The sequence below is a fragment of the Mesorhizobium sp. CNPSo 4671 genome (assembly GCF_057784245.1).
Map to the genome: position 1 here is coordinate 854,689 of NZ_JBWLUW010000001.1, position 57,446 is coordinate 912,134.

Sequence of the window (57,446 nt, forward strand, 5' to 3'; positions counted from 1 at the left end):
CATTCACATGCCCGGCATGAGCGGGCTTGATCTTGCCAGGCTGCTTACGGGGCGCCCGCGCGGTGTGCCTGTTGTTATGGTCACCGCGCGTTCGAACCCAGGCATCGATGATCAGGCAGCAGCAATCGGCGTAATCTGTCTGCTTCGAAAGCCATTTAAAACCGAGGCGTTGATCGACTGTGTTGAAAAAGCTGTCAAAATCTGAGGAGTCATGATCGGCCGCCAAACTCGCGAAATATTAGCCCGATCGCATACAGATTGGGTTGTCAATCATCGATCCCTCGCGCATTCTCGATAAGTCGACTATTGTCCATCTGATGCGGACCCTGACTCCAATGACAGAAAGCGGGGAACCGGTGTCTGCGCTGGCCTCGCGCGCCGAGCCCGAGGTCCTAGCGAATGTTCCCCCAACTCACGTCCAGCGCCGCACGGCGCGCGCCTTCCTGCTGGCCCTTCTTTTGATTCTTCTCGGCACTTGGCCGTTTGCGGCCATCAAGCTGCCGGAAATCAACGCGTTTGTACCGACTCTCGCCGCCGCCCTGTTTGTCAGCGACTGCGTAACTGCCGCTCTTCTGTTTGCTCAGTTCTCCATCTTACGTAATTGGGCACTCCTGGCGATTGCGAGTGGCTACCTGTTCAACGCCCTAGTCGTGGTTGCACACGCGCTGACGTTTCCGGGAGCGTTCACGCCGACCGGCGTCCTGGGCTCGGGATTGCAATCCGCCGTCTGGCTCTACTGGTCTTGGCATTCAGGGCTGCCCCTCGCCATCATCTGCTATGCGCTGCTCAAAGACACGGATCGCATGATAGACGCTCGCTTCACCGGACATGCCATCAGCCTGAGCGTCGCGGGCGTTCTTGCCCTCGTCCTTGGATTGTTCTGGTTGGTTACGCAGCATGAAGATCTGCTGCCTATAACCTTTGTAGACGTGCATCCTCTCAGTCTATTTCGTCGCGAAATCGGTGGGGTGGGGGTCCTGGCGCTGGGCGGCATTGCTCTTTGGTTGCTGTGGCGGCGCCAGCATTCCCTGCTCGACCAATGGCTGGTTGTCGCTTTGTGCGCGCTCTTGCTTGAAGTGGCCCTGGCCTCTGTCTTAAGTGCCGGCCGCTACAATCTTGCGTGGTATGCCGGCCGTTTCTATCAGCTCGTGACTGCCACTGTTGTGATGGTGGTATTGCTTGCAGAGATGACACGGCTATATGCGGGCCTTGCTCGTTCGAACGCGATGCTGCACCAAGAGCGCAAGAGGCTGCAGCGCGCTATTGATGCGCAGCGCCGCGAGCGCGATGCCCGACTGATAACCGGCGATGCTGTTGCCGCCACCATTGCACACGAGGTCAAGCAGCCCCTTGCTGCTATGATAACGAGATCCGAAACCGGCTTACGCTGGCTCGATCGAGCGGTTCCCGAATTAGACAAGGCGAGAACGGAGTTCATGAAGATCGCCACTGATGGGCATCGCGCGGCTGCGGTTATCGAGAGCATTCGCGCGAATTTCCGGAAGGATGAACGCGTCAGAACTTCGTTCGACGTCGACAACCTCATTGAAGAAGTGATCGCCTTGCTCAAGGACGAGCTGAAAAGTCACCGGATATTGGTCAAGGTTGAACGAATCGCGCGGCCGCTGCGGGTGACGGGAGATCGAATTCAGGTGCAGCAGGTGCTTCTCAATCTGGTCACGAATGCGATTGAGGCCATGATTACCGTGGATGGTCCACGGGACCTCGCCGTCAGTTCCAGTCTTCGCGACGATGGCGGTGTCATGATTTCGGTAGCTGACACAGGCACTGGTATCGACGCGCAGGACCTGCAGAGAGTGTTCGATCCGCTCTTCACCACCAAATCTCGAGGGATGGGAATGGGCCTTGCGATCTGCCGTTCGATCATCCAAGCGCACGACGGCATGCTCTGGGTATTGCCCAACGCACCGCGGGGCTCAATATTTCAGTTCGTTTTAGCATCATCTGCCGGCACGGAGTGAGGCCGTGAGGGTCGAGACCACGCGCCACTTGATGATCACTCTGGAGTCGTCGCGCATTGGACTGCATAGGACTCGGAACCAACAGTACTCTCCGTCTAAGCGCCCAGCTTTTAGGTGATTTTTGCGCCACCACAATGCGACTGTCGCATTGCCTCTCTCGCCGCCAATACAAAAGTATCGCCGACACCATCGGGCAATAGATTTGTCATCGCTGACAGTCGATCTCTGTGCGGCAGCCGAACAGGTTGGATAGACCAGGGGAGGACGTCATGTCAGCAAGATCACTTTCGCCCGCAGCACGAACTACTTGCCGCGACGGCTGCCGCCGGGGTCATCGGCTTGCTTCCCGCGACCCACCGGGCATGGGCCCGAGATGATTCAATCCGCCCATTCTCAGTCCACATACCACAGGAGGAGATCACCAACCTTCGCCGGCGGATCGCCGCGACCTGGTGGCCGAACCAAGAGACGATTGATGACCGGTCGCGGGGCGTACATCGCAAGATTGCAGCGGATCGTCCGCTACTGGGGAACCGAGTACGACTGGCGCAAGGACGAAGCTAAGCTGAACGATCTCCCGCATCATTGCCAAGATCGACGGGCTCGGCATTCACTTTGTCCACGTCCGTTCGAAGCATCCCAATGCCCTACCGCTAATCATGACGCATGGTTGGCCGGCCTTCGTTTTCGGCAGCTCAAGACGATCGGCCCGCTCACGGATCCAACGGCGCTCGGCGGAAGCCCCCAGGATGGTTTCGAACTGGTTCTGCCCTCGATGCTTTAGGAGGTTCGACTGTGAGTCCGTCGTGGCCTGCATCCGTCCAGAAACAGTCGGGCGCAATAGCGCGCGCGTTTCGCGATCTCGGAGCGGCTCGGCGGCGTGCGCTGGCCGAACATAAGGGCGCGCTGCGGTTCCATGATCATCATGCCCCTGAGCATGCCGACCGCCACCGACGGCTCATCGATCTCGATCCTGCCGCGGTCGCACTGCCGCTTCACCCAGCGCTCCATCGTCTGGGTGGTGCGGCGGATCGCGAGCTCGAAGAAGGCAGAAGCGATCTCCGGAAAGCGTTCGCACTCGGCATAGACCAGGCGAAGCGTTGCGGGCGTCTCCTCATCGAGGGTCAAGGTGCCATAGGAAATGAGAATGTGTTCGAGCGCCTCCTCAATGGGCAACGCGTCGAGATGCTCTTCGTCAATCTCGAGAAAGAAACGCGAGATCCGATTCGAGATAACGCTTTGAAACAACTCGGCCTTGGTAGGGATCAAACGGTACATGGTCTTCGTGGAGACGCCAGCGCGGTGCGCGACGTGACCCATGCTGGCCCCTGCATAGCCACTGGCGTGAAACTCGTCACGTGCGGCCGCGATGATGAGCTGCCGCGTCTCCTCGTCCGGGCGAACCTGCGGCCGTCCGCGCGGCCGCTTTGCGACTTTAGTATTATGGACCATGATCGTTTTCCAAAACCTCTTGACTTTCGTTTCGGCCTGCTTATTTTTAGGAAACTATCAGTTTTCCTAAATAAGGGCAAGCCAGTGACCCGGCGCCCCAGGGACGGAGGAAAGGAACCTATCATGAGCGAGCACCAGACAGTCTTCACCGCGGAGAAGGCAATTCCCACCGCCGAGGCGGCACCCGGCATAGAGCTGCCGCGAGAGCTTCTCGTCCCTGTTCCGCAGGTCCCGACGGTGGTCGCTGGCGTGTCCAGCACGTCGCGCAAGCGCTGGCTGCGGAAGCTGCTGCTAGCCGGCGCGGCCGTGGCCGTCCTCGCGGGCGCCGCCGATTTCGGCTGGCAGTATTGGACCGTCGGCCGCTTCGAGGTCTCGACCGACGACGCCTATGTCAAGGCCGACAACACGACGATCGCGCCGCGAATTTCCGGCTACATCGCAGGAGTGCTTGTGGATGACAACCAGCCCGTGACCGCGGGGCAGGTCCTCGCACGCATTGACGATCGCGACTTCAAGGTGAATCTCGACCAGGCTCGGGCCGAGGTCGAATCGGCCAAGGCCAACATCGCTAACAAGCAGGCGGCGATCGTCGCCCAGCAGTCCGCGATCGAGGCGGCGCAGGCCACGGTCGCGCTCGACAAGGCCAACGCGATCTTTGCCGAGCAGGATGACCAGCGCTATGCCGAACTGGCGAAGAAGGGCTACGGCAGCGTCCAGAACGCCCAGGAGGCGGCCTCGAAGATCGCCGCGGCGCGGGCGGCTGTGACGCGCGATACCGCCGTGGCCGGCACCACAGCCAAGCAGCTCGATGTGATCAAGGCCGAGCTTGCGCAGGCGCAGGCGGCGATGAGCCGCGCCCAGGCAGCCGAGGACCAGGCCGAGCTGAACCTCTCTTACACCGCTCTCGTCTCGCCGGTCGACGGCGTGATAGGCAACCGCACCTTGCGGGTCGGCCAATATGTCCAGACGGGTTCGCAGCTGATGTCGGTGGTGCCAAACCAGGCCGCCTATATCATCGCCAACTACAAGGAGACCCAGCTCGCCAACGTGCAGCGTGGGCAGTCGGTCGATATCGAGGTGGACACGTTCCCAGGACAGGTCCTCAAGGGCCATGTCGACAGCCTCTCGCCGGCTAGCGGCCAGGAATTCGCGCTGCTGCCGCCCGACAACGCGACCGGCAATTTCACCAAGGTGGTGCAGCGCATCCCGGTGAAGATCGTGCTAGACCAGGCAAGCCCGCTTTCCGTCGCGCTGCGCCCCGGTATGTCGGTCTACCCGACGATCGACACCAAGGCTGCGGCGACCCAGGTCGCCTCGGCATCGCAACGCATCAACTGACGGCGATCGGACGCCCGTTTTCGCCAGCCAGACATGGCAGGAGAGTGCGATGGCCACCATGACGCAAAACGTCCAGCTCGGTTCTCCCGGTCCCGCCACACTCGCAGCACCTCCGCCCGAGAGGGCGAGCACGATGGAGTGGATCGCCGTCCTTGCCGCGATGATCGGCGCATTTATGGCCATCCTGAACATCCAGATCACCAACGCCTCGCTGCTCGACATCGAAGGCGGCATCGGCACCGGCGTCGACAACGGCGCCTGGATCTCGACCTCCTATCTCATCGGCGAGATCGTGGTGATCCCGCTCACCGACTATCTGAGCCGCGTCTTCTCGTTCCGCCGCTACATGCTGGCGAACGCCGTGCTGTTCCCGCTCTTGTCGGCTGCCTGCGCCTTCTCCCACGACCTCGGTTCGATGATCGCCCTGCGCGGCCTGCAAGGCTTCGCCGGCGGCGTCCTCATCCCGATGGCCTTCACCATGGTGCTTACCAAGCTGCCCAAGGCGCAGCAGCCGCTTGGGCTGGCGCTGTTCGCGCTCTCCGTCACCTTCGCGCCGGCGATCGGCCCGACCATCGGCGGCTACCTGACCGAGAATTACGGTTGGCAGTCCATCTTCTTCGTCAACACGCCGCCCAGCATCGTGATGATCGTTGCCCTGTTCTTCACGCTGGAGAAGAAGCCGATGCAGCTGTCGCTGCTCAAGGAGGGCGACTGGGCGGGCATCGCTACCATGGCGATCGGGCTTGCGGCGCTGCAGACGGTGCTCGAGGAAGGCAACAAGGAGGACTGGTTCCAGTCGCCGTTCATCGTCAAGCTCGCGCTGACGGCGGCCGTGTTCCTCACCGTCTTCGTGGCTATCGAGCTCACCGTGGCCAAGCCCCTGGTCCAGCTTCGTCTTCTCAAGCGGCGCAATTTCGGCATCGGCATCGTCGTCAACGTGCTGGTCGGCGTCGCGCTGTTCGGCACCGTCTACATCCTGCCGCAGTATCTAGGCCAGGTGCAGCGCTACAATGCCGAGCAAATCGGGCTTGTGCTGGCCTGGACCGGCCTGCCGCAGTTGCTCATCATTCCACTCGTCCCACTGCTGATAAAGCGCTTTGACGTGCGGTATGTCGGGTTTGTCGGCATCAGCATTTTCGCTGCAAGCTGTTTCATGGACATCACTCTGTCGCTGGACAGCGCCGGCGACCAGTTCTTCCTGCCCAACCTTGTGCGCGCCATAGGCCAGGCCCTGGTGCTGACCCCGATTACCGTGATCACCACGGCGGGGATCGCACCGAGCGAGGCGGGCGCCGCGTCGGGCCTGTCGAACATGCTGCGCAATCTCGGCGGCGCGGTCGGCACGGCGATGCTTGCGACGGTGCTGACCAAGCGCGAGCAGTTCCATTCGAACATCATCGGCCAGTCCGTCACCTTCGCACGCGAGGAAGCGCGCGACAGAATCGCCCAGCTGACGCAGTACTTCATGGCGCACGGGGTTGCCGATCCGGCTGTCGCGCAGCACAAGGCGATCGCTGCGATCGGCGCCACGGTTCACCGCCAGGCTCTCATCCTGGGGTTCAGTGACACGTTCGCGGTGATCGGTGTCGTACTTTCGCTCGCCGCGGTTGCGTTGCTCTTCGCCCGCAAGATCCAGGTCGGCGGCGGTGCCGGCGGTGGGGGCCATTAGCGACCCGAGCCGCTCGCCGGCAGACCTATCCAAAGGTATTGGCGATACCAACGTGCAATGGATTTGACCTGCCTGAAAGTCGATCTCTGTGCTGGAACCGAGCAGAGTCGAGGGCTCAGGGGAGGACTTCATGTCAGCCATTTCGCCAACCCCAAACCGGCGAGAACTGCTTGCGGCCGCCGCTGTAGCGGGCGCCTTCGGCCTGCTTCCGGGAACGCTCCGTGCTGCTGCCGATGCCGACGCGATCCGCCCGTTCACCGTCAACATCCCGCAAGCCGAGATTGACGAGCTTCGCCGGCGAATCGCGGCGACGCGCTGGTCCGACCGGGAGACAGTTAACGACCAGTCGCAAGGCATACGGCTCGAGAAGCTTAGGCCGCTCGTCGAATATTGGGGCAGCGGTTACGACTGGCGAAAGGCAGAAGCGAAGCTGAATTCCCTACCGCAGTTCATGAGCACGGTCGACGGCCTCGACATCCACTTTATTCACGTTCGTTCGAAGCACCCGAACGCCATGCCGCTGATTATGACGCATGGCTGGCCGGGATCGGTGTTCGAGTTGCTCAAGACGGTCGGCCCGCTCAGTGATCCGACGGCCCACGGCGGAGCCGCCGAGGATGCGTTCGACCTCGTGCTGCCTTCGATGCTGGGCTTCGGCTTCTCGGGTAAACCGACCGAGACCGGATGGGGCCCAGACCGCATCGCGCGGGCCTGGGCAGAGCTGATGAAGCGCCTCCGCTACAACAGCTATGTCGCGCAGGGCGGCGACTGGGGGTCGCCCGTCTCCAGCGCCATGGCGCGCCAGGCGCCGACCGGCTTGCTCGGCATCCACATCAATCTGCCTGCGGTCGTGCCGCCCGAGATCGCCGCGGTGCTCGCCGCGGGCGGGCCGGTGCCAGCCGGCCTGACTGACAAGGAGCGCACAGCGTTCGATGCGCTGAGCGCCGCCGCAAGGATGGGCAACAGGTCCTATGCCGTGATGATGGGCAATCGGCCGCAGACAATCGGTTATTCGATAACGGATTCACCGGCCGGCCTCGCAGCTTGGATGCTCGGCCATCCCGGCTTCTCGCACTGGACCTACGACAACAGCGATCCCGAAAAATCGCCCGGCGAGGTACTGGACGACATCACGCTCTATTGGCTGACCAACACCGCGACCAGCTCCGCGCGCATCTATTGGGAGTATGGCGGCGGACGCAGCCCAGCTTTCTCGGCCCCCGAGATGACCGCTAGCATCGCATTGCCAGTGGCGATCACAGTCTTTCCCGGCGAGAGCTACCAAACGCCGGAAACGTGGGCCCGGCGGGCGTACCGCAAGCTGACCTACTTCCACGAGGTAGACAAGGGCGGCCATTTCGCCGCGTGGGAGGAACCCGAGCTCTTCTCGGCCGAACTCCGGGCGGCGTTCAGGCCGCTCCGCCAGTCGATCTGAGACCAACGGCGGTGCAGCCGATCCCTCCAGGGCGTCGGCCGATCCATCGCGCAGCATGAAACTCGTACCCAAACTGAGGAGATTGAAATGAGCAGTACTACTCTGGTGCGCAACGAATCCGTGACCGAAACCCAAACGGCGCGAGGGGTCGACATGAAGCTCGAGGTCGTCGTCCTCCCCGTTTCTGACGTCGGCCGCGCCAAGCGCTTCTATCAGGATTTGGGTTGGAGGCTCGACGCCGACTTCCTCAGAAGCGACGGGTCCCGGGCCGTTCAGCTCACGCCTACGGGCTCGCCGGCCTCGATACACCTGGGCGACAAGCCGGTGTTCTTTCTCGTCGTCTCCGATATCGAGGCTGCACGCGCCGAGCTCGCCGAGCGCGGCGTCGATATCAGTGAAGTTTTCCACCGCGGCAAGGAAGGCCCTGTCAACGGCCGGGACCCGGAGTGGCGCAGTTACGGCTCGCTGGCCTCGTTTAGCGATCCGGACGGAAACAGCTGGCTGCTGCAGGAGGTTACCACGCGATTACCCGGGCGTGTGGACACGGACCTCACGACATTCACTTCGTCGACCGAACTGGCGGCCGCACTCCGACGCGCGTCGGCCGCGCACGGCGAGCATGAGGCGCGGACGGGCGGCCAGCGTGATGAGAACTGGCCGGATTGGTACGCCGCCTACGTTGTGGCGGAGCACGCCGGCAAGCCGCTGCCGCGGTGAGCGGCGGCCGCACATGATCATCGGCGGAATGAGACGGGGTGGGGCATAACTGCCCGCCCCACCGTCGCAATTGTAGGTGCGCTCCACCCGGCTGATGGATCGCGAGGCGCAATACGATCTATCTGGAGTGTCGGCTCGCCGCTCCCAACACCCGATCGGCACGTCGCAAAGCTATCACGAGCAGGCTAGTTCACGTTGTGCTATCAACATCTGGCACATCAGAATAACCGACCGCCTGCGCGCGTCTGCATTTGTGCTCATCCTCGAGCCCAGCCCGCGTCCCAGGCGGACACAATAGTCCATCACGCCTTGGCGCTAGTCTCTGCCCTTGGTCCGATTGCTTACTGCCCCGGCCAATCCGAAAGTATTGCCGATACCATCGTGCAATAGATTTGAGCACCCTGATAGTCGATCTGTGTCGCACCCGAACAGATCGGGCAGACACAGGAGGATGTTATGTCGACATTACCGATCTCGCCCACGCGGCGCGAACTTCTTGCCACCGCAGCTGCGGTCGGGGCTGTCAGCCTGCTTCCCGACACGTTGAACGCGGCAGCAGGCGGCGACTCGATCCGCCCCTTCACATTCAACGCCTCGGACGAAGAGTTGGCCGAGCTTCGCCGGCGCATCGCGGCCACCCGCTGGCCCGACCGCGAAACGGTCGCGGATGGTTCGCAGGGCGTGCAACTCGCGACGATCCAGAAACTCGCGCGCTACTGGGAAACCGACTACGACTGGCGCAAGGTCGAGACGCGGCTCAACGCCTTGCCGCAGTTCATCACCGAGATCGACGGGCTCGACATTCATTTCATCCACGTTCGTTCGAAACATGAGAATGCTCTGCCGCTGATCGTCACGCACGGGTGGCCCGGCTCGATCATCGAGCAGTTGAAGATCGTCGATCCGCTGACCAATCCCACAGCGCATGGAGCGAGCGCGTCGGACGCTTTCCATCTGGTGGTTCCGTCGCTGCCGGGTTTCGGGTTTTCAGGCAAGCCAACCACAACCGGCTGGGACCCCGCCCGCATGGCACGTGCCTGGGGCGTGCTGATGAAGCGCCTCGGATACACGCGGTTTGTGGCGCAAGGCGGCGATTGGGGTGCGATGGTCTCGGATGTGATGGGTACGCAGGCGCCTCCGGAATTGCTCGGCATTCACCTCAACTGGGTTTTCGCGGTTCCACCAGACATCGATAAGGCGATCCAGACCGGCAGCCCGCTGCCCTCCGATCTCTCAGCCGACGAACGACGGGCGTGCGAGCAGCTGGCTTTCTTCTACAAGACAGGTGTGGGCTACGCCGTCGAGATGGCAAACCGCCCACAGACGCTGTACGGACTCGGGGATTCACCGATCGGCCTGGCGGCCTTCATGCTCGACCACGACCCGCGCAGTTATGAGCTCATCGCACGCACCTTTGACGGACGACCCAGTGGCCTTACGCGAGACGATGTCCTCGACAACATCACGCTCTACTGGTTGACGAATACGGCGACGTCGTCGGCGCGTATCTATTGGGAAAATAAGTTCGCCTTTTTCGCCCCGAAAGGGGTCGCCATACCCGTCGCCGTGAGCGCCTTTCCTGACGAGGTCTGTACAATGCCGCGGAGTTGGGCGGCGCGGGCGTATCCCAAGCTCATCTATTACAACAAGCTCGATAAAGGCGGACACTTCGCCTCCTGGGAACAGCCAGAGGTCTTCTGCAGTGAGCTTCGGGCAGCCTTCAGAACCCTCCGTGGATCCATCTGAAAAACGTCGGCGCGCGCACTTGCGCGCCGACCACCATACGCCGGCTCGGTTGTCGTCCAGAAGATATAATCGATGCGCGCTTTGAAGCGTCGAAGACGAACAAGGTCCGCAGGTTCAAGGAGTTTGTTGACGGGGCCGCCAGTTGGAGCCCGCGTGGAGCGCATCATCGCCCGCGTCGAGGTCGGCGCCAAGGTGCTGACAACCGCTTCATCTTCACCGATCTTGCAGGCGGGAAAATCGTTGTTGAGCGAACACTTGGCCGGCGCCCCCTTGGAAATCGCCGAATGATGAGGCGGCCAAGGGCTTATTGGAATCATAGGCCTGTCGGACTCAAGGGTTCGAGCTGCTCAGTACTTCAGTGTGCTTTGCTGCTTCGACGACGCGAGGTCGTGAGGTCGGGAGTTTTCATCGATTCTCTCGAATAATGCCAAAGTATTGGCGCCACCTTCGTGCAATATATTTTCCTTCGCGCTCGATCATATATTCACGTTGTATCTCATTGAGTAGACATGCTAAGCGCTGGAGATCGCATCATGAAATTCTGGACCCTCACTATACAGTTCGCTTCGATGTTGCGCGAATTCGTCATGCCTCGCTACCGACCCGAACTCCACTATATGCGCGGCCCGGGACCAGCCTACGCGCACCGCGCGACCGTGGTCGAGGCGAGACGCGTATTGCCGAGATTGCGCGGCGAGTGTGGTTGACGAGGGAGGTAGCCATGGCCTTCGCCATCAAAGTCAACGGCGAGTCGCACACGGTTGATGTCGACGGTGATAGCCCGCTTCTTTGGGTGCTGCGTGATGTGCTTGGCATGACCGGCACCAAGTTTGGGTGCGGCATGGCTCTCTGCGGCGCTTGCACGGTGCATCTCGACGGTGAACCCGTCCGCTCCTGCATCACCACCGTGGACAGCATCGGTGAATCGGAAGTCACGACGATCGAGGCGATCGGCGCGACCGCAGCGGGCGCGAAGGTACAGCAAGCCTGGCTGGATCATGAGGTGCCCCAGTGCGGGTACTGCCAGTCGGGCCAGATCATGTCTGCTGCGGCGCTGCTCGCAAGCAACCCGCATCCGACAGACTCCGACATAAACGACGCGATGTCGGGCAACATCTGCCGCTGCGGGACCTACGTGCGCATACGGGAGGCGATCAAGCAGGCGGCTGCGAGCTCAACAGGGAGGCGCTCATGATCACGCACCAGAGCAGATTCCGAGCCACCGATCGTGGGGGGCAGCCCGAGGCAAACGGTCTTTCGCGCCGCAACTTCCTGCAGGCAGCAGCCGCCACGGGCGGAGGCTTCTTGCTCGGTCTCACCCTGTCGCCGCCATCGGTTGGAGCTGTCGCAGCCGGCAGCGACGCATTCACGCCCAACGCCTTCATCCGGATCGAGCGGAATGGAGAGGTCGTGCTGATCATGCCCTATGTCGAGATGGGGCAGGGTACCTACACGTCCATTCCGATGCTGATCGCCGAAGAGCTGGAGGTGGACCTGAAGCAGGTTCGGCTGGAACATGCCCCTCCCGACGAGAAGCACTACGCCAATCCCCTGCTGGGCGTCCAGGCAACGGGCAATTCCAACGCGATCCGCGGGGCATGGGAGCCGTTGCGCCGGGCCGGCGCGACCGCGCGGACCATGCTCGTTTCGGCTGCCGCCATCCGCTGGAACGTCGATCCGGGGGGCTGCAATGCTGAACGCGGCGAAGTGATTCACGCGGCGACCGGGCGACGCCTCGCCTATGGCGAGCTTGCCGCCGACGCCGCACGCATGCCGGTACCCGAAAATGTGGTGCTCAAGCAACCGCGAGATTTCAAGCTCATTGGCACATCGGCCAGGCGCCTCGACTTGGCCGGAAAGGTGAACGGGACCGCGATCTACGGGATCGACGCGCGTCCGCCGGGCGTGAGGATCGCGACGCTGGCGCAGTCACCTGTGTTCGGCGGTCGGGTGAAGCATGTCGACGACACGGCAGCGTTGGCCGTCAAAGGCGTCAGCCAGGTCGTGCGGATCGACGACGCCGTCGCAGTGGTAGCGGACCATATGGGCGCCGCGAAAAAAGGGCTCGCGGCTCTGGTCATCGAATGGGATGACGGGCCGAACGCCACGCTATCCACCGAGGCGATCGCCACCGAACTCGAGCAGACGACGCTCAAACCGGGAGCCGTTGCACAAAGCATCGGCGATGTCGGCCCCGCCTTGTCGGGCGCGGAAACCAGGGTCGAGGCGGCCTATCTGGTGCCGTTCCTCGCCCATGCGACCATGGAGCCGATGAACTGTACCGTCCATGTCCGCAAGGACGGCTGCGAAATCTGGGTGGGCAACCAGGCCATCGCGCGGGCTCAGGCATTCGCCGCGAAAGCCGCGAGTCTGTCTCCCGACCAGGTCGTCGTGCACAATCATCTGATCGGCGGCGGGTTCGGGCGCAGGCTCGAGGCCGACGGGGTCGTTCGCGCCGTCGAGATCGCCAAGCACGTCGACGGTCCGGTCAAGGTCGTGTGGACGCGCGAGGAAGACATCCAGCACGACCTGTACAGGCCTATGTTCCACGACAGGCTCTCCGCCGGCCTCGACGCCAAGGGCATGCCGATCGCCTGGAACAATCGCTTTGCCGGATCATCGATCATCGCGAGATACCTGCCGCAATACTTCAAGGACGGGCTCGACCCTGACACCACCGAGGGCGCGATCAATCTCGTCTACGACTTGCCCAACCTGCATGTCGAATACGTGCGGATGGAGCCGCCGGGCATTCCGACCGCGTTCTGGCGCAGTGTCGGGCCGTCGCACAATGTCTTCGTCACCGAGAGCTTCATGGATGAGCTTGCCGCCGCGGCGAAGCAGGACCCGGTAGCGTACCGGCTGGCGCTGCTTGGCAAGACACCGCGTGCCAGGGCCGTACTGGAACTGGCCGCCGGGAAGGCCGGCTGGGGAGAGAAACTGCCGCCACGGGTCGGCCGCGGCGTCTCGATCCAGAACGCCTTCGGCAGCTATCTGGCTGAGGTCGCCGAGGTCGAAGTGTCCCGGGACGGTCAGGTTCGCGTCAGACGCGTCGTATGCGCGGTCGATTGCGGGACGGTCATCAATCCCAATACCGTGGAGGCGCAGATCCAGAGCGCCGTGATGTTCGGCATCACCGCCGCGTTTCATGGCGAGATCACCCTCAAGGACGGCCGTGTCGAGCAGACCAATTTCGACACGTACCAGGTGCTCCGCATCGACGAAGCTCCCTCAGTCGAGGTCCACATTGTCGCGAGCGCCGAGGCGCCCGGCGGGATGGGAGAAGCCGGAACCTCGGCAATCGTACCCGCCCTGGCCAATGCGATCTTCGCTGCCACGGGCAAGCGCCTGCGCAAGATGCCGATCGATAGCGGTGTGCTCAAACAGCCCGCTTGACTCGTGAACCAGCGAGTTGCCGACATGCGAGCCGAAATCGTTCTTGGATCAATCTTCCCGACTATGAGCTCTCCGACCACACCGCCAAGCGGCGAAAGCTCTCCGAGGCAAGCCGCCCGTACGCTCAAGGGACGGTGTAGTGCAAGGGGGATCCGATTCACCCGTGTGCACTGCGTGTAGTCTGCGCGCGCGGAGCATGCGTCAGCCGCCTGCTGAGTCTGTGTTCTTCTCATTGTTGTCACATCTTGAGCCACACTGCCCCGACTGGCGCCACGTACTACATCGACGGCAGCCAGCAACTCGTCTCGTGATGAACGCATGAAGCCGACCTGTGGACGAATAAATTTACAGCAAGACGAGCAATACCATAGCATAATTGATTCAATTGAGTTCGCCTGCTGTAATTCGCTAGCTTTATCATGTGTTGCCACTCTAAAGACACTCAATCCCAAGGAGATCAACATGAGCAGTACTCATGGGCGCAGCGAAACTGCAATCGAGACCCCGAAGGCGCGGACGCTCGACATGAAGTTCGAGATCGTGGTCATCCCTGTTTCGGACGTTGATCGCGCCAAGAGCTTTTACGGCGGCTTGGGGTGGAGGCTCGACGCCGACTTCGCTGCCGGTGACGACTGGCGCGTGATCCAGTTCACGCCGCCTGGCTCCGGCTGCTCGGTCATTTTCGGCAAGAACGTCACCGCGGCAGCACCCGGCTCCGCTCAGGGACAGTACCTGATCGTCTCTAACATAGAGGCCGCCCGCAACGAGCTGCTTGGTCGCGACGTCAACATCAGCGAGGTTTTTCACGACGCGGGCGGCGTGTACACGGGCACAGACGAGCCCTACCTGTTTGGGCGAGCCCGGATCAGCGGCCCGGATCCTGAGCACCGGAGCTACCGCTCGTACGCCTCGTTCAGTGATCCGGACGGCAACGGCTGGCTGCTCCAGGAAGTCACCGCGCGATTGCCCGGGCGTGTGGACACGGACCTCACGACATTCACCTCGTCGACCGAGCTGGCGGCCGCACTCCGACGCGCGTCGGCCGCGCACGGCGAGCACGAGGCGCGGACGGGCGGCCAGCGTGATGAGAACTGGCCGGACTGGTACGCCGCGTACGTGGTGGCGGAGCACGCCGGCAAGGAGCTGCCTTTATGAGCAGTGGCTACGACGTCATCATCATCGGCGGCGGCTCGCCGGGCGAGCACTGCGCCGGTGCGCTTGCAGAAGGCGGGCTACGCGTCGCGCTCGTCGAGGCCGAGCTGGCCGGCGGCGAATGCTCCTACTGGGCCTGCATCCCGTCCAAGACACTGCTGCGCCCGGGGGAGGCCGTGCGCGGCGCGAACGACGCGGCGGCGGCAGCGCTGGTCGACGTTGAGGCGGCCCTTGCCTGGCGCGACTACATGGTTTCGAACTACTCCGACGCCGGCCAGGAGCGTTGGCTCTCCAGTCATGGCATCGACCTGCTTCGCGGTCGCGGCCGGCTGGCCGGGACGGGCGTGGTCGACGTCGACGGCGTCCGCTACACGGCCGGACACGTGGTCGTCGCTACAGGTTCTGAGCCAATCATCCCGCCCGTGCCCGGCCTGCGCAACCTCAAGGGCATCTGGACGAACCGTGATGTAACCGGCATGAAGGCCGTCCCCCGCCGGCTGCTCGTGCTGGGAGGTGGGCCGGTCGGCGTAGAAATGGCGCAGGCCGTTCGTCGCCTTGGCGGCGAGGTGGTTGTCGTCGAGGGCAATTCGCACATACTACCTCGCGAGCCCAGGCCCCTAGGGGAGGCACTCGCCGAGGCTTTGCGCCGGGACGGAGTCGAGATCGCCCTCGGCGTGCATGCGACCGCCGCGCGGCGCGAGGGCCAGCACTACTTCTTAGAACTCGACGACGGCCGGAAGCTGAGCGGCGACCGGCTGCTCATCGCCACCGGCCGGCGTCCGCGCGTCGATAGGCTCGGCCTGGAGACCATCGGCATCGAACCCAACGGCCGCGGGATCCCAGTCGATGCGCGCCTGCGCGCGGGTGAGCGCCTGTGGGCGATAGGCGATGTTAACGGCATCTGGCAACTGACCCACGTTGGGAAGTATCAGGGCCGGGTTGTCGCGGCGAACATTCTCGGCGAGCCGCGCGAGGCCAACTACGAAGCCGTACCTCGGGTGGTCTTTACGGATCCGCAGGCGGCCTCGGTCGGCGCGTCTGAGGCCACCTTTAGCGCGACCGTACCCGTATCAGAGGTGGCGAAGACCGCCACCTATACGCGAGCGTACCAGGAGTCGAATGGATTTCTAACGCTGCTCAGCGACGGCGAGCGGCTAACCGGCGCCTATGCGCTCGGCCCAGAGGCCGGCGAGTGGCTGCAGCAGGCTACTCTCGCAATCCGCGCCCGCGTCCCGCTCGAAGTGCTGCGCGATACCATCCAGCCGTTCCCCACGTTCTCCGAAATATATCTCGCCGCGTTGAAAGCCCTCCATGATCAGATCATGACAGCGCTTCAGAAGTCGGGCGGCGGCACTGGCCAGATAGTTCGCCTTAGCCATGACCGACCTTAGCGTCAGGGCGCTCACCCTGCCCACCTCTGCAGTGGCTCCGGCGTTTGTCGCCCGCGGCGGCGGTACGATAATCAATATCTCCTCGGCCGTCGGCATAGGTCCGGAAATCCTGAACCGAGTCTATGGCGGGCCGAAAGCATTCGTGCTGGCATTCCGCCTGTCGCTTCACAAGGAGCTTGCTGAAAGAAGGTGCGAATCCAGGCGGTCTTGCCCGGCGCGACCGCGACGTTTCTGGGACGCTGCGGGCGATGCGGTAGAGAAGCTGCCCAGCGCGATGGTCATGCGGGCGGACGACCTGGTCGACTTCGATCACGGCGACCTCGTCACCATTCCCTTCACTTCGGACGCTACCGATTGGGACGCCTACGGGCGGCGCGGCAGAAGCTTATCCCGAACATGTCGTTCAGCGTTTTCGTCTACGCGCTACTGCGTCGCCGCCGCGGCGCAGATCGGGAGCGGGCGCGTCGACCCGCTGGTCTCGTCCACGGAAACTGTGAACGCAACTGTAAGGTAAATGATATGACGATGAAATCAGCACATGGGGGCTCGATCCTCGTGACCGGAGCGGCCGGCGACATCGGAGCTATCGGCCGCCACCTCACCTCAATGCTGCTCGTCAAGGGGTATAAGGTGCGAGCCTTGGTGCGGCGGGAGGATGAACGCGCTGAGGGCTTGCGCCAGCTCGGGGCCGAGGTTGTGCAGGGCGATCTGACCGATCTTGTCTCGGTGCACCGTGCGGTCGAAGGTTGCGCGCGCATCTATTTCGGAATGTCGGTCTCGGCGGCTTATCTCGAAGCCACGGTCAACGTCGCCGCGGTGGCGCGTCATCACAGCGTCCGGGCCTTCGTGAACATGTCGCAGATGACGGTGACGCAGATGAACATCACCGAGACCACTGACAGCCCGCAGCACAAGCTGCACTGGCTTGCGGAACAGGTGTTGGCGTGGTCGGGGCTGCCGGTCGTCACGGTCCGGCCGACGGTCTTCCTCGAAAGCTTCTTCCTGCGTCTCGCCGCCGCTGGTGTCCGGGGCAACGATGAACTGACGCTGCCCCTGGGTAACAGCAAGACCTCGCCTATCTCGGCTGTTGATGTGGCACGCGCGATTTGCGTGATCCTCGACGACCCCGCCTCTCACATTGGCCACGTTTACAATCTCACCGGATTCGAATCCGCCAATCTGGACCATTATGCGCGGGTCTTCTCCGAGGTTTTGGGCCGAACGATCCGTTATCGCGACGTGCCGCTCTCCGTATGGACGGATGCGCTTCGCGGGTTTGGAGTGCCGACGCACCTCCTGAACCACCTCGCAGTGATGGCCGAACTTCACGTGCAGGGGCGCTATGACCGCATGACGGATGACCTGGTCAAACTCACCGGCAAAACGCCGACAAGCATGTACGACTTCGTGAAACTGCACGCCGCCGAATTCACGCGGGGTGAAGCCGCTGCGGCTTGACGTACTGGCCGCCGTCTGCCGCCAGGGTGCACAATCAACCCGATAACAAGGGCTTACCCAAAATCGTTCGGCTCGCTCAAACAGGTCAACGCCGGATCGCTGAACGTCGGTATGCCGATTTGGGGCCGGCCGACGGCGCGCCTGTCGTCCTCTGCTCCACGGCTGGCCGTACGACATCCACACCTTATGTCGACGTCGCGCCTCTTCTGGCAGCCAGAGGATACCGGATTATCGTGCCCTACCTGCGCGGCTAGGGCAGGACACGCTTCCTGTCGGACGAGACGATGCGCAACAGCCAGCAGCCGGCGTTCGCCGCAGACACAGTCGCCCTGATGATGCGCTGGGCATCGAAAGAGCTATTGTCGCCGGCTGCGACTGGGACGCCCGCACGGCAAATATTGTCGCCGCTCGCGGAGGGCATTTTCCGTTCGATCGTCACCGAGAACCGGCAATGGAAGACGGCATCACCGGTAGCCATAGGTCGATCGCAGTGCCGTGGTATGGCGTACTTGTGACCGACAGCCCACCGCCTTGACTTTCCATCAGTTGGCTCACCATCGCCAGGCCGAGGCCTGTTCCGTTAGTTTTCGTCGAAAAGTAGGGCACCCCCGCACTTCGCAGCGTCGCCAGGTTCATGCCGATACCGGTATCGGCAACCGACAGGCGGATCATCGGTTCGCGCGTCGCGGTACGGCTTCCGGGCTCTCGATCGATGGCGGCGGCAACGACGACCTCCCCACGGTCCGGCATCGCATCGCGGGCATTGAGCACCAGATTGAGCAACGCCCGCTCCATTAGCTGCCGGTCGATGAAGGCCGGTGGAAGATCGTCGGCAACATCGAACCGAATGATGATACCCGAAGGCAACACGCTTCCCAGGACCGGCTCCAGGGACTCCAGAAGCTGGCTGATATCCACTGCCGCAGGCTGGAGTTTCCGGGCGTGCGCAAAATCGAGCAGCTGTCGTGCCAGTGTTTTGGCGCGGAACGCGCAGAATATCGCTCCGTCGATGCGTCTGAGTTGCCTGGGCGAGCCGGCCTTCTGACGTTGCAGTTCCTCCATGATCGTGACGATCGGGGTGAGGAGATTGTTGAAATCGTGGACGATCGAGGCGAGCAGTATTCGCGGATCAGTGCCTTCCACCGCCGCAGTATCCTCGTCGCTGCGATACCAGGATGTCCGAGTCCGTTGTTCGATCATGTCCTCTCTCCATCGGAGGTAACCGGAAAAATTTTCTTCGGGAAGTCTCGATAGACTGACCGGCGAAGGCGAAGCCACCGGCCGGCGATGTAGCGGAGTGTCATGACGCGATTTCCTGTCCACTTCGCACATCTGCTTACTCGGATGAGATGCACAGAATCGGTCACGCGAGCAGGCAAATCTATTGGACGATGGTATCCTTAATACTTTGGCATCGGTTTACGCGGCGAGAACCTGCCGCATGAGAGGTGTCGCCGAATAAGCGGGAAAACCACTGGCGTACCAGCTGTTTGGAATAAACTCTCGCAATTGCGATCCCTCTGCTTGTCACGCCTGAGGGCTCAATAGCTTGCACGATTGGAAGGATTGTTTCAGCAAATCGCCGTGCATCGCGGGTGTATGCCGCTGCCGCCAAAGACCGAACTTCAATGGTGCATTGCCCACCACAAAGGCACGACACCGCAGCGATTCTGCTCCCCTCGACAATCTCGAAACGGTGTCGAAATGCAGGCACGATAGCCTAATTCGAAGTCGCGATCTTAGAGGTAGAAGGCAACACGGCTCGGGGCGAACCCTTGCTAGAATCAGGATCCACGCGGCGGTACAAATAGGCAGATGGTGTGCCCGTCATTCGCCCCGGCCACCGAAGACCAATGAAACACGCGATCGGGACTGTTCTTGATGCGGCTGTCTGTGTAGGTAATCACTTCCCCCGTACCCTTGATAACGTGGCCTTCGGGCCGCTCTCCGATGGCATTGTATGCGACTTCACGGCAATCGTAGCCGGAGCAACAGGAGAAGGGATAAGACCACCGCCGCGGCAGCGCAGCGGTTGGCAACGCGTCATGCGCCCTCGCATGCGATGCTATTAGGAGCACCCATGCGCCGACCAGAAAAGCGGCGACCAGGGCCAGGAGCGTTATGCCTGCGAAGCCGTCGCTGGGTGCGGGCTTGCTACCGTCGTCAACGACGCATCTGACATGACAGCGGCACAGCGGGTAGAGTCTGCAATGGTGCTTCGGTGCTTCGGTCTCAAATGGGACTCCTGTACTCGGCTTAGCTCGCTTTCGCAGATCGGCACAGGCCGACTGCGCGCTGCGGCACCCGGCGAAGAGATGAACAGTGTCGTTCGCAAGTGTGGGTGTCCTACGCGATGGCAGGGATCGAATGACCGAACGCTACTGGCGCGTGTTCCCAACTCCGATGCAGCCGCCTTTTGATAGGCGGAAATTTGGCCCAGCTGCGGGAGGCGGAAGCGTTGCGTCGTCATCGACGTTCGCCGCGCATCTCGGCAATAAGCGTCTCGCCTCGACCATGACCGCGCGGCGCGCGTAGGCTGGTCTGGGGCCGCGCATGTAGTGGAGCTCGGGTCGGTAGCGAGGTGCGACGAATTCGCGAAAGGCTGATGCGAACTGCGTGATAAGAGACCAGAGTCTCATAGCGCGATTTCCTGTCCGCACTTGGGCTTAATCGGATGCGACACACAGATTCGATCAAGTGTGAAGGCAAATCTATTGGACGATGGTGTCGTCAATACTTTGGACAGTCTGCGCGACGAGCCGCATGAGATCCCCTGGCCCCACGACCTAGCGAGGCCGAACACGCGGGAAAACCACTGGCGTACCAGCTGTCGGAATCAACTTTCGGCGGCTTCGATGAGAGCTTCGGCAAAACCCTGCGGAGTTTCATCCGGAATGTTAGCTCGAGAATCTTCTGGCATAGGAGCTGGCGGTGCGGTCCACCCACCTTTGGGTGATGCTCGGCACGGTAATGACCGGACCTTCAGCAAGCCGCTTTTCGAGTCTATCGAAATTCGTCGAGGGCCGCTTCCGGCGGCCAGAAGCGGCCCATCGTGTAATTTTGCGCCCTTTGCCAATGCCCGATGCCGTTTAGAACAGCCGAGCGATAAGCTCTCTTGCCGGGCCCTGCCACAGGTCGCCCTGACCAGCCCCCGACCAAAGCGACAGGAAGTCTGCAGAACCCTTCTCTGCCGATGCCCTTCTCATGTCGCGGGTAAACTTGTTCTGCGCCGGGAATGGAAGAATGACGCTCGCTCGCGTTTCCATCTCATTCATAAAACGGTTCTCGATACCCCTAGCTAGGCGACCCGAGAATACGCGCGTCGTTTTCGTCTTTCTGCCCGCGGCATCCGCGAGTCTCTCCCTGTAGGGAGCTGACGTACCTGCCTCCTCGCAGACCAGGAATGCGGTGCCCATTTGAACTGCCTGAGCTCCGGTCCGCAGTGCGTGGTGGACGTCGCTTGATGTCATGATGCCGCCCGCCGCGATCAGCGGTACGCGAAGCTTCGCCGTTGACGCTTTCAGTAGATCGAAGGCACCGATTTCTTCATCCTCTCCATCAGCGTCAAAAATACCGCGATGACCACCGGCCTCTATGCCTTGCAAAACGACGGCGTCGACATTGCTGTCTTCAAGTGCGACTGCCTCCTCGGGCGTCGTCGCGGTTCCGATCAATATGATCCTCTCCTTTCTGGCGGCCCTCATATATTGCGGCGGCAGAAGGCCGAAGACGAAGCTAAAGGCCGCCGGCCTGATCCGAAGGACGGCTTCGAACTGGGCATCGAAATCCTCTTCGTAAGGCACTGTGAACTGCGGCGTGGGCAAGCCGAGTTCCGTCCGATACAGCGCGGTCTGCGTGATAGCTTGTTCGATCTGCCAGGCCGTGATCTTAGGGGTTGGGTGCGGAACAAACAGGTTGATGGCAAACGGCCGGTCTGTTAGCTGACGAACCTTCTCGGCGGTTTCCTCGATCGCTGCTGGGTTTGAATAGGCGGCCCCCACGGAGCCCAAGGCACCGGCAGCTGAGGTTTCCGCCACCAGCGCTACAGAGGACGGACCGCCGGCCATCGGGGCAACGATCAAAGGGTGTTTCAGGTCGAGTTTCCGTGAGAGCTCGCTTTCAACATTCCGTTTCATGGGTTCTTTCTGCCGCCGGTGATCACTCGGTGAGAGTATCTGCTATCGGCGATACTCTACCGCTGGTACTCATTCTCGGGGAGCGTGGACCACCATTTTGGAATAGCGATCTTATCGAGCGGCGCGTTGATGATCTCTCTAACGCAGGAATAGACGCGCATGCTGACATGACATCCTCCTCTGTCTGCCCGATCTGTTCAGATGCGGAGACCAAGATCGCTTATCGGCGGACGCAAATCTATCGGACGATGGCTGGGTTTCCGCCTAGCGGCCGCGGCGATTGCCACCGTGTCGGTGCCTCCTGCCCGACCTTTCAGTTCCTCCAGCGCCGTACCGGATTTACGACGTATTCGGACCTCCAACCCTGAAGGTGCGCCACTTTAGGTGCGAAAGTCCATGATGCTTTGGTGTCGGTCTGTAGGTGGAGTTGGCAACAGGGCGCCACACGCCCGCAATAGGCCCATGCACGTCGCTTGGCATGCGATTAGTGCGCAGTTGAACTGACAGGCCTATAGTCCGATTTACTCCCGCGCATTCCACAAGCGCACCGTACCTGGATGATCTCGTCAGGCCCTTTGTCGCACCGACCAATGCCAAAGTGCGACGATACCATCGTGCAATAGATTCGTGTCCGTCTTCGGCTGGATAACAATCTTCCGGGAGAAACTCAGGCCAACATAACTCATCTAGAGACCATCACTGCGGTCGCAGACAGGGCGATAGCATAACCCAGGAGAAGGACTTCACCATGAATATCAAAGCTATTTGTCTCGGTGCAGCGTTTGCTCTTTCCGCCTTCGGTGGCGTGGCGTTTGCCGGCGCACTCGATGTTGTCGACAACATTCGGCCGTTCTACACTGATGCCAGTATGAAAACGCTCAAGCCGATGCCTGAGTTCAAGGCAACGTTCATGGCGATGCCGCAGAACAGTCGGAAGATGATGATGAAGGAGTGCAACGACGCGGCGCAGAGCAAGCCTTATGCCGAGTTCTGTGCCCACGTGAACGCCCTAGCGGGAATGAAATAGCTGGTTCAACAAGCCAGTCCAGCCACGTGAACGATGGCGGGCCAAGTGCTCGCCATCGAAGCCGAACGGCTTCGACCGGGCTGCAGGCGGCTGAGGCGGTGGCGCTGTGCAGCCGGTGCAAACTTTCTGGGCCGCGTAGGAGAGCGCCGGAGCCTCGCGCCTATCTAAAGCCCCCTCGTCCGCGAGTCGCATGCCCCCGCCAATGGAGCATGTCATTGCCTGTCTATTCCGTTCTTTCGCAGACGGCGGAAAGCTTGTTTCCGTCCGGATCGCGGACGTAGCATGCATAGAAATTTGCGTGGTGGGGCCGCAGTCCCGGCTTGCCGTCGTCGGTGCCACCTGAGGCTAGTGCCGCAGCATAGAAGGCATCGACGGAAGCGCGGCTCGGCGCATCGAGTGCCACCATGGAGCCGTTGCCTACAGTGGCGGCCTTCTTGTTGAACGGGGTCGTAACCCATAGGCGGCTGCGGCTGTCGCCCTCTGCCGCATAGCCTAGCTCGACCTCGTCGGCCCGATGGCAGGTATAGCTGAGGGCGCCGAGCGCTGCGTCATAAAAGACACGAGCGCGATCAAGGTCATTGGTACCAAGCGTGATGTAGAGAAGCATGTGCGGCAAACCGGAATTTTGCGAGCCATCGGAAACGCGTCTGATACTGTTCCGAATTCCACTCGGCGATCAAGGCTCATCCCCCTCCCTTCCATGTTTCTCCCCTGGAAGCATCTGGCCAGCACATTAAGACTGAAGTGAGTCAGAACCGTTCTGGGTAGGCCCTGGCAGGTGTAAAATCTGCAAACCCGGCCGCACGGGCTAGGTAATCTGAATGTGCTTTTATAACGGGAGAACACCAGGTGCAGTGTCGCTCCTCGGTACTTCGTCCGCCCCGGGCGCGAATGCGGGCGCCGCTGGACCTTGTCATCGAAAGATTGGGAACTAGCCCGGACCTCGAGCGACTTCTCACAACGTCTAGAGTGGGCTTCAGGTCGCTGAGAACAGACATGAGCGACCGACCCAGGGCGATCTAGAGGACATCGCGTGGAAACTCTGGTAAACACGCCAAGCGGAAAACTTAATATAAGCAGGTGATTAGCGAGGCACCAAAGCCTCCGATGGTCTCCGGATTGGACCAGCCGGCGCTTCAAAGATGTCATAAAGCGTGGCCCGTTCCGTGTGCGTTCGGCCTTATCGTTGCTGAGCTTACTCTCAACGCGATGCCCTTTTGATGTCATGGACGATGCCCCCCGGTATCGGTATCGTAAGCCGAGGGCTGGCTGCCTGCGGCAGCGCTCCCTTACTGAACAGAAGGAGACAGATCATGTCGGGCGATCAAACGTCACCGGCCGCCTCGCCACGGATGATGCAGGCCATCCAGGCCGTGGCGTTTGGAGGTATCGAACAGTTGCAGCTGTTGTCGATACCTGTCCCCACGCCGCGCAAGGGAGAAGTTCTCGTAAGAGTTGGCGCTGCGGGGGTGGGGGCCTGGGATGCGCTCGCGCGCGAGGGAAAGATCGGGCTCGCACTACCTTTGCCGGTGACACTAGGCGCCGATCTGTCCGGCGTTGTCGTCGAGGTCGGCGACGGTGTCGAAGATTTGACGACCGGCGATGCGATTTTGGGAGTTACGAACGATCACTTCGTCGGAGCATATGCGGAGTTTGCGGTGGCGGATGCCTCTCGAGTGACGCCCAAACCGGCAGGACTTGGCTTCGTCGAAGCCGGCGGGATCCCGGTCGTTGCCGTGACGGCCCGGTCGATGCTTTTCGACTATGGCGGGCTGCAAAGTGGTCAGCGCGTTCTTGTCCACGGATCCGCCGGATCAGTCGGCAATCTCGTCGTTCAGCTTGCTCATCGTGCAGGCGCGGAGGTGATCGCCACCTGTCGTGCGCGCGACGTCGCTTTCGTGACGAAAATGGGCGCCGACAAGGTAATCGACTTCGAGGCCACTGACTTCGTTTTGGCTGCCGAACCCGTCAATCTGGTCATCGATACGATTGGCGGGGAAACGCAGCGCCGGTCTTTCGATGCTATCGTTCCGGGGGGCAGGCTGGTTTCCGTAGTCTCGATGCCCGACGAGGCATTGGCCGCAGAAGCACACGTGCAGGCGCATTACTTCATTGTGGACGTGCGGCGCCCGGCGCTGGAGGAGCTTGGCGCTCTGTTCGCGGATGGCGCGCTTCAGGCGAACATTGGTGAGGTCTTGCCGCTTGCCGAGGCTCCGCTTGCCCATGAGATGCTCGCCGGCCGCCCGCATCGCCGTGGGAAGATAGTGCTCGATATCGACTCCCGGCTTTAGGAATTGTTGAGTTACGCCAGCGAAGCGAAACACGAAGATAAATCGTGAACTGGATTGAGGGCGGAGCGGGGAGAACCGTCTGCCTACAGCGGTTTGTTCCCGGCCGGAAACTCGAACCGCGAAAGATCGACGTTTCGGGGTTCAATAGGAAGCGATCTGCTTCTTGATCTAGCCTCACCTTCTCCGCGAAGTGGTCTTGCTCTTGCCCAAGGGGCAGTCCCGCTCCTGGAGGGGAAGGAGGGAGGGGAGGGAAAAAAGTGGAGGGGGTTCGCCCGCCCGCAGGTGAAGCCGGAGGGTCGGCGCTGATCCGCGCATGCGGATTCGCGTCGGTCCTGCACGGAGCGCGACATTGGCCGCGCGGAGGAAGGACGTAGAGACCCGCTTCTTTGCGTGCGAGGGAGAGAGGGCGGAGCCCTCTTTTCATCTCTCAACTTATCAACGTTGGCCGTGATCGCGGCCGTCATTCTGAACTGAAAGGAGCCGTCGCCGGCTTACGCGGGACGGCTCCCCGCGGTGTATGGCAAGAAGGGCTAGCGACTACGCCGAGTCATTCCCGGTAGGCGTGGCCGGCGGTATAGCCGACGACATACGCCTCGGTCTCAACAATACGACCGCTGGCGCGCCGTCAGGCAACTCCCGCACCAATACCTTGCCAATGAGATAGCGGGCAAGAGAGACCGTATCATTCGGCAACTCCGAGCGAGCGGCAGATGGCCATCCTTACGGCAGCTAGGTTCAGGGCATCCGCTCGACCCATTGGGCGCGCGAAGGCCCGGCACGAACGGATCGCCGAAATACTGGGTTTCGCGAGCCACCTTCCCATCGAGGAACTCCATGATGCTCACTGTGTAAGACGGCCGCCCGTCATAGGTCAGGACATATTCAGTGAGAGGTCGCGCGCGCCGATTATCCGCCGCACTGTGAAGCGTTTCCGATTCGGCTGCGCGACGCGTGACGACTCAATCTTCCGCCGCCCACGGATGCGCTCGCCCGATTGCGGATATTCGAGCACCGCGTCCTCTCGGTAAATCTGATGCTCCTTCCGAGGTCGTTCGCATAAGAGGCGGCCCAGCCGTCGATGTTGAGCCGTCGTATCGGCTCCGCTAGCCTTGCAGCCCGGCCCTGCGCGCCAGCATTCCTCGAATTCACTCCTGCTCGCGGAGCGTTTGAGCGCGCGTCTTCCCGTAAGGATAGAATAGTTCCCTATGACCCGCTTGCCACGCGGCCTTGAGTTCCGGCGTCGTGATGTCCCAGTCCATCCGGCATTTCATGGTCAGCGCGCGCATGTCCTGCCGGAGTTCTTCCACCGTGGGTCGCCCGAAAAACCAGTATCCATTGTAGATTTTGTAGATGATTCGGCCAGGCTCCAGCACGATGACGTGAGGGATCATGGGGTTGTGCATGGGATCAGTGTACTCGGCGATATCGAGATCCTTCTGAACGACGCGCCGCGGGTCGGAAAGAAAAGGCCAATGGGCGCCGACGCCAGTGCGATACTCGTTTGTCTCCAGGATATTGTCTGTGGTGATGGTGACGAGCTGACAATAGCCCACTTCCATTTCGCGATGGAGCTGGATAAGCCCCTCCGCCTGCCGGCGGTCCTTGGGACAGTAGCCGCCCCTGCCTAGGATGAGGACCATCGGGTCCTCTCCCTGCAGTTCGGAAAGCGTTCGCCGTGTGCCGGTGTGTTCTGAGAGCTCATAGTCCGGAAAAATCGACCCCGGAACGATGTCGGACCGCATGTGAAACCTCGATGATTACAAGTCTTTGACTAAGCCGGCTGTCCGACTTGGTGGAGGGATAAAAATGCGGGAGAGGCTTTGAATCTATGATACGATGGTGTCGCCAATACCATTGGATCGGCGACTACCGCAGATAGGATTTCGCGTTACTGGCCGGCACGAAGGCGGAGGTTGGAAGCGCCCTGGCGAGCTTGCGCGCGTCGCGCTGCCCGATGTTGCGAGCCCGGCTTATTGCTGCTCCCGTTGATTTTGGCGACGATACTAGACCCAATGCGGGAGACGCCGTCGGTTGCGATTCGTCATCACTCCTCAACGCCGATTGGGTGAGTCCTTCAAAGGCTTCAGCTCGGAGCATCTCAACTATCCAATCTCCACACATGCGGGCAGTCGATCTTGCGAATTGTCTGGCCATGTCTGAAGATTGCCGGCTACGCACAGGGCGGGTTGACTCTCCTATCAAATCCTTTGGGACCACACTTCGTGGCACCCCTCAGCGGGATCGTCGCATAACGACGACCCCGTCTGAGCGTTCGGGTCGCCAGGTCTTAGTCGATGCGAAGGCTCTGCTCCATCGCGTAGCACTGGTCCCAGATGAACACGTCATAGCCGGCGAGCCGAGACTGCCACTTGGGCGTGACGGCATTCACGCATTTCACAACGACGCGGTCGATGTAGTTGTCGTAGACTGCCCAGGGGTTGGGCTTGTCCTCGGCTTCCATTTCCTCGCCCGGTGTCGTTGATTTGAGGGCAGCAGCGGCAGCTGCCTTCAGGTCATTCATGAATTCGAGCTGCGTCCGTACATCGGAATGAGTGCCCACGCGATTGACATGGCCTCCAACGAGCGTTTCGAACGGCAATGTGTCGATGTACGCCACCTGGTCAAAGTAACCGGGGATGTCCTTGGCAAGCGCGAAGCGACGCCATGGCATCCAGCCAGGGAAGATCACATCGACCACCATCAGAACCTTCTGTTCGGGAGCATAGATGAAGATGTTTCCTGGCTCATGGGGGCTGCTGCCGGGATAGCTCAGGTCAAGAACCTGGCTACCGACCTTCAGGGTGTAGTGATCCTTGAACGTGACCGTAGGCACAGGGCGCCTCGGATCCTTCGCCCGTTCCAGCAGTCGCAGGGTCTCTTCTTGGGCGATGATAATTGGATGACCGCCGAGGTCGTTTACGCCGCCAATATGATCCACATGCGCATGGCTGTAGACGACATGTGTGACAGGCTGATCCGTCACCTCGGCGATAGCCTGGCGTATGTGGCCCGAGTATCCCGGAGGGGCGTCGATCACAACAACGCCTGTTTCGTATACCAGGAACATCGACTGGTACCCGTTGTCGGTGATCATGTAGAGGCCACGGCCCAGCTGTTGGGTTCGGTATCCCTTCTTCGGGTCGATGGCCGGGGTTACGTCTTCCTCGGGAATCGGAAGATAGTGGTCGACGCGCGTGCCTATCGGCGCCAGCGACGGCATACTCTGGTAAGGGGCGCCAGGCTGTCCCGGCAAGGTCTCGGCGCGGGCGCCCTGGGTTGGCGCTAAACCCAGTCCAACAGTGACCAGCACGGAACCGGCCTTCGCCGCTGCCTTCAAAAGACCCGAACGGAAGAGAAGCATAACAAACCTCCTGTTCAAATAATGTTTGCAGGGAGGATTTGTCGATAAATTTCGAGGGTTGTTTATTATCCTTAGGTATCGCAAATACTATGGTATCAAATTTCCCCGCGCCCGGCGTCACAATTCCGCTAACAAGTTTTAGATCTGGCGCCCGGGCAGCCGACGCCCAATCGGACGGCGACAAGCCGAGCAGCCTAGGCCTTCTGTCATCGTCCTAATGTGCGGACCTCGCTCCGTTGAGCGGCGTAAAGTATTACCGAGAATTGGGCGGCCTGGATCAATTTAACAAAGCCTAAGGTTGAGCTTTTGCGGCCTCTTCCGGTCGGATCGCTCTCGGTGGAGACAGTTCGCCCCGAAAATTCGTGACTTAGCTGCGCAATATCTCCTGCACGCTGAGCGGCCCGAGATCGAGAACCGGCGTGTATTCGCCCGTGCGGCGCCAGACAACCCCGCACCTTTCCATTCTCCCGATCCCGCCTCGGATCGAACATCAGCCTGTCGAAGTGATCAAGGAACGCCTCTGCAGATGCGGCATCGCTGAAGCAATGGAGTCGATAGGTTTCATATTTGCCGTTCGGTCATATCTCCTGCACACGCCGCGTCTGGGGCTTAAGCCCTCGTTCCTGGCAGAACTTCGCGATCAGGGTGAAGTTCCGGTCGGTGCAGAGGTCATCCGGCAGCGCAACCTGATGTGGCCAGTCGCGGTCGATGACCGATGGCGTCGAAATGCATTGACTGACCGCGCATCATTGCGAGCGTCAGCGCGATTGCAGGATTGGCCGGCGGCTTTTCCATATGCAAGGAGCCGTCGAAATCCGCCATGCCGCCATGCGCAATTCATCACCTTCATCGCTGGCCGCCGGGTCGAAAACGTGGGCATCAAAGGGATCTCGGTCAATCTCGATTGTCCAGTCCTTGAGCGCCTTGCGAGCCATCTCTTCGACCAGAACAACCGGAAGATTGCCACCCGTAATCGGGGCGGGCGCCTGGAGGGACAGCAAAGCTGTGTGTCGGCCGCGGCGCCGCTGGCGACGGCCGGTAGTTCGGCGGCACATTCTGCGTCTGTCAAACAGCAGGAGGCGAACGATGGAATTCTTTTGTGGGCTGGACGTGGCGATGGACGAGACGGCGGTTTGCGTCGTCGACGATCAGGGCGCGGTTCATCTGGAGGCGGCGGTGATGACCGATCCCGAGGCACTGTTTGCGGTGCTGAAGCCGTTTCTCGCGCGACTGCGGCGCGTCGGCCACGAGGCCGGCTCGCTGTCGCCTTGGCTGCATCCGGAACTCAAGAAACTTGGCCTGCCGGCGATCTGCCTGGAGACGCAGCACGTGCGCGCCGCGCTGTCGGCGCAGCGCAACAAGACCGACAAGGCCGATGCGCTCGGCATCGCCCACATCATGCGCACCGGCTGGTTCCGCCAGGCCTACATCAAGTCGGAGAGCTGCTACCGGACGAAGCTTCTGCTGACCCACCGGCGCAATCTGAAGGCCAAGTTTCTCGACCTGGAGAACGCCATCCGGCACTCGCTGAAGTCATTCGGCATCCGCCTGGGCAAGGTCGGACGCGGCGCTTTCGAGCAGGCGGTTCGCCAGGCTGTGGCCGACGATCCGCTGTCGGCCGAACTGATGGACGCCATGCTGTCGGCGCGCGCGGCGCTGTGGAGACAGTACTGCCGGCTGCACGATCTCGTCGTGAAAATGGTGGCGCGCAGCGAACTGTGTCGACGCTTCATGGCGATCCCCGGCGTCGGCCCGGTGACGGCGCTCTCGTTCATGACGGCGATCGACGATCCCACACGCTTCCGCCGCTCACGCGATGTCGCCGCCTACTTCGGGCTGACCTCGCGGCGCTGGCAGTCCGGCTCAACGATCGACATTCAGGGACGGATCTCCAAGGCCGGTGACGCGGACGTGCGGCGCGCGCTCTACGAGGCGGCGTCAGGTTTGATGACGCGCTTCAAGGGTAGGGACAAGGTCAAGAGTTGGGGCCAGGAGATCGCCAAACGCTCCTGCCACCGCAAGGCTTGTGTCGCGGTGGCGCGCAAGCTGGCGGTGATCATGCATGCGATCTGGAGCGACGGCACGTTCTATGTCGGCGATCCGGCTGCGGGCGAGGCCGACGCCGCGCAGCGCGCCCATGTCAAGGACCGCAAGCTGCTCGGAGCGCATCGATGAGCGGCGCGACGGCGGTTGAAACGCATGGTGCCCGCACGCTGACGGACGCCATCTGACACAAGGAGATCCGCCCGGCGGATGAGGACCGATGCAGACCAGGAACGACGGAACGCACGTTATCTTGCCTGCGGCCGCGCCGACGATGAGACGGCCGGACCGCGCTCGATTGCCTGTGACGATGCTCCGTCAGTCCGATGGAAAAGTGCGCTACGACGGTTCGAGCGCTGCAACCATGCAGCCGAACCACACCGTCGCAGAGCGCGGAAGATTGCACGGCGCATCGGAACTCGACGTTCAAAAGCGGAATCGTAGCGCAGAGAATAGAGTCGTGTATTATCGTAGATGGAAGGAGGAACGACGATGGTTACAAAGTATCGCCAAACACAACCGATTAAGATGGCAGGATAAAAGGACGCACATTGCTGCGTCGGTTGCGTGTTTGTTTTTCAATATCTTAGAAGGTGATTTTGCAATGTGTGGGTGTTTACTGCACATTGCGAGAATGGCGAATTGTCAGAGATTTCTGCGGCTTAATGCAGTGTGCAGCGGCTGGGCCGGCAGTTGAGGAGGCTTGGGTCGGGAAGGGGAGCGTAGTCAGAGACGGCAGCGAGACGCTCGAAAGAAACCCAGTTCTCGGATGGGGACGCGGGTTCCTTCGGTGACCTCTGGGCGGCAGGCCGCTGAGCTGGTGGATCCTCAACTTCAGAATCTCGTCGACCTGGCTGGCGATGGGCGATCGGCACGGCTGGCGCAGCGGTCTTCGCCGCTGCCCCGAGAGCCGACGTCGCCAGCGTCGGCCGTAGGATGGCGGCCGAGCGCTGGCTTGTCATCTGGCGCGATCCGCTGCCCTGGGATGCATAGGCTTCACGGTCTCGATGGAAGCGCCCCGGCCGCGACAAACCCGCCACCGGTCCAAGCTTCCCTCGTGGCTTGTAGGCATCCGGTCCGAGGCTGTCGGCTGACATAGGACCTTCCATCCTGACACGAATGCGCAAACCGGTGTGTTACGTTCTGACGGTGTTACGTCACAGTCTCGATAGCTTCGAAGCAAATGGAGAGTTCGCCACGTCCAGGATCAACCGCCGCGCCCTGCTCTTCCACTCCGGCAGCGCAGTCGTCGCCTCGACGGTTGCGGCAACTGCATTCGGCAAAGAGCCCCCGGGCGAAGACCCAGAACCGTCCACTAAATTGCGAACGCTGATTGACGTGCACAAGGCAGCATATGCGGCGTTCGGCAAAGCCCTACACGAAATAGGCGGTGCCAGAAGCGACTCCGCAAGAGCCAGCCGGGACGAGGAGAGGGCGCTGCTCGCCATCTGCAGCTATGCCGCGGTTGGGGAAGGGGATCGCCTGGCCAAGGCCCTCTATCTTTTGGAGATCGAGGCGCGCGGTGAACTGGACCTGGCAGAGCACATGCAGGCCGTTCTCCGCTCTACGATGTGCAGGGGATGAGGCGACTGAGGCGCGGTCGGTCGGCTACAGAATATCTGGTATGCGCCTCATATCGGTCGTTCGCAGGAGCGGCAGAAAATCCCAAAGCCCGCCGTTCGTTTGGGTGCACTGAAGACACGATTGGTGGATAACGGACTGTCCGGTTTGGAGCCGGACTGGCGTACGCAGTCGTTCGTTCATGGGCAGGAAGTGGCTGACGATCATTATTTGTGTGGATAGCGGCTCTTGCACTCTTCGGCCTAGCAACGCCTGATAAGCGGCCATTCGTTACCTTGAAAGACAATCAAGAGGACCAAGAAACTTCGCGATCTTGTAACGTTTCGAGATGCAGAGTGCTGCTAACGACGCTACAGAATAGTCGTCATCAAACTCATTGGGATAGCCTTGGCCATACCGGCAGAACTGCTTCAAAGTCTTGCCGCCCCCGGCGGAGGACAGGTCGCCCTCGTCATTGGGGCCGGCTGCTCGGTGGGCCATCCGACCAGCATCCCGCTCGCTGGCGACCTCTCGGAAGCAGTCGAACGCCAACTGGTGCTCAACGGCCGCCTGCAAGCGAATCAGTGCCCGAACCCGCGCGACCTTGCCGCACTGGCGAGCCTGGTTTTCCAGATCTGCAACAATCAGGTCGAGTTGGTTCAGTGTTTTCCGATTCAGCGAATGCGGCTCGCGAGAGCCAACCTCGGCTACAAGCTGCTGGTGGCGCTGATGTCGGAGGGCGCCATAAGTCATGTGCTATCGCTCAACTTCGATCTGGCGATCCAAAACGCCGCTGCCGAACTCGGCATTGAGATCGCAACGATCGCGGCCGTGAATGAGCCCGTGCCGATCCGCGCGGCGCTGGTACAGCTGCACGGAAATGCGAACAGCGAGCCAGACCACCTCGTCCTTCGAACGGAAGTCATGGACGGGGAATGGATTGGCCAATGGCACCAGGTCGTTGCTCAGCAGGTGCTGGCGGCTCCGACGGTACTCTTTGCTGGCCTCGGTTCGCCGGCCCCCGTCCTCACCGCAACGATAGCGATGATCCAAGGCGCGTTGGGCGGTAACAAGGCATTATATCAAGCCGACATCGTTCCCTTCGCGCAAAGCGGCTTTGCCGCGCAGCTCGAGATACCCGAGCAGCGCTACATCCAAGGATCGTGGGACGCGGTCGTAACGCGCCTCGCTGAGCGCATCGCCGCGCAACAGGTCGACTCCCTTTCGCGCAGCGGCCGCGCACTCTTGACGGAGAACCATTACGGCGAAGCGGATCTCCAGCGGTTCACCGGCATCGCCGCCAAGCTCGCTGGTCAATCTCTGCTCACGCTTGGCAAGATGCGTGCTTTCGCTGATCTGGATCGCGATAAGCTCTACCGGCCACACAGCGTCCGCGACGACGAGTTCATGTCGGAGCCGATGCTCCGGCTCGTAAAAGTCGCGGAGCGGTTCGGGCTCGACACGGCACCGACGCCCGCCGGTACCTGGGCGCTGCGGCGGAACGGCCAGGCGATTGCACAGATCGTGCTCGCGACCGGCAGGGGCGTGCGCCGCATGGCCGCCGTTGAAACCCGCGCCAAAACCATCTGCGCCACCATCGCGGAGAACGCCCCGATGCCCGTCGACATCGTTCTGATCGGCGGCCTTATCGACGCGGCGCCCGCATTCGATCACGTCGACCTCATTGCCGACGAGAAGCCGGACGACATCATCGGCGGCCTCACCGTCCCCTTGCTGGTCTCTGCCAACGATCCGCGCTACATCGACCATATAGGAGGGCTCTTGCATGTCGCCTGACGGCTTTTCGCTTTCGGCATCGTCCATGATCGCTCTCGCCAGCGAAACTCTCTCGCTAAACGGTTACCGCGTTGTCCGCGACATGACCGACATGAAGAAGCTCGGTGATCGGGCCCTCCTGGCTGAGGACGCCTATAGCGTAATTTCTGTCGTCGCCTTCGAGACCTGGCAACAGCTCGAGAACGAATGGGCGGAAGCTCAGGCCGACCTCGTCGACCTCCTCGCCCGCCGCCTGTCCCGCTCCGCGCCGAAGGCGTGGGACGGCTATCTCGTCCTTCTGTGCGCCGGCGAGCCTTCGGATCGCCTCGACACCGACCGGATCGAGCGCGATACCTCCAGGGTTCGGAAGATTGTCGCGACAGGTGGCAAGCTGCGCACCAGCGCCGACATAAACCGCGTTCTGGACCTCCTGCTCCCGCTCGAGCTGCCGGACAATCTTTCCGCCCTTGAGGACGTTCTCGACGCGCTGCCTGAACTCATGAAAAATTCCGTCGACCGTGCGAAGCTAAAGATAGTCGTCGACGCCTTCCGCGACGGCGAACCCCCGCTCGAGCGACTGCACGAAAGCGGTGGCGGGCGATGAGGTTGAAGTCCATCACAATCGAGGGGTTCAGGGCGTTCAGCCGTCAGGCGACGATCGATCTCAACGCCGACGTCATCCTCCTGCAAGGCCCCAATGGCGTCGGCAAGACTTCCCTTCTCGACGCCATCCTCTGGGCGCTGGCCGGCACGATCGCCCGCTTCGCCGAGCGCGGCACGCCCATCTCGACATACGCCCGGGAGGGCCGCGCGCGCGTCGAACTCACCATTTCGGGCAATGACGGTGACGTCGTCCTCACCCGGGCGACAGACGGCACAACAGAGGACTTCGTGCGGCTCCGGATTAACGATAGGGAATACGAGCAGGCGGCCGCAACACAGCAGCTCTGCAACTTGCTCCTTCCTCACCTGAAGGACCGCGTCGGCGCCCGAGACGCCCTGAACCAAGTCCTCACGCGCGGAGTCTACCTCCAGCAGGATCTCGTCCGCCAGTTCATCGACGACGATAGCGCGGCGGACCGGTTCGCCCTCGTAAGCGAGGTGATCGGCGCCGGCGCCGTGCTCGAGCTACAGGCCGCGCTCGAGAAGAGTCGCCGGTCCTGGGCAGCGAGCATAACCACCTTCCGCAAGGAGGAACTGGATCCGCTGGTGGCGCGGGTCGCGCAGATCGACGAGCACCTCGCTCGTCTCTCCGACGGCGGCACGGTAGTGAGTGACGACGCGCGCCAAGCCTCCAACGCGCTCTTCCAGCAAGCGGTCGCACTGTTGAGCGAATCCCGATTTGGCCCCGACGCGACGCCGACCACCCCGGCCCGGCTGGACCGCTTTCTCAAGACGCTGGATGCTGAGCGCAGTAGGCTTGAGCGTGATCTGGCCACAACCCGCAACCTGCTGGAGCAGATCCCAGAACTGCTCACCTCGGTGGCCTCCAACGATACGGGCGACAAGCTCCGTCAGGAGGAGATCAATCTGGTCGGCCAATTGTCAGCAGCGGATGAAGCCATACGGACGGAACAAGCCCGGCTAGCCGCCGAGAGGCAGGCCCAAGTTGCCGCGGCCGACCGCGCGCAACGTGCCGCGACAATGGCCAAGCTAGCCCTACAGGATCTCGGCGAACACTGTCCTGTGTGTCAGCAAACCCACGACGTCGGCCACACGATCGCCCATCTTCAGGCGCTCATCGAGGTCGCCTCGGACGTCGGCCAGGCCACCACGACTGACCGGTTGGGTCCCCTGACAGATGAGCGCGCCGATATCCAGGCATCGCTGAATCGTGTCCGCGAGGATCTACGACGAGAGGAGAACGATCTGCGCGAGCGCGAAGCGCGGCGCTCGATCCTCACGGCCCGACTTTCGGACCTCGGGATTGGCGGCACCGGTGATGCCGGCACGACCCTGCGCGAGCGCGGGAACGCAATTGAGCAGATGCTCGGAACGCTCGCTAGGCTGCTATCAGATGGCGAGCGTCTGTCTCTGCAGGTCCTGCGGCTGGGCGAGCAGCGCCAGCGCGACGAGCTCATGGCCGAACGCGTCCAAGTGACAGCGCGTCTGGATGCGGCAAATAGCCGAGTTGCTGGCGAGGAGGCCACCCGCGTCCTCTCCGGCCAGATCATCGACGGTTTAAGGGACGCGTCGCTGGCGGTGACGGCGAAGCAGATCACCCAGATCTCGCCGCTATTCCAGAGGATTTACAGTCGCATCGATCCGCACCCCACTTTCCGCGTGACGCAGATCGTGGCCGGAATGGAGCGCGGCCGCGGCAAGCTGGACGTAGGAGTCTCCGATCCTGACGCTTTCGCGCGCGCCCGGGACGCGGGTCCGCTGCTATCCAGTTCGCAGATGAACTCGTTCGCGGTCTCGCTATTCCTCGCGATGAACCTTGCTCTCCCCAGCGTCCGGCTCGGCGTTACGATCCTCGATGATCCCCTGCAAAGTCTCGATTCAATTAATCTGCTGGGCCTCGTCGACGTCCTGCGGCGCTTCCGCGCTCACCGGCAGATCATCGTTTCAACGCACGAAGAGCGGCTGGTGGGACTATTGCAACGCAAGCTACGGCCCGTGCTACCAGGCGAACGCATGGTGACGATCATCTTTGAGAATTGGAGCCGGGAGGGTCCGGCAATGCGGGCGGTCGAGTTCGCGCCGACGACGGACGAGAACGTGATCGCCGCTTAATTAGTCGGAAGCCAATTTAATCAAGCCTCGATGTGAAGGAGCGTCGAGTTTCAGGGCCGCCAAGCTACTCCGAACGTCGCATTAGGGTCTTAGCGGCGTCGGCAGCTTTTCAACGAATGTCCGCTCTTCTCATTAGGTCGGCCGAAAGCTGCCTGCCGGCAAACGGCCCCACTTCGGACTGAAAGCCTGGATCTTTATGGCTTCGACGAAAGTGCTCCGAAGGTCCATCAAACTCGGCATGACCGCTGGTGTCACGTACCATCGAGTCGACGGGCAAGGCGGACGCCGGGTCCCCCTCCATTTTGTGAAATGAATTCGATCCCCGCCGCTTCCAACGCAGAAGATATGGCCTGAAGTGTTGCCGGCCTAGGAAGCGTTTGAGAGCTTTCAATTCTGGCGAGCGTACGAACTGTCACTCCAGAGGCATTCGCCAAGTCCTCTCTCGTCCAGTCAATCAAGGCCCGAGCTGCTCGGATCTGCTGAGGCAGTATGTCCGTTTTCATGACATTCATCTTGTTAAGAGTCACAAAAAGTGACATAAACGATGGTGACTAGCGGCCGCACCGGTGCTCGATACACTCGGTGCGGCCTGACCACTACCAAGCTGTTAGGAGCTCGGATCATGGCTGATTCCGACAATACCACGCCTTTGTCTTTCGTCACCCGCAGGAGGGTACTTGGTGCAACGGCGATTGCAATCTTAGGATGGGAAAGAAGTGCTTTTGCCGGTAAGGAGCCGGCAGCAGCTGTACCTTCCGATCCCGCGCTGGGGATTTGGCGAGAATGGTACAACGCTCACGAATTGAGCGAGCGCCTCTGCGATCAAAGTGCGCACTTGGAACGCACGCTCGTGGAGACCGTCGGCTACCCTAGCGCGACCGTCCAGGCGCCCGGTGGCGAGAATGTAACGATCCATTCCATCGGGGCACTCGGCAAAGCGCTCGGCGCTGGCGCCGACGCCGATGATGCTCGCGCCGAGGCAGAAGCCTGTTTCGCGGCTCATCAAGCACGCTGGGATGCCGCCGAGAGGCGAATTGGCTATTCGTCCGTGACAGAGGCGGAAAGGAAGGCAGCTGATCGAGCCGAAGAATTGCTCGAAGCCTTGGCTGCGGCACCTGCCACCTCCCTTGCCGGCGTAGCGGCCAAATTGAATGCGGTGCTTCTTGAGAGCGAGGTGCGGGAGGGAGGCGCAGAGTTTCCCTGGCCGCAGATTCGCTCGGCGTTCGATGATGTCATGCGGCTGGGTCAAGAAGGTGCGTTCGCGTGGGCAGATCGAGACAGCTTTTCGACCGCGCCCAGATCGACGGAACCCGGAAAGGGAAGGGAAGGGGTTTAGCCGCAGCCGTCCAAGGGGGCGGCGCGGAAAAGGCGGCTGAAGCGTACACATCGGCCATTCGAGATTGGAGAGAGATCGGCGATCCTTGCCTGGTGCTGCAAAGCGCCTGAAACCGGGCACGGACGATGAAGACAACGAGGAACGCTTGTGGGTCGGTTGAGGCGACCTTGTCGCCACCGAATCGCGCCGTGGATGATGCCTTCCTGGACAGGACAGCTCGGCTGTTCGAACAGCGTACCGGCCGAAAGCTCACTAGGGAGGATGCGCGCCAGATCGTGGAAAACGTCACCGGGTTCTTCCGCCTCCTCTCCGAATGGCAAAATATGGAATGAGCGAGGCTTCACCTCGCGCCGCCCTCAGGAGACGAGGCTAAGAGATGGTCAAGAAAACTGCGCAGACCGCACCTCTCAGCGGTTTGGTGAAGGCGCTGCTCTATGCTCGCGTTTCCTCGAAAGAACAGGAGAAGGAAGGCTTTTCCATCCCTGCCCAATGCAAGCTTCTGAGGGAGTACGCGGCTCAGAAGCAGTTTGGCATTGCCCAGGAGTTCATTGACGTTGAAACCGCGAAAAGCAGCGGGCGGACCAACTTTAACGAGATGGTCAAATACCTGCGCAAGCACCCTGGAGTGCGGGTTGTGTTGGTTGAGAAGACCGACCGTCTCTATCGCAATCTGAAGGACTGGGTGACACTCGACGAACTCGACGTCGAGATCCACCTTGCTAAGGAAGGCGTTATCCTCTCACAAGACTCGCGCTCGTCGGAAAAGTTCATGCACGGCATCAAAGTGCTGATGGCAAAGAACTACATCGACAATCTCTCTGAGGAAGCCCGCAAGGGACTGATGGAGAAGGCGGAGCAGGGGATCTGGCCTACCAAGGCACCACTCGGCTACCTCAACGTCACAGGAAGCGACGGCAAGAAGGTCATTGAACCAGACCTTGAACTCGCGCCGATGATCACGAGGCTATTCGAGCGCTATTCAACCGGTGGGTATTCGCTCAAGGCAATCACGAAGGCAGCTCATGCTGAAGGCCTTGTTTATCCGAAGAGTGGGCATCCGGTTCCGGTCAGCACGGTGCACTCGATTCTGCGCAATCGTCTCTACACCGGATTGTTTCAATGGAACGGCAAGCTGCACCACGGCAAGCACGAGCCTCTGGTATCGATCGAGCTATGGGAGCGGGTCCAAGGCGTGCTGACCGGCCGCCACGCGACGCCTGTCCACTCTTACGGCTATGAATTCGCCTTCGGTGGCCTGATGACCTGTGCCAGATGCGGCTGCGCTGTAGTGGCCGAGATCAAAAAGGGCAAATACGTCTACTACCACTGCACCGGCCACAGCGACAAAGGGCGCGGCGGCTATGCCGAGTGCCGCCGCAAGTATGTCCGCGAGGAGGTCCTGGAAGAGACCTTTGGCGCCTTGCTGGACAAACTCCATTTCGATGAGGAGGTGCTGGATTGGGTCCGCGACGCGCTCAAGGCCAGCCACGCCGACGAGCGTAAGGAACAGGAACAGGCGATCCAGCGATGCCAGAAGGAATACAAGCGCCTTCAGGATCGGCTACAGGCAATGTACCTGGACAAGCTCGATGGACGCATCGACAGCGCCTTCTACGATCGAATGTCAGCGCAGTGGCGGGTCGAGCAGACGCGCCTACTCCGTGAGATCGAGCGGCATAGCGAGGCCGAGGAATCATACATGGAGGATGGCGTGCGCTTGCTGGAGTTGGCGCGCAACGCCCGCCAACTGTTCGCCGGGCAGGCTCCGGGTGAGAAGAAACGGCTTCTGAATCTGCTGCTGTCGAACTGCACATGGGACGATGGCAAGGTTTGCGCTGTCTTTCGACAACCGTTTGATTTGCTTGCCGAAACAACTGCGGCGCTATCGACTGAGCAGTCCCAAGGGATCGTCATGTCGAAAGGACATCCAGTTTGGCTGGGGCGCCAGGATTCGAACCTGGGAATGTCGGTACCAAAAACCGATGCCTTACCACTTGGCGACGCCCCAATAGCCGTCAGAGTCGCTTGTGCGGCGCGTTATTAGCAGAGCAGCCGAAAAGCACAATCCTTATGAGCGATGGCAAGAACGCTCAAATCGAGCAATCCACAAAAGCCACCAGATCCCGCCCGAGCGGGCTAGTCACCCCAGACAGCCAGCTCATTGCCGGCCGGATCGACGAAGTGGAAGCGCCGGCCACCGGGAAACGCGAAGATCGGCCTGATGACCGTACCGCCTGCACTTTCGACGGCGCTCAGCGTTTCCTCGAGGTTGTCGCTATAGAGCACAGGCAGCGGCTTGGCCGGTGCTTCCGCGGCGTCGGCCTGAAAACCGCCATCCAGGCCCTCGGCAAAGGCTGAATAGGTCGGCCCGTAGTCTGTGAACGACCAGGCAAAGGCAGAACTGTAAAAAGCCTTCAACCGGTCCAGCGTGCCGCCAGTCGCCGGCATTTCCAGATAGTCGAGTTTTCCTGTCAGTTTCATGGGGCACCTCTTTGTTCCCTTTATGTTCTAGTCGGTGGGTCCTGAGGTGGCAAGTCTTTTTGCCGCATGTCCGGGCGAGGCTTTTTCTTAATCGATTGTAGCGGCCGGACGGCTTTGCCGGCGCTTGCCTTTCGCACTGCAGCATCATATCGCTCCAAAGTCGGAGCAGGGCGGAACTTTCCGTTTCGCCAATCTTTCCAATCCCCTGCAACCGGAGAGCAAAGCATGACCAAATGGGTTTTCACCTTTGGCGATGGTGCGGCGGAAGGCCGTGCCGGCGACAAGAATCTGCTGGGCGGCAAGGGCGCCAACCTGGCCGAGATGTGCAGCCTGGGCCTGCCGGTGCCGCCGGGTTTCACCATCACCACCGAGGTCTGCAATGCCTACTATGCCAATGGCCGCGCCTATCCAGCGGGGTTGGAAGCCGACGTGGCGGTGGCGCTCGATCACATCGGCCGGCTGACCGGCCGCCGGTTCGGCGATCCATCTAAGCTGCTGCTGGTGTCGGTACGCTCCGGAGCCCGCGCCTCGATGCCCGGCATGATGGACACCGTGCTCAATCTCGGCCTTAACGACGAGACCGTTGAGGCCCTGGCCAGCGATTCCGGCGATGCGCGCTTTGCCTATGACAGCTACCGCCGCTTCATCCAGATGTATTCCGACGTGGTCATGGGTCTCGATCACGAGGTATTCGAAGAGATACTCGAAGACCAGAAGGCCAGCCTCGGCCATGAGCTCGACACCGAACTGACGGCCATCGAATGGCAAGGCGTGATCGCGCTCTACAAGGCCAAGGTCGAGGAAGAACTCGGCAGGCCGTTCCCGCAGGATCCGCAAGAGCAGCTCTGGGGCGCCATCGGCGCCGTGTTCTCAAGTTGGATGAACAACCGTGCCATCACCTACCGGCGTCTGCACGATATTCCCGAAAGCTGGGGCACGGCGGTCAACGTCCAGGCCATGGTGTTCGGCAATATGGGCGAGACTTCAGCCACCGGCGTTGCCTTTACCCGCAACCCGTCGACCGGCGAAAAGCAGCTTTATGGCGAGTTCCTGGTCAACGCGCAGGGCGAGGATGTCGTCGCCGGCATCCGCACGCCGCAGAACATCACCGAGGCGGCCCGCATCGCCGCCGGCTCCGACAAGCCGTCGCTGCAGAAGTTGATGCCGGACGCCTTCCAGTCTTTCGTCACCATCTCCGACAGTCTGGAAAAGCACTACCGCGACATGCAGGACCTCGAATTCACCATCGAGCGCGGCAAGTTGTGGATGCTGCAGACCCGGTCAGGCAAGCGCACCGCCAAGGCGGCGCTGAAGATTGCCGTCGAAATGGCCAGGGACGGCCTGATCACGAAAGAAGAAGCCGTCGCCCGCATCGATCCGGCCTCGCTCGACCAGTTGCTGCACCCGACCATCGATCCGAAGGCCGCGCGTGACGTCATCGGCGTCGGCTTGCCGGCGTCGCCCGGCGCCGCCACCGGCGAGATCGTCTTCTCCTCCGGCGATGCCGAGGACCTCAAGGCACAAGGCCGCAAGGCGATCCTGGTGCGCATCGAGACCAGCCCCGAGGACATCCACGGCATGCATGCGGCGGAAGGCATCCTGACCACGCGCGGCGGCATGACCAGCCACGCCGCCGTCGTCGCGCGCGGCATGGGCAAGCCTTGCGTCTCGGGCGCCGGCTCGCTGCGCGTCGACTACAAGGCCGGCACGCTGCTCTCGATGGGGCAGACCTTCCGCAAGGGCGACATCATCACCATCGACGGGGGCAACGGCCAGGTGCTGAAGGGCGCCGTGGCCATGCTGCAGCCGGAACTGTCCGGCGATTTCGCCGCCATCATGGAATGGGCGGACGCCGTGCGCCGCATGAAGGTGCGCACCAACGCCGAAACCCCACTCGATGCCCGCATGGCGCGCTCCTTCGGCGCCGAAGGCATCGGGCTTTGCCGCACCGAGCACATGTTCTTCGACGGCGCCCGCATCGTCGCCATGCGCGAGATGATCCTGGCCGACACCGAGAAGGACCGGCGCGCCGCCCTTGCCAAGCTTCTGCCCATGCAGCGCTCTGACTTCCTCGAACTGTTCGAGATCATGGCCGGCCTGCCGGTGACGATCCGCCTGCTCGATCCGCCGCTGCACGAATTCCTGCCCAAGACCGAGGCCGAAATCGCCGAGGTCGCGGCCGCCATGAACGTCTCGCCCGACAAGCTCAGGCAGCGCACCGAGGCGCTGCACGAATTCAACCCGATGCTCGGCCATCGCGGCTGCCGGCTGGCCGTCTCCTATCCCGAGATTGCCGAGATGCAGGCACGCGCCATTTTCGAGGCCGCCGTCGAGGCCGGCAAGAAGGCGGGCGCTCTGGTGGTTCCCGAGATCATGGTGCCGCTGGTCGGCCTGGTGAAGGAATTGGATTACGTCAAAGCGCGCATCGATGCGGTCGCCAAGAGCGTCATGGAGGAGAGCGGCGTCAAGATCGAGTACCTCACAGGCACCATGATCGAACTGCCGCGCGCGGCGATCCGCGCCCATGTCATCGCCGCTACTGCCGAGTTCTTCTCCTTCGGCACCAACGATCTTACCCAGACCACTTTCGGCATCTCACGCGACGATGCGGCCTCGTTCCTGGAAACCTACCGCAAGAAGGGCATCATCGAGCAGGATCCATTCGTCTCGCTCGACATAGAAGGCGTCGGCGAACTGGTGCGCATGGCCGCACAAAAGGGCAGGGCGACGCGGCCGGAGATCAAGCTCGGCATCTGCGGCGAACATGGCGGCGATCCCGCTTCGATCCGTTTCTGTGAGGAGGTCGGGCTCGACTATGTCTCGTGTTCGCCCTATCGCGTGCCGATCGCCAGGCTGGCGGCCGCGCAGGCCGCGGTACTGGTGGCCAAGACGGGGCGCGGATAGGGAGATCAAAGCTTACGGTTTTGTATGAAACCTCACGTGAACGTGCTGAAGACATTGCGTAATCTCGACATTGTTCCTGCCCAATTTGCGGATCGCCCGCCAATTGTCCGTGGAATCACATGTTGCAGATCTCACCCGCGCCGTTCCGCTCGATCCTGGTCATTCAAACGAAGTTCATCGGCGATATCGTCCTCGCCTCGACGCTCGCCAGGAACCTGCAGCTCGAATTTCCCGGTGCCAGGATCGTCCTCCTTTGCGAAGCGCGTTTCAAAAGCTTTGTGGTCGCGCATGGCATCGCCTCCGAAGTGGTCACGTTCAGCCGGGCCCGCATGCGCGGCACCCCACTGGAGCGCGCTAAAGAGCTCTATGCCATGGTGCGGGAGTTGCGCGGTTTCCGTTTCGATCTGACAATCGACCTGACCGATTCCAAGACCTCGCGCCTCGTCAGCGGGCTCGTCAACGCAAAGACGCGCGTCGGCTACAATCCTCCCGAAAGGCCCCTGAAGCTGCTGGAGCGGCAACCCGCCAATCTGTTTGCAAAACCACAGGGGTTTGGTGGCCAGCATTTTGTCTATCGCTATCTTTCGCCCCTCGAGGCGCTCGGCCTCGATCTGCGCGTGACGGTGCCGAGCATTCAGCCGCTGCCATCAGAGACCTTGAAAGCGCTGGCGCTTCTGGGCAGGCACCATCTCAACCCAAACGGCTTCATCGCCGTGCATGCCGGCGCGAGCTTCAAGGGCCGGCAATGGCAGCCGGAACGGTTTGCCGAGGCCATCGACGAGATCGTGGCCGACAGCGGATTGGGCATTGCCCTGGTGGGAGGGCCGGACGAACGCGAGGCCGCCGCGCAGATCATCGCCAGGACGGCGGCGCCGGTCGTCGACCTCGTCGGGTCGCTATCGCTCGAGACCTTGCTGGCTGTCCTGAAACAGGCGCGGCTGTTTCTTGGCAATGAGAGCGGCCCGATGCATATGGCCGCCGCCACGGGCACGGCGATTGTCGGGCTTTTCGGCCTGACGCATCCATCGCGCTGGGGGCCTGTCGGCGTGCCCAGCATCGCGCTTCGGCCGCCGATGCCGTGCGACTGCGTGGCGAGCGGCCTGTGCCGCCCAAAGGACCCCAGCAAGGCGTGCTGCGTGTGGCGCCTGGAGGTGAAGCCTGTCGTCGAAGCGGCGCGCGAGCTGCTGGCGCGCACCGAGATGAAGCGGGAACGCGCTGTCTGAACGGCGATCGATCGTTGAGGGCTATCGGATGGCTCCTGCAACCAGGCGGGCGGTCAAATTGCCGCGCCAGGCATTTTTCTGCTATCCATCGTCCCGATTTCCGCCTTCATGCAGGTCTTGGAATGGCGGCTTGAAATCGCTGCTCCAACACAAAGAGTTGGAGCAGGTCGCCGTGAAACGGTGAGCTGCCCCAGTCAGGAATTCGGTTTGATGCGTCTGCTGCAAAGACATCTCTGCATGATCGCCATGTCGGCGGCGATGGTAGCCAGCGCCCAGGCCGCGCCGCTGGTCGAACCCACGCTGCACATCAAGCCCGCGGCAAGTGGGGCCGGCCGCGTTGCACTGACGCTCGATGCCTGCGGCGGACAGACCGACACACGCATTCTCTCGGCGCTGGTGGAAAACAAGATCCCCGCCACCATTTTCGTCACCGGCATCTGGCTGAAGCGGAACGCCGCGGCCGTCGAGATCATGCGGGCGCATCCCGACCTTTTCGAATTGGAAAATCACGGCGGGCGCCATATTCCGGCGGTCGACACACCGCAGAAGATCTATGGCATAAAGAGCGCCGGCAGCCCGGAGGCCGTGCTGGCCGAGGTCGAGTCTGGGGCCGCGGCGCTTGCCAGAACGGGTGAGCCGGCACCGAAATGGTTCCGTGGCGCGACCGCCGAATACAGCCCTTCGGCGATCGCGATGATCCGCAAGCTCGGTTTCAAGATCGCGGGCTTCTCGATCAATGGCGACGGTGGCTCGCTGCTGGGCGCCAAGGAAACCACCAGGCGTATCGCCGCGGCCAAGGACGGTGACGTCATCATCGCCCACATCAACCAGCCGACACACGCTGCCGGCGAGGGTGTGGTTCAGGGCCTGCTGGCGCTCAAGGACAAGGGCATGACTTTCGTGCGCCTCGACGATGCCGATGGCACCGGCAATCACGGCACCACCGACTGATCTCGCAGAGATGTGCTGGAACTGACGCCTGCTCAGGCCGGCTTGGCTTCGATGCTGACCTTGCTGGCGTAGAACGCGCCGTGATCGCGGATTTCGGTCATTTCGTCGAAAGGCCGCTCGTAGGCCCACATCGCATTCTGACCGGTTTCGCCGGCAGGCAGCACGCTCCAATAACTGGCGTCGCCCTTATAGGGGCAATGGGTCGAGTGCTGCGTGCTGCTGAGCTTGTCGAAATCGATGTCGGCGAACGGAATGTAGAAGGCCGGGGAATAGGGAGCCTCCGTCAGCACCTTGGCCTTGGTGGATGACGCGATGACCGTGTCGCCGGCGCGCACGGTGACGGTGCCGATATAGGGCTCGATGGTGATGATCTTGTCGGGATTGCGCTGGAAGCCGGGTGCCGGGTTGGCGATCTTGTCCATGCTGGTTTCTCCTTACCTCGCCCCCTAAGGTGTGGCGGGTAGGGCTGCTGCGCAAGGTCCGTTCACATCACGAAAACAGGCGCACCAATCACCGAGGCGTGGCGCTACAGCGCATTCGGGCGTCCGCCGAGGCTCAGGCGGCGGTCTTGAATGCGTCCATCAGTCCGGCATAGGCGGCCGCGATGCCCGCCACCGGGTTGCTGCTCCTCGAAACGGTCTCGACTTTCAGCGAGCCGCCGCCGGTCGGCAATGTCAGCAGAAGGAATTGGCGATTGCCGCCAGCGCCGACGGATGCGGCCGCGACGTGCTGGCCTTCTCCTGCGTTCTGGACGCACATCTTAAAAAGCAGCGTGCCGCCGACCGCTTCGAGCGCGCCGCCGACAACTTCAACAAATTCGTCTTCGGAAACAGTCTTTTCGTCCGGCCCCAGATCGGCCAGGCTTTCGGCAAGTGTGCTCTCAAGCACTTTGTCATCGAGCTGCGTGTCCATGCGAACCTCTTTCAGTCGCCAATCGCACCCCTTTGCCCGTTAACGAAACTTAACGCGGACGATGGCCGGATTGTGGCGGATTTCCCGGTCATTTCGCAAGACAATGCCGCCACAATGGTGGTTTGACCCTCCTGCCATCTCGGTGGCACGAGGGATCCGCGGCCTGAAATCCAAAACATGCCGGAATTCAACCGCTTGCCGTCGCGGCACGGGCTCTGAAATTCGTGTCCCGCGCAAGCGGGTGACTGGACAATCCGCCGGTTCGCTTCACAATGCGCCAAAAGCCATGACGCAAAATGCGCGAGGGAGGAGGAACGGGATGCTGGGGCTGATGCAGGAATGGCCGCTGCTGTGCCACAAGCTTATCGACAACGCTGAACGGCAGCATGGGGTGCGCGAGATCGTGTCGCGCTCGATCGAGGGACCGATCGTACGCACCACCTATGCCGATATCCACCGTCGTTCCCTCAAGGTCGCCCAGCGGCTGGAGCGGGACGGCTACGGGTTGGGCGACCGCATAGCCACGCTGGCCTGGAACACGGCACGCCATATCGAGGCCTGGTACGGCATCATGGGCGTCGGCGCGATCTATCATACGCTCAATCCGCGCCTGTTTCCCGAGCAGATCGTCTGGATCATGAACCATGCTGAGGACAAGGCCGTCTTCGTCGACCTCACTTTCGTACCGTTGCTGGAGAAGATCGCCGGAGCCGTCAAATCGCTGAAAAAGGTGATTGTGCTGACCGAAAAGGCGCACATGCCGCAAACGACCTTGCCCAACGCCGTCGCCTATGAGGCCTGGCTTGATGAGGTCGATGGCGATTTCGCCTGGAAGACCTTCGACGAAGGCACCGCTGCCGGCATGTGCTACACATCGGGCACGACGGGCGACCCCAAGGGCGTCGTCTACAGCCACCGCTCGAACGTGCTGCACGCCATGATCGCGGCCATGCCCGACGCGATGGGCCTGTCGTCGCGCGACACGATCCTGCCGGTGGTGCCGATGTTCCACGCCAATGCCTGGGGTCTTGCCCAGAGCGGCCCGATGATCGGCGCCAAGCTGGTCATGCCCGGCTGCAAGATGGACGGCGCCTCGATCTACGAGTTGCTCGACACCGAGAAGGTAACCTTCAGCGCCGCCGTGCCGACCGTGTGGATGATGCTGCTGCAATATCTGGAGGAGACCGGCAAGAAGCTTCCCTATCTGAACAAGGTCGTCATCGGCGGCTCGTCCTGCCCGCGCGCGATCATGACGAAGTTCCAGGACAATTACGACGTCCAGGTCATCCATGCCTGGGGCATGACCGAGATGTCGCCGCTCGGCACGCTGTGCACCTTGAAGCCCGAATATGAGAATCTCCAGGGCGAGGCCCGGCTCGATGTCAAGCAGAAGCAGGGCTACCCGCCCTTCGGTGTCGAAATGAAGGTGACCGATGACGAGAACAATGCGCAACCCTGGGATGGCAAGACCTTTGGCCGCCTGAAGGTGCGCGGCCCGGCCGTCGCCCGCGCCTATTACGGTGGCGTCGGCGCGGAGCAGTTCGACGAGGACGGCTGGTTCGACACCGGAGATGTCGCTCACATCGATGCCAGCGGCTACATGCAGATCACCGATCGGGCCAAGGACGTCATCAAGTCCGGCGGTGAATGGATTTCGACCATCGACCTCGAGAATCTGGCCGTCGGCCATCCGGACGTGGCGGAAGCGGCGGCCATTGGCGTCCATCACTCGAAATGGGGCGAGCGGCCCTTGTTGGTCGTCGTTGCCAAGCCAGGCAAGGAACCGACCAAGGCGGAGATTTTGGGCTTCATGGATGGCAAGGTGGCCAAATGGTGGATGCCCGACGATGTCGCTTTCGTCGGCGAAATACCGCATACCGCCACCGGCAAGATCCAGAAAACAACCTTGCGCCAGCAGTTCAGGGATTATCGGTTGCCGACGGATTGACGGGATGTTGCGTGTTTCGGCTTCAAGCCGCCGCGAAAATTCACTAAACCTCCGTCCGGGTTGGGGCAACGCAGAGAACAATGGTTAGCATTCCCGAACGGCGAACGTCGAAGGCTGCCGGCTGGTCGCGGCGCACCGGCGCATTTTCAGCGGTGCTTTTGCTGACCGACTTCGTCGGGCACCGCTTCGATCTCGTCGAAACGCCGGTGTTCCTGTGGGTGCTGGGCATTGTCGCGCTGCTGGCGGCGCTGTCGTTGCTGTTTGCCGCCTTTGCCTTTTCGAGGCTATGGAAATTCGGTGACCGCGGTGGCCGCGATCTGACCGTCGGTGCCTTGCTGGCACTGCTGGTGCTGGTCCCCTATGGCGTTGCCGCCTACTGGGCGACGATCTATCCGCCGCTCAGGGACATCACGACCGATTTCGATGATCCGCCTGCGCTCGACGTCAGCGACCGGACGAAGGACATGAATGTGCTTGTTCCGTCGACGCCGGGCGAACAGCGGCTGCAGGCCGACAGCTATCCGCTGGTCACCGCGCGCAGCTACGACCTGCCATTCGAGACCATCGTCAATGCCGTCGAAACCGTGCTCGACCGACGCAGTTGGGAGCTTTCCGAGCCCTATCCCGACCTTACCGGGCAAAGCGACGTGACCATCACCGCCGTCGCCAAGGGCTTCGTGCTCGGCCTTCCGGCCGATGTGGCGATCCGCGTGATGGACGATGGCGATACGGTCATCGTCGACATGCGCTCTGCCTCGCGTTACGGCCGCTACGACCTTGGCGACAATGCCCAGCGCATCACCGACTTCCTGGCGGAACTGGATCAGGAAGTCGCCGGCCAAGTCGGAGCGGCGCCGGCCGAGTGAAGTCCAGAACATCTTGAAACCAGGCGGATTTGGCCAGTGCCGCACAAATGCGGCTTCAGTCTCAGAGCCGACTATTCGGCCGGCTCGAACCTGCCTTGCAGCAAGATCGTCGCGACCGGTCCAAGCGGATTGGCGATCCGGCTCTCGAGGACCTCGATAAGTTTGTACCCGACATCCGCCATGTCGACGGAATGAACGTCGATGTTCGCCGGCAGGAAGCGCGCCAGATGTGTGTTGTCACGGGTGACGATGTGGATGTCACGGCCCGGCACCAGACCCCGTCTGCCGAGAGCGTGCAGCGCACCCAGAAGGCCCAGTTCGTTGGCGCATGCCAAGCCCGTCGGCGGATCTGACGACGCCAGCAGGCGATCGAACCAGGCCGCGCTCGATTCCATTGTGAACGTGCCGTCACCGATCAGCGATTGGTCGATCGGGAGACCGGCCTCGGCCATCGCCCTTCTATAGCCGGCGAGACGCGTGGCGCTCGCCTGATCCTTCTGTACGAGAAGTTGTAGGGCAATGCGTCGACAGCCCTTGTCCATGAGCCGCCGGGTCGCCTCATAGGCGATCTGCTCGTTGTCGATGTCGACATAGGGATAGGCAACGTCCAGGTCGGTCCTTCCAAACGCGACGAACGGTATCCCCTGATCCAGTAGCAGCTTGACGCGCGGATCGCCCGAGACCATGCGCGTGATGATCAGGCCGTCCGCGCTGCGCGCCTGAAGCAGGCGCTGCACGCTTTCGACGGGATCGTCGTCGGGCGTGGTGGAATAGATGGACAGACTATAACCCGCTTGCCGCGCCGCCAGCGTCATGCCTTCAATCAAGGGAAGCTTCGCCAGATCCGACAGGTAGTCGCGTGTCTCCATCGGCAGCACCGCCGTCAGCGTCAGGGTCTGTCCGGTCTTGAGCGCGCGGCCGTGATGGTTCGGAACATAGCCGACCCGCTTCGCCACTTCCTTGACGCGCGCCACGGTCGAGGGATGCACCTCCGGCCCGTCCTTCAGAGCACGCGATACGGTTGTCACTGAAAGGGAAAGTTCCGCCGCGATCTGTTTTAGATTGGCCATGTCGCCCGACTTCATTCGCGAAAGCGCCGGCTGATTTGCTTGGCATCGTAACGTTACCGGATTCGACCCGAGGGTCAAATCCAGGCGCCATGAAATTTAATGGACCTGCCTGAAAGTCGCTTGACTCTGAGGTGTTTCACGGTAATCGTAACGTTACGATTATGAAAAAAGGCCGACTTAAGGCGATATTCGACGAATCCTGGAGGAGAACACATGTCCCGGCTACTACGCATTTTGCTGACGGCTATCGCAGTCTCGGCTGCCGTGCCCGTCTATGCCCAATCAGTCACCATCACGACCGCGGGCGGCGACTACGGCAAGGCCATGAAGGAGGCGATGTGGGGCCCTGCCGCAAAGGAACTTGGCTATGATGTCCGCGAGGAGACGCAGAGCGATGGCCTGGCTGCCCTGAAGATGCAGGGCACCGCGGGCGCGGTCACCACCGACATCATCCACCTCGGCTCACCGGAAGGCGCGCAGGCGGCCGCACAGTCGCTGCTGGAGCCGCTTGATTACAAGATCATCGATCCCAACTCCGTGCCGGCCGGCGCAAAGTCCGACTACTGCTATCCGTTCGACTCCTATGGCACCGTCATGTCGTGGAGCACCAAGACCTACGGCGAGAGCCCGCCTAAGACCTGGGCGGAGTTCTGGGACGTTGCCAAATTCCCGGGCCGTCGCGCGCTGCGCGCCAATGCGCAGGACTTGATCGAAATCGCGCTGCTCTCCGATGGCGTCGCGCCGGCGGACGTCTATCCCACGCTCAGCACGCCCGAGGGCCTGGCGCGCGCCATCAAGCGGCTCGAAGCGATCAAACCGAATGTCTCGGTGTGGTGGACCTCCGGAGCGCAGTCGGCGCAATTGCTGAAAGACGGCGAGGCGGATCTGGTCGTTACCTGGAATGGGCGAGCCCAGACGGTGAAGGCGGATGGCGGCGCGGTCGACTACACATTCAAAGGGTCCGTCATCGGGACGGATTGCCTTGGGGTGCCGAAGGGAGCGCCGAACAAGGAAGCGGCCATGAAGCTCATCGCGGCGATGACGCAACCCGCACGGGTTGCGAAGCTGACCGACTTCATCGCCTATGGTCCGGTCAATCCTGCCGGCTATGCGGGTGGTCTTATCCCCGAAGATCGTCTGAAGACCCTGGCGACGGCGCCTGAAAACGCCGGCACTTCGGTGTTTTCGAACGCCGACTGGTGGGTCAAGAACGGTGAGGCTGCCCAAAAGGCTTTCGATGAAATGATGAGCCGCTGAGTCTATGGTGCATCAGCCCTAGACGTTCGAGCCCATCATGAAGTCGCTCCCGATCACCATCGACAGCGTGCGCAAGGCCTATGGGTCCTACGTCGCGCTGGACGATGTCTCGCTCGATGTCCAGGCTGGCGAATTCCTCACTTTGCTGGGGCCGTCCGGGTCGGGCAAGACCACTTTGCTCATGGCTCTGGCCGGGTTTGTCCGGCCCGATTCCGGCAAGCTCCTGTTGGGGGATCGGGACATCACCCGCCTGGCCCCCAACAAGCGCGACATCGGCATCGTGTTCCAGAACTATGCCCTGTTTCCCCACATGAACGTCCTGGCGAATGTCGAATATCCGTTGGCGCTGCGCAAGACGCCGAAAGCGGAGGCCCGCCAGCGGGCGCTGGACACCTTGGCCCGCGTGAAGCTGGAAGGCCTGGCGGAGCGTAACATTGCCGCGTTGTCCGGCGGCCAGCGCCAGCGGGTGGCGCTGGCGCGGGCCATCGTCTTCGAACCACGCGTGATGTTGATGGACGAGCCGCTGTCGGCGCTCGACAGGAATCTGCGCGAAACCATGCAGTACGAGATCAGGCGTCTGCACGATGATCTCGGGATCACCACGATCTATGTGACGCATGACCAGCGCGAGGCGCTGACCATGTCCGATCGGGTTGCGGTGATGAATTCCGGCCGCATCCAGCAGATCGATACGCCGCAGCGAATTTATGATTGTCCATCGACCCGCTTTGTCGCGCAGTTCATGGGCGAGGCCAATATTCTGGCCCCGGGCTCAGTGCGCACAATCGGCGGCGGCGATGCATCACACGAGACCCTTATGATCCGCGCGGAAAGCTTCCATCTGGATGCGAAGCTCGCTGGGCCAGACGCAGTGGCGCTCGAAGGAATGCTGCACGCCAAGGCGTTTCGCGGCGAGAACTGGCTTTTGACGCTGGCACCTGAGGGTGGGCAGGAGGTTCTTGTCTGCATCCCGTCGGCACTTGCCGGCGGCTGCGCCGAGCTTGCCACCGGTCAGCGGGTGACCGTGTATGCATCGGCAGCGAAAGTTCACGCCATACCGGGAGCGATAGCGTGACCATCGCCGCCGATCCCGCGCTCGCCGCCGATGCGCGAAGCGAGCGTCGGTTCTTCCTTGCGCTTTCGCTACCGGCGCTTCTCATCGTCGGACTGGCGGCGATACTGCCCATCCTCTGGATAATCCGGCAATCCTTCCTGACCACGGGGGGCGAGTACACTGTCGGCAATTATGAGAAGGTGCTTTCGAGTGGGCTGACATGGTCGGCACTCATAACGACCGTCGAGCTGTCCTTGGGGACGCTGGCGTTCTGCATCCTTCTCGGCACCCCCCTGGCGCTCGCTCTGGCCAGCGCCAGGCCAAGGGTGGCCAATTTGCTGATGGCCTTCGTCATGCTGCCGTTGTGGACCTCCATTCTGGTGCGCACCTATGGCTGGCTGGTGCTGTTGCGGCGCGATGGCCTGATCAACGCGGCTCTGACGGGCTCGGGCCTGACAACGGAACCATTGCCGCTGGTCTACAATTTCACGGGAACGCTGATCGGCATGGTCCATTACATGCTGCCGCTCTTCCTGCTGCCCGTTTATGCCGCGATGCGCGATATCGACGCCAACCTTGTTCGCGCGTCGGCGAGCATGGGAGCCACGCTCGGGCAAGTGATCCGAACCGTCATTCTGCCCCTTTCGGCCGGCGGCATCTTCTCGGGTTCGATGATCGTTTTCATCTACACCATAGGTTTCTTCATCACGCCGGCGGTGCTGGGCGGCGGCAAGGTAAATCCTCTCTCCATCCGGATAGAGCGGACGCTGTCGACCTTTCAGGATTGGGGTTCGGCGAGCGTCCTGGGCATTCTGCTGCTCGTTCTCATGGCGCTGATCGGTGTGATGTTCCTGGCGGCGCGGCGACTAGTGGCGCGCAACAAAGTCGGTGCGGTCCATGCTTGAAGCCTATCCGGACAACAGGCTGGCCCGCATCCTCCTGTGGGGCTTTTCCGCGCTCGCGATGGCGTTCTTGATGTTGCCGACGCTGGTGGTCGTGCCGCTCTCCTTTTCGGCGTCGGATCTTCTGGAATTTCCGCCGCGCGCATACTCGCTGCGCTGGTACGAGAATTTCTTCGGTTCGGCGACATGGATGGCCGGACTCAGGACGAGCCTGATCCTTGGGAGTTTGACGGCGATGATCGCGGTCCCCCTAGGGCTGCTGGCCTGCATCTCGATGAACCGGCTTGGCGGAAAGACCGCCTCAGCCATTCAAAGCGTTCTGCTCGCCCCCTCCGTCGTCCCGGGAATCCTGCTTGCGATCGGCCTCTTCTTCGTGCTGGCGGCGCAAGGCCTGGTTGGAACGCTGTTCGGCGTGCTGGTCGGACATGTGGTGCTGGCCATTCCGGTGGCGTGCATTGTGCTGTTGCCCGCCGTGGCCCGCTTTGACTGGAACCAGGTCCAGGCGGCACGCAGCCTTGGCGCGGACTGGGCGAGGGCCATCGGCGGAATAATCGTTCCGCAACTTCAAATCAGCCTGTTGTCGGCGACACTGATGGCCTTCCTGACGTCGCTCGACGAGTCCGTTATTTCGATCTTCGTCGCCGGTGGTCACAACAGCACCCTGCCGAAGCTGATGTTCCTGTCGCTGCGTGATCAGATCGATCCGACCATCGCTGCAATCTCGACCTTGTGGACCGCCATCGTCGTGGTCGCTGTCCTGATCGTGACCCTTCGCCAAAAATCCTGACCGGGACTGGAAATATGCCTGCCAATCATCACGCAACCGCCGAACTGATGGATCAACCGACTGACATACCCCAGGTGGGGTTGGCGATCATCACCGGGTCGGCAAACTGGGGGCTTGCCTTCCCGGAGGATATCCAGGTCGATGGCGTGCGCACCTTGCAGCGCGACATGAGTTTTGAGACGCCTTTCGGCCGCACCGACAACTGGAAGCTGCTCGAGTTCGATGCGTCGATGACCGCCGAAGGCAAAAAGAAGCGCGCCTTGTGCATGTATTCGCACGGCAATCCTCGCGACCATATCGACCATTCCTGCCATCGCCGCGCGTTCTGGGTGTTGATGCAAGCGGGTGTACGGCAAGTCCTGTCCTGCTCGACCATTGGCGCCGTCAACAAGGCGATCAAGCCCGGCGACATGGTGGTGAACGCCGATATCATCGAACTGACGCAGACCCCGTTTTCACTGCTTCCTGGCCGCCAGAGCTTCGACTGCTCGGGCAAGCAGATCGTATGCCCAAGATGCGCGGCGGTTCTGGTCGAGACCGCCCGCCGTCATTGGCCAGCCGAATGCCGTGTTCATGGCATCGAACAGCAATTGGTGGCCGCCCACTGTTACGGGCCGCGGCTGACGAGCCCGGCCGAGGCCCTGGCGTTCCGCAGCATGGGGGCGGATGTGCTCAACCATTCGATCGCCCCCGAGGCCACCTTGTCGCGAGAGATCGGCGCGTGTTTCGTGCCTTGCGCGTTCGTGACGGCAGGCTTCAACGACTATATGGACCGCAATCGCCAGCAATTGCTGCAGGAGGACGTGTTGCCGAACCTGTCCATGACGGCCTCGCGGGTCGCGCTGGAGACCGCCGCACGACTTCCGGCCAATCCGGAATGCTCTTGTCAGGGTTTGAAGTCGCCTCAACCGGAAGAGCGGTCCAGCCGGTTCTGAGGGAAGGGCAGTGCAAGGTCGTGGCGGGGTCTCGGCCTATCGAGCCGGCGTGAAAATGCCGTCGATGGCGGGAGCGGCGTCCGTCGACACCATGCCGCGCGCCACCAGATCCTCGAGATGGGCAAGCACCGACAGTCCGGCGGCGCCATGCAGCCGGGGGTCGGTGTCGCGATAGATTGCCTTGACCATGTCGGGAATCGTCCGGTCGCCGGCCCTGACCCGCTCCAATATAGCCCGCTCGCGCATCTTGCGATGCGTCTTCAGCCCGCGCATGAAAGCGCGCGGCTTCGTCACCGGCCCGCCATGGCCAGGCAGCAGCAGGCTGTCGTCTCGCGCGATCAGCCTGTCCAGCGATGCCATGTAGTCGGCCATTGCCCCGTCCGGCGGCGCGACGATGGATGTCGCCCACGCCATCACATGATCTGCCGAAAACAGGATGCCGGTTCCTTCCAGCGCGAACACCGCATGATTGGCGGTGTGGCCGGGGGTGAGAACCGCGCGGATCGTCCAGCCGTCGCCGGCGACCAACGAACCGTCAGGCAGCGCGATGTCGGGAATGAAAGCGGTATCGGCGCTGGCGTCGAGCGCATTGGTCTCACCAATATGCAACGGCCTTGCCGGCCGGTGCGGCCCCTCCGCCATCACCAAAGCCCCGGTGCGCTCCTTCAGCCGGGCCGCCAGCGGGGAATGGTCGCGATGCGTGTGGCTGACGAAGATATGGCTGACCGGCCTGCCGGCGATCACGTCGAGCAAGGTCTGAAGATGTGCCTCGTCTTCCGGCCCGGGATCGATCACCGCCAGCGTGTCGCGCCCTACGACATAGCTGTTGGTGCCGTGAAAGGTGAAGGGGCTGGGATTCCGGACCGTGACGCGCTGCACGTCCGGCGCCACGTTCACGCCCTGGCCGTAGTGCGGATCGAAGCTGGTATCGAATTTGAGAGCCATATCGGCACATTGTTCCCGCAACGGCAAAACCGATTGCCGCATAGCACGCAAGCCAATATAGGAAAACGCTGAGACCGCGATTATCGGATCGCGACAGACCGGATTGGGGAAGACCATGGCAACTGCAACGACGATGCGCCCACTTGTTTCTCTGGCTTTGCCGCAAGAAGGCGCGGCGCGACTGGCAACGCAGCTTTTCCTGGCGATCGCCGGAACGCTGCTTTTGACCCTCTCGGCCAAGACCAAGGTTGTACTGGGGCCCGTTGATATCTCGATGCAGACGCTCGCCGTCCTCTTGATCGCCGCCGCCTTCGGCATGCGCCTCGGCGTCGCCACTCTGCTGCTCTACATGGCGGAAGGTGCGATGGGCTTCCCGGTCTTCCAGGGCACGCCTGAGAAGGGCATTGGCCTTGCCTACATGGTCGGCCCGACGGGTGGCTATCTCGCGGGCTTCGTGGTCATGGCAGCGATTGTCGGCTGGGCCGCCGATCGCGGCTGGGATCGCCTCCCGATCAAGCTTTTCAACGCGATGCTGGTTGCCGAAGTGGTGATGATGGCGATGGGCTTTGCCTGGCTGGCGCTGCTCATCGGCCCGGAAAAGTCCTGGCAGTTCGGCGTCGTGCCGTTCATCGTCGGCGACCTGATCAAGGTTGCGCTGGCGGCCAGCCTTGTGCCGGCCGTGTGGTCGCTGCTGAAGCGCTCCTGAGATCTGCAGCAAGCTTGGCGTACCGTAGACGTCAGGGGTCCATTCCCGAAAGCGGACGCTTCCGATGAAGGTTCTGGTCACCGGCGCCGCCGGCTTCATAGGCTATCATGTCGCCAGGCGGCTTCTGCAGCGTGGCGAGAAGGTTGTCGGCATCGACAGCGTCAACGATTACTATGATCCGGCGCTCAAGCAGGCGCGGCTGCGGTTGCTTGCCGAGACAAGCCGAAGCACCAATTCCGGCTATCATTTCATCCACGGCAATCTTGCCGACAGGGGCATCGTGGAGGGCTGCTTTGCCGACCACGCCTTCGACCGCGTGATCCACCTCGCCGCCCAGGCCGGGGTGCGCTACAGCTTGGAAAACCCGCGCGCCTATGTCGAAAGCAACATCGTCGCTTTCACCAACATGCTGGAGGCCTGCCGCAATGGCGGCATTGCGCACCTGACCTATGCCAGCACCTCGAGCGTTTACGGCGCCAACACCGACATGCCGTTTTCCGAGC

General features: G+C 61.8%; 48 protein-coding genes, 1 tRNA gene and 5 pseudogenes (2 of these 54 only partly in view). 39 read left to right on the forward strand and 15 right to left on the reverse strand.

The genetic code is table 11. The features are described 5' to 3' along the window. The 3 genes and pseudogenes from AC04SF_RS03870 to AC04SF_RS03880 form a co-directional block, all read left to right on the forward strand. Nucleotides 1-205, forward strand: partial view of a response regulator transcription factor gene (locus AC04SF_RS03870; protein WP_488476575.1) — the 3' portion only. Its footprint begins 164 nt before the window's first position; the window shows 205 of its 369 coding nt (coding positions 165-369); its start codon lies beyond the left edge, outside the window; it ends in the stop codon at nt 203-205. Between the two features lie 58 nt (nt 206-263). Then, complete coding sequence (locus AC04SF_RS03875) at nt 264-1,982, forward strand: MASE4 domain-containing protein (protein ID WP_488476576.1); 1,719 nt, start codon at nt 264-266, stop codon at nt 1,980-1,982. A gap of 114 nt (nt 1,983-2,096) precedes the next feature. Next, nucleotides 2,097-2,881 (forward strand): annotated as a pseudogene (locus tag AC04SF_RS03880) (epoxide hydrolase N-terminal domain-containing protein). On the opposite strand, the gene AC04SF_RS03885 reads toward AC04SF_RS03880, so the two are convergent. Then, on the reverse strand, nt 2,763-3,434 hold the full coding sequence (locus tag AC04SF_RS03885) for a TetR/AcrR family transcriptional regulator (protein WP_488476577.1): 672 nt from the start codon (nt 3,432-3,434) through the stop codon (nt 2,763-2,765). The pseudogene AC04SF_RS03880 and the gene AC04SF_RS03885 sit on opposite strands and share 119 nt — an antisense overlap. Before the next feature lie 123 nt (nt 3,435-3,557). On the opposite strand from AC04SF_RS03885, the gene AC04SF_RS03890 reads away from it, so the two are divergent. The 14 genes and pseudogenes from AC04SF_RS03890 to AC04SF_RS03955 form a co-directional block, all read left to right on the forward strand. Beyond that, on the forward strand, nt 3,558-4,772 hold the full coding sequence (locus AC04SF_RS03890) for an HlyD family secretion protein (RefSeq protein WP_488476578.1): 1,215 nt from the start codon (nt 3,558-3,560) through the stop codon (nt 4,770-4,772). A gap of 58 nt (nt 4,773-4,830) precedes the next feature. Next, nucleotides 4,831-6,441 (forward strand): DHA2 family efflux MFS transporter permease subunit, encoded by a 1,611-nt coding sequence (locus tag AC04SF_RS03895; RefSeq protein ID WP_488476679.1) that lies wholly within the window; start codon nt 4,831-4,833, stop codon nt 6,439-6,441. Between the two features lie 130 nt (nt 6,442-6,571). Then, the gene (locus AC04SF_RS03900; protein ID WP_488476579.1) at nt 6,572-7,876 is read left to right on the forward strand and encodes an epoxide hydrolase family protein; all 1,305 of its coding nucleotides are present in this window, start codon (nt 6,572-6,574) and stop codon (nt 7,874-7,876) included. Between the two features lie 87 nt (nt 7,877-7,963). Continuing rightward, complete coding sequence (locus AC04SF_RS03905) at nt 7,964-8,593, forward strand: VOC family protein (RefSeq protein WP_488476580.1); 630 nt, start codon at nt 7,964-7,966, stop codon at nt 8,591-8,593. A 456-nt stretch (nt 8,594-9,049) separates the two neighbouring features. Further along, a complete protein-coding gene (locus AC04SF_RS03910) occupies nt 9,050-10,339 on the forward strand; it encodes an epoxide hydrolase family protein (RefSeq protein WP_488476581.1) in 1,290 nt (429 codons plus the stop codon). A 153-nt stretch (nt 10,340-10,492) separates the two neighbouring features. Further along, the gene (locus AC04SF_RS03915) at nt 10,493-10,627 is read left to right on the forward strand and encodes a hypothetical protein (RefSeq protein ID WP_488476682.1); all 135 of its coding nucleotides are present in this window, start codon (nt 10,493-10,495) and stop codon (nt 10,625-10,627) included. 245 nt (nt 10,628-10,872) lie between these two features. Further along, nucleotides 10,873-11,046 (forward strand): hypothetical protein, encoded by a 174-nt coding sequence (locus AC04SF_RS03920; protein ID WP_488476582.1) that lies wholly within the window; start codon nt 10,873-10,875, stop codon nt 11,044-11,046. A gap of 14 nt (nt 11,047-11,060) precedes the next feature. Continuing rightward, complete coding sequence (locus AC04SF_RS03925; protein WP_488476583.1) at nt 11,061-11,534, forward strand: (2Fe-2S)-binding protein; 474 nt, start codon at nt 11,061-11,063, stop codon at nt 11,532-11,534. Further along, nucleotides 11,531-13,735, forward strand: coding sequence for a xanthine dehydrogenase family protein molybdopterin-binding subunit (locus AC04SF_RS03930; protein ID WP_488476584.1), 2,205 nt, complete (start codon nt 11,531-11,533; stop codon nt 13,733-13,735). Before AC04SF_RS03925 ends, AC04SF_RS03930 begins: the two co-directional genes overlap by 4 nt. A gap of 462 nt (nt 13,736-14,197) precedes the next feature. Then, a complete protein-coding gene (locus AC04SF_RS03935; RefSeq protein ID WP_488476585.1) occupies nt 14,198-14,890 on the forward strand; it encodes a VOC family protein in 693 nt (230 codons plus the stop codon). Further along, nucleotides 14,887-16,278, forward strand: a complete 1,392-nt coding sequence (locus tag AC04SF_RS03940) for a dihydrolipoyl dehydrogenase family protein (protein WP_488476586.1) — start codon at nt 14,887-14,889, stop codon at nt 16,276-16,278. The genes AC04SF_RS03935 and AC04SF_RS03940 overlap by 4 nt, the downstream gene beginning before the upstream one ends. Beyond that, nucleotides 16,265-16,792, forward strand: a pseudogene (locus AC04SF_RS03945) (SDR family NAD(P)-dependent oxidoreductase); the annotation flags it as partial. The gene AC04SF_RS03940 and the pseudogene AC04SF_RS03945, both read left to right, overlap by 14 nt. Nucleotides 16,793-16,797: 5 nt before the next feature. After that, entirely contained in the window at nt 16,798-17,736 is a 939-nt protein-coding gene (locus AC04SF_RS03950) for an NmrA family NAD(P)-binding protein (RefSeq protein ID WP_488476587.1), read from the forward strand. Between the two features lie 63 nt (nt 17,737-17,799). Next, a pseudogene (locus AC04SF_RS03955) lies at nt 17,800-18,145 on the forward strand (alpha/beta fold hydrolase); the annotation flags it as partial. A 26-nt stretch (nt 18,146-18,171) separates the two neighbouring features. Here AC04SF_RS03955 and AC04SF_RS03960 read toward each other — a convergent pair. Then, nucleotides 18,172-18,936, reverse strand: a complete 765-nt coding sequence (locus AC04SF_RS03960) for a two-component system sensor histidine kinase NtrB (RefSeq protein ID WP_488476588.1) — start codon at nt 18,934-18,936, stop codon at nt 18,172-18,174. A gap of 1,889 nt (nt 18,937-20,825) precedes the next feature. Further along, nucleotides 20,826-21,872: an NAD(P)H-dependent flavin oxidoreductase gene (locus AC04SF_RS03965; protein WP_488476589.1), complete on the reverse strand. Its 1,047-nt coding sequence runs from the start codon at nt 21,870-21,872 to the stop codon at nt 20,826-20,828. A gap of 748 nt (nt 21,873-22,620) precedes the next feature. Here AC04SF_RS03965 and AC04SF_RS03970 point away from each other — a divergent pair. Next, nucleotides 22,621-22,899 (forward strand): hypothetical protein, encoded by a 279-nt coding sequence (locus AC04SF_RS03970; RefSeq protein ID WP_488476590.1) that lies wholly within the window; start codon nt 22,621-22,623, stop codon nt 22,897-22,899. Nucleotides 22,900-23,122: 223 nt separating this feature from the next. Here the strand turns inward: AC04SF_RS03970 and AC04SF_RS03975 are convergent, their stop codons facing one another. Further along, entirely contained in the window at nt 23,123-23,506 is a 384-nt protein-coding gene (locus tag AC04SF_RS03975) for a VOC family protein (RefSeq protein ID WP_488476591.1), read from the reverse strand. 706 nt (nt 23,507-24,212) lie between these two features. Between AC04SF_RS03975 and AC04SF_RS03980 the strand changes: the two genes are divergently transcribed. Then, nucleotides 24,213-25,190, forward strand: a complete 978-nt coding sequence (locus tag AC04SF_RS03980) for an NADP-dependent oxidoreductase (protein ID WP_488476592.1) — start codon at nt 24,213-24,215, stop codon at nt 25,188-25,190. A gap of 735 nt (nt 25,191-25,925) precedes the next feature. On the opposite strand, the pseudogene AC04SF_RS03985 reads toward AC04SF_RS03980, so the two are convergent. The 4 genes and pseudogenes from AC04SF_RS03985 to AC04SF_RS04000 all read right to left on the reverse strand — a co-directional run bounded on the left by AC04SF_RS03985 (nt 25,926) and on the right by AC04SF_RS04000 (nt 29,373). Continuing rightward, a pseudogene (locus tag AC04SF_RS03985) lies at nt 25,926-26,285 on the reverse strand (nuclear transport factor 2 family protein). 50 nt (nt 26,286-26,335) lie between these two features. Then, nucleotides 26,336-26,932, reverse strand: a complete 597-nt coding sequence (locus AC04SF_RS03990; protein WP_488476593.1) for a redoxin domain-containing protein — start codon at nt 26,930-26,932, stop codon at nt 26,336-26,338. Between the two features lie 545 nt (nt 26,933-27,477). After that, nucleotides 27,478-28,551 (reverse strand): MBL fold metallo-hydrolase, encoded by a 1,074-nt coding sequence (locus AC04SF_RS03995; protein ID WP_488476594.1) that lies wholly within the window; start codon nt 28,549-28,551, stop codon nt 27,478-27,480. Nucleotides 28,552-29,220: 669 nt separating this feature from the next. Beyond that, a complete protein-coding gene (locus AC04SF_RS04000) occupies nt 29,221-29,373 on the reverse strand; it encodes a hypothetical protein (protein WP_488476595.1) in 153 nt (50 codons plus the stop codon). Between the two features lie 264 nt (nt 29,374-29,637). Here AC04SF_RS04000 and AC04SF_RS04005 point away from each other — a divergent pair, with 264 nt between their 5' ends. The 5 genes from AC04SF_RS04005 (at nt 29,638) to AC04SF_RS04025 (ending at nt 36,666) form a co-directional block, all read left to right on the forward strand. Then, nucleotides 29,638-30,726, forward strand: coding sequence for an IS110 family RNA-guided transposase (locus tag AC04SF_RS04005; protein ID WP_488476596.1), 1,089 nt, complete (start codon nt 29,638-29,640; stop codon nt 30,724-30,726). Between the two features lie 987 nt (nt 30,727-31,713). Then, nucleotides 31,714-32,178, forward strand: coding sequence for a hypothetical protein (locus AC04SF_RS04010; protein WP_488476597.1), 465 nt, complete (start codon nt 31,714-31,716; stop codon nt 32,176-32,178). Between the two features lie 384 nt (nt 32,179-32,562). Beyond that, nucleotides 32,563-33,951, forward strand: coding sequence for a hypothetical protein (locus AC04SF_RS04015; RefSeq protein WP_488476598.1), 1,389 nt, complete (start codon nt 32,563-32,565; stop codon nt 33,949-33,951). Beyond that, entirely contained in the window at nt 33,941-34,534 is a 594-nt protein-coding gene (locus AC04SF_RS04020) for a hypothetical protein (RefSeq protein WP_488476599.1), read from the forward strand. The genes AC04SF_RS04015 and AC04SF_RS04020 overlap by 11 nt, the downstream gene beginning before the upstream one ends. Continuing rightward, nucleotides 34,531-36,666, forward strand: coding sequence for an AAA family ATPase (locus tag AC04SF_RS04025; RefSeq protein ID WP_488476600.1), 2,136 nt, complete (start codon nt 34,531-34,533; stop codon nt 36,664-36,666). Before AC04SF_RS04020 ends, AC04SF_RS04025 begins: the two co-directional genes overlap by 4 nt. A gap of 251 nt (nt 36,667-36,917) precedes the next feature. Here the strand turns inward: AC04SF_RS04025 and AC04SF_RS04030 are convergent, their stop codons facing one another. Beyond that, a complete protein-coding gene (locus AC04SF_RS04030; RefSeq protein WP_488476601.1) occupies nt 36,918-37,205 on the reverse strand; it encodes a helix-turn-helix domain-containing protein in 288 nt (95 codons plus the stop codon). A gap of 83 nt (nt 37,206-37,288) precedes the next feature. Between AC04SF_RS04030 and AC04SF_RS04035 the strand changes: the two genes are divergently transcribed. From AC04SF_RS04035 to AC04SF_RS04045, 3 genes and pseudogenes are all read left to right on the forward strand, one after another. Beyond that, nucleotides 37,289-38,002: a hypothetical protein gene (locus AC04SF_RS04035; RefSeq protein WP_488476602.1), complete on the forward strand. Its 714-nt coding sequence runs from the start codon at nt 37,289-37,291 to the stop codon at nt 38,000-38,002. Between the two features lie 188 nt (nt 38,003-38,190). Beyond that, nucleotides 38,191-38,334 (forward strand): hypothetical protein, encoded by a 144-nt coding sequence (locus tag AC04SF_RS04040; RefSeq protein WP_488476603.1) that lies wholly within the window; start codon nt 38,191-38,193, stop codon nt 38,332-38,334. Nucleotides 38,335-38,378: 44 nt separating this feature from the next. Next, nucleotides 38,379-39,359 (forward strand): annotated as a pseudogene (locus AC04SF_RS04045) (recombinase family protein); the annotation flags it as partial. Between the two features lie 576 nt (nt 39,360-39,935). Here AC04SF_RS04045 and AC04SF_RS04050 read toward each other — a convergent pair. Both AC04SF_RS04050 and AC04SF_RS04055 read right to left on the reverse strand, forming a co-directional pair. After that, a tRNA-Gln gene (locus AC04SF_RS04050) sits at nt 39,936-40,010 on the reverse strand. Between the two features lie 128 nt (nt 40,011-40,138). Continuing rightward, a complete protein-coding gene (locus tag AC04SF_RS04055; protein ID WP_488476604.1) occupies nt 40,139-40,483 on the reverse strand; it encodes a VOC family protein in 345 nt (114 codons plus the stop codon). A 225-nt stretch (nt 40,484-40,708) separates the two neighbouring features. On the opposite strand from AC04SF_RS04055, the gene ppdK reads away from it, so the two are divergent. The 3 genes from ppdK (at nt 40,709) to AC04SF_RS04070 (ending at nt 45,561) form a co-directional block, all read left to right on the forward strand. Next, entirely contained in the window at nt 40,709-43,387 is a 2,679-nt protein-coding gene (ppdK, locus tag AC04SF_RS04060) for a pyruvate, phosphate dikinase (protein ID WP_488476605.1), read from the forward strand. A 119-nt stretch (nt 43,388-43,506) separates the two neighbouring features. Further along, nucleotides 43,507-44,610, forward strand: coding sequence for a glycosyltransferase family 9 protein (locus AC04SF_RS04065; RefSeq protein WP_488476606.1), 1,104 nt, complete (start codon nt 43,507-43,509; stop codon nt 44,608-44,610). A gap of 210 nt (nt 44,611-44,820) precedes the next feature. Then, nucleotides 44,821-45,561 carry a polysaccharide deacetylase family protein gene (locus AC04SF_RS04070; protein WP_096456036.1) on the forward strand — a complete coding sequence of 247 codons (741 nt, stop codon included), beginning with the start codon at nt 44,821-44,823 and terminating at the stop codon, nt 45,559-45,561. Nucleotides 45,562-45,593: 32 nt separating this feature from the next. Here the strand turns inward: AC04SF_RS04070 and AC04SF_RS04075 are convergent, their stop codons facing one another. Further along, on the reverse strand, nt 45,594-45,983 hold the full coding sequence (locus AC04SF_RS04075) for a DUF427 domain-containing protein (RefSeq protein ID WP_096456038.1): 390 nt from the start codon (nt 45,981-45,983) through the stop codon (nt 45,594-45,596). Nucleotides 45,984-46,116: 133 nt separating this feature from the next. Continuing rightward, nucleotides 46,117-46,473, reverse strand: a complete 357-nt coding sequence (locus AC04SF_RS04080) for a hypothetical protein (protein WP_096456040.1) — start codon at nt 46,471-46,473, stop codon at nt 46,117-46,119. Between the two features lie 319 nt (nt 46,474-46,792). On the opposite strand from AC04SF_RS04080, the gene AC04SF_RS04085 reads away from it, so the two are divergent. Continuing rightward, nucleotides 46,793-48,421, forward strand: coding sequence for a fatty-acid--CoA ligase (locus AC04SF_RS04085; protein ID WP_488476607.1), 1,629 nt, complete (start codon nt 46,793-46,795; stop codon nt 48,419-48,421). Between the two features lie 80 nt (nt 48,422-48,501). Then, nucleotides 48,502-49,287, forward strand: coding sequence for a DUF1499 domain-containing protein (locus AC04SF_RS04090; protein WP_096456044.1), 786 nt, complete (start codon nt 48,502-48,504; stop codon nt 49,285-49,287). 71 nt (nt 49,288-49,358) lie between these two features. Here AC04SF_RS04090 and AC04SF_RS04095 read toward each other — a convergent pair whose 3' ends face one another. Further along, nucleotides 49,359-50,372: a LacI family DNA-binding transcriptional regulator gene (locus AC04SF_RS04095; protein WP_488476608.1), complete on the reverse strand. Its 1,014-nt coding sequence runs from the start codon at nt 50,370-50,372 to the stop codon at nt 49,359-49,361. Between the two features lie 198 nt (nt 50,373-50,570). Between AC04SF_RS04095 and AC04SF_RS04100 the strand changes: the two genes are divergently transcribed. The 5 genes from AC04SF_RS04100 to AC04SF_RS04120 are packed head-to-tail and all read left to right on the forward strand — an operon-like array spanning nt 50,571 to nt 55,292. Beyond that, complete coding sequence (locus AC04SF_RS04100) at nt 50,571-51,614, forward strand: ABC transporter substrate-binding protein (RefSeq protein WP_488476609.1); 1,044 nt, start codon at nt 50,571-50,573, stop codon at nt 51,612-51,614. A 37-nt stretch (nt 51,615-51,651) separates the two neighbouring features. After that, nucleotides 51,652-52,689: an ABC transporter ATP-binding protein gene (locus tag AC04SF_RS04105; protein ID WP_488476610.1), complete on the forward strand. Its 1,038-nt coding sequence runs from the start codon at nt 51,652-51,654 to the stop codon at nt 52,687-52,689. Continuing rightward, nucleotides 52,686-53,573, forward strand: coding sequence for an ABC transporter permease (locus AC04SF_RS04110; RefSeq protein WP_488476611.1), 888 nt, complete (start codon nt 52,686-52,688; stop codon nt 53,571-53,573). Before AC04SF_RS04105 ends, AC04SF_RS04110 begins: the two co-directional genes overlap by 4 nt. Next, nucleotides 53,566-54,357 (forward strand): ABC transporter permease, encoded by a 792-nt coding sequence (locus AC04SF_RS04115; protein ID WP_488476612.1) that lies wholly within the window; start codon nt 53,566-53,568, stop codon nt 54,355-54,357. Before AC04SF_RS04110 ends, AC04SF_RS04115 begins: the two co-directional genes overlap by 8 nt. 14 nt (nt 54,358-54,371) lie before the next feature. Then, nucleotides 54,372-55,292 carry a phosphorylase family protein gene (locus AC04SF_RS04120; RefSeq protein ID WP_488476613.1) on the forward strand — a complete coding sequence of 307 codons (921 nt, stop codon included), beginning with the start codon at nt 54,372-54,374 and terminating at the stop codon, nt 55,290-55,292. Between the two features lie 36 nt (nt 55,293-55,328). Here AC04SF_RS04120 and AC04SF_RS04125 read toward each other — a convergent pair whose 3' ends face one another. Then, nucleotides 55,329-56,237 carry an MBL fold metallo-hydrolase gene (locus AC04SF_RS04125; RefSeq protein ID WP_096458994.1) on the reverse strand — a complete coding sequence of 303 codons (909 nt, stop codon included), beginning with the start codon at nt 56,235-56,237 and terminating at the stop codon, nt 55,329-55,331. Between the two features lie 115 nt (nt 56,238-56,352). Between AC04SF_RS04125 and AC04SF_RS04130 the strand changes: the two genes are divergently transcribed. Both AC04SF_RS04130 and AC04SF_RS04135 read left to right on the forward strand, forming a co-directional pair. Next, the gene (locus tag AC04SF_RS04130) at nt 56,353-56,943 is read left to right on the forward strand and encodes a biotin transporter BioY (RefSeq protein ID WP_488476614.1); all 591 of its coding nucleotides are present in this window, start codon (nt 56,353-56,355) and stop codon (nt 56,941-56,943) included. A gap of 64 nt (nt 56,944-57,007) precedes the next feature. Further along, on the forward strand, nt 57,008-57,446 hold the beginning of the coding sequence (locus tag AC04SF_RS04135) for an NAD-dependent epimerase (RefSeq protein WP_488476615.1). Its footprint extends 596 nt past the window's final position; the window shows 439 of its 1,035 coding nt (coding positions 1-439); it begins with the start codon at nt 57,008-57,010; its stop codon lies off the right edge, out of view.

Coding starts and splice junctions, on each gene's coding strand:
- AC04SF_RS03885 (WP_488476577.1), bottom strand. CDS start 3,434: ATGGTCCATAATACTAAAGTCGCAAAGCGGCCGCGCGGACGGCCGCAG.
- AC04SF_RS03890 (WP_488476578.1), top strand. CDS start 3,558: ATGAGCGAGCACCAGACAGTCTTCACCGCGGAGAAGGCAATTCCCACC.
- AC04SF_RS03895 (WP_488476679.1), top strand. CDS start 4,831: ATGACGCAAAACGTCCAGCTCGGTTCTCCCGGTCCCGCCACACTCGCA.
- AC04SF_RS03900 (WP_488476579.1), top strand. CDS start 6,572: ATGTCAGCCATTTCGCCAACCCCAAACCGGCGAGAACTGCTTGCGGCC.
- AC04SF_RS03905 (WP_488476580.1), top strand. CDS start 7,964: ATGAGCAGTACTACTCTGGTGCGCAACGAATCCGTGACCGAAACCCAA.
- AC04SF_RS03910 (WP_488476581.1), top strand. CDS start 9,050: ATGTCGACATTACCGATCTCGCCCACGCGGCGCGAACTTCTTGCCACC.
- AC04SF_RS03920 (WP_488476582.1), top strand. CDS start 10,873: ATGAAATTCTGGACCCTCACTATACAGTTCGCTTCGATGTTGCGCGAA.
- AC04SF_RS03925 (WP_488476583.1), top strand. CDS start 11,061: ATGGCCTTCGCCATCAAAGTCAACGGCGAGTCGCACACGGTTGATGTC.
- AC04SF_RS03930 (WP_488476584.1), top strand. CDS start 11,531: ATGATCACGCACCAGAGCAGATTCCGAGCCACCGATCGTGGGGGGCAG.
- AC04SF_RS03935 (WP_488476585.1), top strand. CDS start 14,198: ATGAGCAGTACTCATGGGCGCAGCGAAACTGCAATCGAGACCCCGAAG.
- AC04SF_RS03940 (WP_488476586.1), top strand. CDS start 14,887: ATGAGCAGTGGCTACGACGTCATCATCATCGGCGGCGGCTCGCCGGGC.
- AC04SF_RS03950 (WP_488476587.1), top strand. CDS start 16,798: ATGACGATGAAATCAGCACATGGGGGCTCGATCCTCGTGACCGGAGCG.
- AC04SF_RS03960 (WP_488476588.1), bottom strand. CDS start 18,936: ATGATCGAACAACGGACTCGGACATCCTGGTATCGCAGCGACGAGGAT.
- AC04SF_RS03965 (WP_488476589.1), bottom strand. CDS start 21,872: ATGAAACGGAATGTTGAAAGCGAGCTCTCACGGAAACTCGACCTGAAA.
- AC04SF_RS03970 (WP_488476590.1), top strand. CDS start 22,621: ATGAATATCAAAGCTATTTGTCTCGGTGCAGCGTTTGCTCTTTCCGCC.
- AC04SF_RS03975 (WP_488476591.1), bottom strand. CDS start 23,506: ATGCTTCTCTACATCACGCTTGGTACCAATGACCTTGATCGCGCTCGT.
- AC04SF_RS03980 (WP_488476592.1), top strand. CDS start 24,213: ATGTCGGGCGATCAAACGTCACCGGCCGCCTCGCCACGGATGATGCAG.
- AC04SF_RS03990 (WP_488476593.1), bottom strand. CDS start 26,932: ATGCGGTCCGACATCGTTCCGGGGTCGATTTTTCCGGACTATGAGCTC.
- AC04SF_RS03995 (WP_488476594.1), bottom strand. CDS start 28,551: ATGCTTCTCTTCCGTTCGGGTCTTTTGAAGGCAGCGGCGAAGGCCGGT.
- AC04SF_RS04000 (WP_488476595.1), bottom strand. CDS start 29,373: ATGGCGGATTTCGACGGCTCCTTGCATATGGAAAAGCCGCCGGCCAAT.
- AC04SF_RS04005 (WP_488476596.1), top strand. CDS start 29,638: ATGGAATTCTTTTGTGGGCTGGACGTGGCGATGGACGAGACGGCGGTT.
- AC04SF_RS04010 (WP_488476597.1), top strand. CDS start 31,714: ATGCGCAAACCGGTGTGTTACGTTCTGACGGTGTTACGTCACAGTCTC.
- AC04SF_RS04020 (WP_488476599.1), top strand. CDS start 33,941: ATGTCGCCTGACGGCTTTTCGCTTTCGGCATCGTCCATGATCGCTCTC.
- AC04SF_RS04025 (WP_488476600.1), top strand. CDS start 34,531: ATGAGGTTGAAGTCCATCACAATCGAGGGGTTCAGGGCGTTCAGCCGT.
- AC04SF_RS04030 (WP_488476601.1), bottom strand. CDS start 37,205: ATGTCACTTTTTGTGACTCTTAACAAGATGAATGTCATGAAAACGGAC.
- AC04SF_RS04035 (WP_488476602.1), top strand. CDS start 37,289: ATGGCTGATTCCGACAATACCACGCCTTTGTCTTTCGTCACCCGCAGG.
- AC04SF_RS04055 (WP_488476604.1), bottom strand. CDS start 40,483: ATGAAACTGACAGGAAAACTCGACTATCTGGAAATGCCGGCGACTGGC.
- ppdK (WP_488476605.1), top strand. CDS start 40,709: ATGACCAAATGGGTTTTCACCTTTGGCGATGGTGCGGCGGAAGGCCGT.
- AC04SF_RS04065 (WP_488476606.1), top strand. CDS start 43,507: ATGTTGCAGATCTCACCCGCGCCGTTCCGCTCGATCCTGGTCATTCAA.
- AC04SF_RS04070 (WP_096456036.1), top strand. CDS start 44,821: ATGCGTCTGCTGCAAAGACATCTCTGCATGATCGCCATGTCGGCGGCG.
- AC04SF_RS04075 (WP_096456038.1), bottom strand. CDS start 45,983: ATGGACAAGATCGCCAACCCGGCACCCGGCTTCCAGCGCAATCCCGAC.
- AC04SF_RS04080 (WP_096456040.1), bottom strand. CDS start 46,473: ATGGACACGCAGCTCGATGACAAAGTGCTTGAGAGCACACTTGCCGAA.
- AC04SF_RS04085 (WP_488476607.1), top strand. CDS start 46,793: ATGCTGGGGCTGATGCAGGAATGGCCGCTGCTGTGCCACAAGCTTATC.
- AC04SF_RS04090 (WP_096456044.1), top strand. CDS start 48,502: ATGGTTAGCATTCCCGAACGGCGAACGTCGAAGGCTGCCGGCTGGTCG.
- AC04SF_RS04095 (WP_488476608.1), bottom strand. CDS start 50,372: ATGAAGTCGGGCGACATGGCCAATCTAAAACAGATCGCGGCGGAACTT.
- AC04SF_RS04100 (WP_488476609.1), top strand. CDS start 50,571: ATGTCCCGGCTACTACGCATTTTGCTGACGGCTATCGCAGTCTCGGCT.
- AC04SF_RS04105 (WP_488476610.1), top strand. CDS start 51,652: ATGAAGTCGCTCCCGATCACCATCGACAGCGTGCGCAAGGCCTATGGG.
- AC04SF_RS04115 (WP_488476612.1), top strand. CDS start 53,566: ATGCTTGAAGCCTATCCGGACAACAGGCTGGCCCGCATCCTCCTGTGG.
- AC04SF_RS04120 (WP_488476613.1), top strand. CDS start 54,372: ATGCCTGCCAATCATCACGCAACCGCCGAACTGATGGATCAACCGACT.
- AC04SF_RS04125 (WP_096458994.1), bottom strand. CDS start 56,237: ATGGCTCTCAAATTCGATACCAGCTTCGATCCGCACTACGGCCAGGGC.
- AC04SF_RS04130 (WP_488476614.1), top strand. CDS start 56,353: ATGGCAACTGCAACGACGATGCGCCCACTTGTTTCTCTGGCTTTGCCG.